The organism is Shewanella seohaensis, from assembly GCF_023283775.1.
Taxonomy (GTDB): Bacteria; Pseudomonadota; Gammaproteobacteria; order Enterobacterales; family Shewanellaceae; genus Shewanella; species Shewanella seohaensis.
Map to the genome: position 1 here is coordinate 288,357 of NZ_JAKILE010000003.1, position 57,671 is coordinate 346,027.

Annotated in this window: 51 protein-coding genes and 1 pseudogene (2 of these 52 cut by a window edge); 29 read left to right on the top strand and 23 right to left on the bottom strand. The window is 48.3% G+C overall.

Translation table 11 applies throughout. The features are described 5' to 3' along the window. A protein-coding gene (locus L2713_RS05065; RefSeq protein WP_248967163.1) for an ABC-F family ATPase crosses the window boundary here: on the top strand, positions 1 to 944 show its 3' portion. The gene continues 649 nt to the left of window position 1, outside the view; only the last 944 of its 1,593 coding nucleotides appear in the window; its start codon lies beyond the left edge, outside the window; the stop codon is at positions 942 to 944. Between the two features lie 149 nt (positions 945 to 1,093). Here the strand turns inward: L2713_RS05065 and L2713_RS05070 are convergent, their stop codons facing one another. The 10 genes and pseudogenes from L2713_RS05070 to L2713_RS05115 form a co-directional block, all read right to left on the bottom strand. Continuing rightward, positions 1,094 to 1,624 carry a lipocalin family protein gene (locus tag L2713_RS05070; RefSeq protein ID WP_248967164.1) on the bottom strand — a complete coding sequence of 177 codons (531 nt, stop codon included), beginning with the start codon at positions 1,622 to 1,624 and terminating at the stop codon, positions 1,094 to 1,096. Positions 1,625 to 1,692: 68 nt separating this feature from the next. Further along, positions 1,693 to 2,589, bottom strand: coding sequence for a DMT family transporter (locus tag L2713_RS05075; protein WP_248967165.1), 897 nt, complete (start codon positions 2,587 to 2,589; stop codon positions 1,693 to 1,695). Between the two features lie 176 nt (positions 2,590 to 2,765). Beyond that, entirely contained in the window at positions 2,766 to 5,456 is a 2,691-nt protein-coding gene (locus L2713_RS05080; protein WP_248967166.1) for an FAD-binding oxidoreductase, read from the bottom strand. A gap of 60 nt (positions 5,457 to 5,516) precedes the next feature. Further along, the gene (locus tag L2713_RS05085) at positions 5,517 to 6,536 is read right to left on the bottom strand and encodes a sensor domain-containing diguanylate cyclase (RefSeq protein WP_248967167.1); all 1,020 of its coding nucleotides are present in this window, start codon (positions 6,534 to 6,536) and stop codon (positions 5,517 to 5,519) included. Between the two features lie 266 nt (positions 6,537 to 6,802). Next, positions 6,803 to 7,852 carry a transposase gene (locus L2713_RS05090; RefSeq protein ID WP_248967168.1) on the bottom strand — a complete coding sequence of 350 codons (1,050 nt, stop codon included), beginning with the start codon at positions 7,850 to 7,852 and terminating at the stop codon, positions 6,803 to 6,805. 212 nt (positions 7,853 to 8,064) lie between these two features. Beyond that, a pseudogene (locus tag L2713_RS05095) lies at positions 8,065 to 8,367 on the bottom strand (transposase); the annotation flags it as partial. 214 nt (positions 8,368 to 8,581) lie between these two features. Next, complete coding sequence (locus L2713_RS05100) at positions 8,582 to 8,956, bottom strand: DP-EP family protein (protein WP_208659380.1); 375 nt, start codon at positions 8,954 to 8,956, stop codon at positions 8,582 to 8,584. 19 nt (positions 8,957 to 8,975) lie between these two features. Continuing rightward, positions 8,976 to 12,200: an nSTAND1 domain-containing NTPase gene (locus tag L2713_RS05105; RefSeq protein ID WP_248967169.1), complete on the bottom strand. Its 3,225-nt coding sequence runs from the start codon at positions 12,198 to 12,200 to the stop codon at positions 8,976 to 8,978. Positions 12,201 to 12,595: 395 nt separating this feature from the next. Beyond that, the gene (locus L2713_RS05110) at positions 12,596 to 13,924 is read right to left on the bottom strand and encodes a DUF4785 domain-containing protein (RefSeq protein WP_248967170.1); all 1,329 of its coding nucleotides are present in this window, start codon (positions 13,922 to 13,924) and stop codon (positions 12,596 to 12,598) included. A gap of 10 nt (positions 13,925 to 13,934) precedes the next feature. Next, positions 13,935 to 14,792 carry a lipase family protein gene (locus L2713_RS05115; protein ID WP_011623330.1) on the bottom strand — a complete coding sequence of 286 codons (858 nt, stop codon included), beginning with the start codon at positions 14,790 to 14,792 and terminating at the stop codon, positions 13,935 to 13,937. A gap of 498 nt (positions 14,793 to 15,290) precedes the next feature. Between L2713_RS05115 and L2713_RS05120 the strand changes: the two genes are divergently transcribed. From L2713_RS05120 to L2713_RS05150, 7 genes are all read left to right on the top strand, one after another. After that, the gene (locus tag L2713_RS05120; protein ID WP_011623329.1) at positions 15,291 to 15,638 is read left to right on the top strand and encodes a hypothetical protein; all 348 of its coding nucleotides are present in this window, start codon (positions 15,291 to 15,293) and stop codon (positions 15,636 to 15,638) included. A 204-nt stretch (positions 15,639 to 15,842) separates the two neighbouring features. Continuing rightward, positions 15,843 to 16,544, top strand: coding sequence for a TetR/AcrR family transcriptional regulator (locus tag L2713_RS05125; RefSeq protein ID WP_248967171.1), 702 nt, complete (start codon positions 15,843 to 15,845; stop codon positions 16,542 to 16,544). Then, positions 16,541 to 17,554 carry an HlyD family secretion protein gene (locus L2713_RS05130; RefSeq protein ID WP_248967172.1) on the top strand — a complete coding sequence of 338 codons (1,014 nt, stop codon included), beginning with the start codon at positions 16,541 to 16,543 and terminating at the stop codon, positions 17,552 to 17,554. Before L2713_RS05125 ends, L2713_RS05130 begins: the two co-directional genes overlap by 4 nt. A 95-nt stretch (positions 17,555 to 17,649) precedes the next feature. Beyond that, positions 17,650 to 18,591 carry an ABC transporter ATP-binding protein gene (locus L2713_RS05135; protein WP_248967219.1) on the top strand — a complete coding sequence of 314 codons (942 nt, stop codon included), beginning with the start codon at positions 17,650 to 17,652 and terminating at the stop codon, positions 18,589 to 18,591. Further along, positions 18,581 to 19,702 carry an ABC transporter permease gene (locus L2713_RS05140; RefSeq protein WP_011626661.1) on the top strand — a complete coding sequence of 374 codons (1,122 nt, stop codon included), beginning with the start codon at positions 18,581 to 18,583 and terminating at the stop codon, positions 19,700 to 19,702. Before L2713_RS05135 ends, L2713_RS05140 begins: the two co-directional genes overlap by 11 nt. A gap of 238 nt (positions 19,703 to 19,940) precedes the next feature. Next, positions 19,941 to 21,227: an acetyl-CoA hydrolase/transferase family protein gene (locus L2713_RS05145; protein WP_248967220.1), complete on the top strand. Its 1,287-nt coding sequence runs from the start codon at positions 19,941 to 19,943 to the stop codon at positions 21,225 to 21,227. A 230-nt stretch (positions 21,228 to 21,457) separates the two neighbouring features. Then, a complete protein-coding gene (locus L2713_RS05150; protein WP_248967173.1) occupies positions 21,458 to 22,288 on the top strand; it encodes an SseB family protein in 831 nt (276 codons plus the stop codon). 79 nt (positions 22,289 to 22,367) lie between these two features. Here the strand turns inward: L2713_RS05150 and L2713_RS05155 are convergent, their stop codons facing one another. Further along, entirely contained in the window at positions 22,368 to 23,933 is a 1,566-nt protein-coding gene (locus tag L2713_RS05155; protein ID WP_248967174.1) for a S8 family serine peptidase, read from the bottom strand. A 367-nt stretch (positions 23,934 to 24,300) separates the two neighbouring features. Here L2713_RS05155 and L2713_RS05160 point away from each other — a divergent pair, with 367 nt between their 5' ends. Both L2713_RS05160 and L2713_RS05165 read left to right on the top strand, forming a co-directional pair. Next, entirely contained in the window at positions 24,301 to 24,774 is a 474-nt protein-coding gene (locus L2713_RS05160; protein WP_248967175.1) for an NTF2 fold immunity protein, read from the top strand. A 164-nt stretch (positions 24,775 to 24,938) separates the two neighbouring features. Continuing rightward, positions 24,939 to 25,430, top strand: a complete 492-nt coding sequence (locus L2713_RS05165) for a DUF4303 domain-containing protein (protein ID WP_248967176.1) — start codon at positions 24,939 to 24,941, stop codon at positions 25,428 to 25,430. A gap of 33 nt (positions 25,431 to 25,463) precedes the next feature. Here the strand turns inward: L2713_RS05165 and L2713_RS05170 are convergent, their stop codons facing one another. From L2713_RS05170 to L2713_RS05180, 3 genes are all read right to left on the bottom strand, one after another. Next, on the bottom strand, positions 25,464 to 25,955 hold the full coding sequence (locus tag L2713_RS05170; RefSeq protein ID WP_248967177.1) for a hypothetical protein: 492 nt from the start codon (positions 25,953 to 25,955) through the stop codon (positions 25,464 to 25,466). A gap of 72 nt (positions 25,956 to 26,027) precedes the next feature. Further along, positions 26,028 to 26,576: a DUF1415 domain-containing protein gene (locus L2713_RS05175; protein ID WP_248967178.1), complete on the bottom strand. Its 549-nt coding sequence runs from the start codon at positions 26,574 to 26,576 to the stop codon at positions 26,028 to 26,030. Between the two features lie 27 nt (positions 26,577 to 26,603). Then, entirely contained in the window at positions 26,604 to 27,197 is a 594-nt protein-coding gene (locus L2713_RS05180) for a LysE family translocator (RefSeq protein ID WP_011623319.1), read from the bottom strand. Between the two features lie 313 nt (positions 27,198 to 27,510). Here L2713_RS05180 and L2713_RS05185 point away from each other — a divergent pair, with 313 nt between their 5' ends. Further along, entirely contained in the window at positions 27,511 to 28,113 is a 603-nt protein-coding gene (locus tag L2713_RS05185) for a DUF4136 domain-containing protein (protein WP_088210696.1), read from the top strand. Positions 28,114 to 28,415: 302 nt separating this feature from the next. Beyond that, positions 28,416 to 28,814, top strand: coding sequence for a VOC family protein (locus tag L2713_RS05190; RefSeq protein WP_248967179.1), 399 nt, complete (start codon positions 28,416 to 28,418; stop codon positions 28,812 to 28,814). 112 nt (positions 28,815 to 28,926) lie between these two features. On the opposite strand, the gene L2713_RS05195 is transcribed toward L2713_RS05190, so the two are convergent. Next, a complete protein-coding gene (locus L2713_RS05195) occupies positions 28,927 to 29,496 on the bottom strand; it encodes a hypothetical protein (protein WP_248967180.1) in 570 nt (189 codons plus the stop codon). A gap of 229 nt (positions 29,497 to 29,725) precedes the next feature. Beyond that, positions 29,726 to 30,547, bottom strand: coding sequence for a DUF2797 domain-containing protein (locus tag L2713_RS05200; RefSeq protein ID WP_248967181.1), 822 nt, complete (start codon positions 30,545 to 30,547; stop codon positions 29,726 to 29,728). Between the two features lie 244 nt (positions 30,548 to 30,791). On the opposite strand from L2713_RS05200, the gene L2713_RS05205 reads away from it, so the two are divergent. Then, positions 30,792 to 31,952, top strand: a complete 1,161-nt coding sequence (locus L2713_RS05205; RefSeq protein WP_248967182.1) for an alpha/beta hydrolase — start codon at positions 30,792 to 30,794, stop codon at positions 31,950 to 31,952. A gap of 96 nt (positions 31,953 to 32,048) precedes the next feature. Further along, on the top strand, positions 32,049 to 32,936 hold the full coding sequence (locus L2713_RS05210; RefSeq protein WP_248967183.1) for a DMT family transporter: 888 nt from the start codon (positions 32,049 to 32,051) through the stop codon (positions 32,934 to 32,936). A gap of 60 nt (positions 32,937 to 32,996) precedes the next feature. Here the strand turns inward: L2713_RS05210 and L2713_RS05215 are convergent, their stop codons facing one another. Further along, entirely contained in the window at positions 32,997 to 33,497 is a 501-nt protein-coding gene (locus L2713_RS05215; protein WP_011623313.1) for a glycine cleavage system transcriptional repressor, read from the bottom strand. A gap of 199 nt (positions 33,498 to 33,696) precedes the next feature. On the opposite strand from L2713_RS05215, the gene L2713_RS05220 reads away from it, so the two are divergent. From L2713_RS05220 to L2713_RS05240, 5 genes are all read left to right on the top strand, one after another. Next, complete coding sequence (locus tag L2713_RS05220; RefSeq protein WP_248967184.1) at positions 33,697 to 35,955, top strand: ABC transporter permease subunit; 2,259 nt, start codon at positions 33,697 to 33,699, stop codon at positions 35,953 to 35,955. 59 nt (positions 35,956 to 36,014) lie between these two features. After that, positions 36,015 to 37,673 carry a phosphate ABC transporter permease PstA gene (gene pstA, locus L2713_RS05225; RefSeq protein ID WP_248967185.1) on the top strand — a complete coding sequence of 553 codons (1,659 nt, stop codon included), beginning with the start codon at positions 36,015 to 36,017 and terminating at the stop codon, positions 37,671 to 37,673. 33 nt (positions 37,674 to 37,706) lie between these two features. Next, positions 37,707 to 38,525: a phosphate ABC transporter ATP-binding protein PstB gene (pstB, locus tag L2713_RS05230; RefSeq protein ID WP_011623310.1), complete on the top strand. Its 819-nt coding sequence runs from the start codon at positions 37,707 to 37,709 to the stop codon at positions 38,523 to 38,525. Positions 38,526 to 38,652: 127 nt separating this feature from the next. Further along, positions 38,653 to 39,363 (top strand): phosphate signaling complex protein PhoU, encoded by a 711-nt coding sequence (gene phoU, locus L2713_RS05235; protein WP_011623309.1) that lies wholly within the window; start codon positions 38,653 to 38,655, stop codon positions 39,361 to 39,363. 317 nt (positions 39,364 to 39,680) lie between these two features. Next, entirely contained in the window at positions 39,681 to 40,763 is a 1,083-nt protein-coding gene (locus L2713_RS05240) for a DUF3137 domain-containing protein (protein ID WP_248967186.1), read from the top strand. 106 nt (positions 40,764 to 40,869) lie between these two features. Here the strand turns inward: L2713_RS05240 and L2713_RS05245 are convergent, their stop codons facing one another. From L2713_RS05245 to L2713_RS05265, 5 genes are all read right to left on the bottom strand, one after another. Further along, on the bottom strand, positions 40,870 to 41,793 hold the full coding sequence (locus tag L2713_RS05245) for an IS5 family transposase (protein WP_248967187.1): 924 nt from the start codon (positions 41,791 to 41,793) through the stop codon (positions 40,870 to 40,872). 213 nt (positions 41,794 to 42,006) lie between these two features. Beyond that, positions 42,007 to 42,486 carry a hypothetical protein gene (locus L2713_RS05250; RefSeq protein WP_248967188.1) on the bottom strand — a complete coding sequence of 160 codons (480 nt, stop codon included), beginning with the start codon at positions 42,484 to 42,486 and terminating at the stop codon, positions 42,007 to 42,009. 14 nt (positions 42,487 to 42,500) lie between these two features. After that, on the bottom strand, positions 42,501 to 43,382 hold the full coding sequence (locus L2713_RS05255; RefSeq protein ID WP_248967189.1) for an Imm49 family immunity protein: 882 nt from the start codon (positions 43,380 to 43,382) through the stop codon (positions 42,501 to 42,503). A gap of 205 nt (positions 43,383 to 43,587) precedes the next feature. Continuing rightward, a complete protein-coding gene (locus L2713_RS05260) occupies positions 43,588 to 44,262 on the bottom strand; it encodes a cold-shock protein (RefSeq protein ID WP_248967190.1) in 675 nt (224 codons plus the stop codon). A 264-nt stretch (positions 44,263 to 44,526) separates the two neighbouring features. After that, positions 44,527 to 44,922 (bottom strand): VOC family protein, encoded by a 396-nt coding sequence (locus tag L2713_RS05265; RefSeq protein ID WP_248967191.1) that lies wholly within the window; start codon positions 44,920 to 44,922, stop codon positions 44,527 to 44,529. Positions 44,923 to 45,084: 162 nt separating this feature from the next. Here L2713_RS05265 and L2713_RS05270 point away from each other — a divergent pair, with 162 nt between their 5' ends. From L2713_RS05270 to L2713_RS05280, 3 genes are all read left to right on the top strand, one after another. Continuing rightward, on the top strand, positions 45,085 to 45,690 hold the full coding sequence (locus tag L2713_RS05270; protein WP_011717603.1) for a DUF502 domain-containing protein: 606 nt from the start codon (positions 45,085 to 45,087) through the stop codon (positions 45,688 to 45,690). A gap of 659 nt (positions 45,691 to 46,349) precedes the next feature. Further along, a complete protein-coding gene (locus L2713_RS05275) occupies positions 46,350 to 48,326 on the top strand; it encodes a BCCT family transporter (RefSeq protein WP_088210703.1) in 1,977 nt (658 codons plus the stop codon). An 88-nt stretch (positions 48,327 to 48,414) separates the two neighbouring features. Then, complete coding sequence (locus L2713_RS05280) at positions 48,415 to 48,777, top strand: YajD family HNH nuclease (RefSeq protein WP_011717601.1); 363 nt, start codon at positions 48,415 to 48,417, stop codon at positions 48,775 to 48,777. 25 nt (positions 48,778 to 48,802) lie between these two features. Here the strand turns inward: L2713_RS05280 and L2713_RS05285 are convergent, their stop codons facing one another. Beyond that, the gene (locus L2713_RS05285) at positions 48,803 to 49,036 is read right to left on the bottom strand and encodes a DUF1289 domain-containing protein (RefSeq protein ID WP_011623302.1); all 234 of its coding nucleotides are present in this window, start codon (positions 49,034 to 49,036) and stop codon (positions 48,803 to 48,805) included. A gap of 309 nt (positions 49,037 to 49,345) precedes the next feature. On the opposite strand from L2713_RS05285, the gene L2713_RS05290 reads away from it, so the two are divergent. From L2713_RS05290 to L2713_RS05320, 7 genes are all read left to right on the top strand, one after another. Continuing rightward, positions 49,346 to 50,728, top strand: coding sequence for a methyltransferase (locus tag L2713_RS05290; protein ID WP_248967192.1), 1,383 nt, complete (start codon positions 49,346 to 49,348; stop codon positions 50,726 to 50,728). Between the two features lie 254 nt (positions 50,729 to 50,982). Next, on the top strand, positions 50,983 to 52,032 hold the full coding sequence (locus tag L2713_RS05295; RefSeq protein WP_011717598.1) for a 3-oxoacyl-ACP synthase III: 1,050 nt from the start codon (positions 50,983 to 50,985) through the stop codon (positions 52,030 to 52,032). A gap of 157 nt (positions 52,033 to 52,189) precedes the next feature. Next, positions 52,190 to 53,152 carry an alpha/beta fold hydrolase gene (locus L2713_RS05300; protein WP_248967193.1) on the top strand — a complete coding sequence of 321 codons (963 nt, stop codon included), beginning with the start codon at positions 52,190 to 52,192 and terminating at the stop codon, positions 53,150 to 53,152. Beyond that, positions 53,152 to 54,963, top strand: a complete 1,812-nt coding sequence (gene oleC, locus L2713_RS05305; RefSeq protein WP_248967194.1) for an olefin beta-lactone synthetase — start codon at positions 53,152 to 53,154, stop codon at positions 54,961 to 54,963. Before L2713_RS05300 ends, oleC begins: the two co-directional genes overlap by 1 nt. Before the next feature lie 142 nt (positions 54,964 to 55,105). Further along, complete coding sequence (gene oleD / locus L2713_RS05310; protein ID WP_248967195.1) at positions 55,106 to 56,233, top strand: 2-alkyl-3-oxoalkanoate reductase; 1,128 nt, start codon at positions 55,106 to 55,108, stop codon at positions 56,231 to 56,233. A 71-nt stretch (positions 56,234 to 56,304) separates the two neighbouring features. Further along, on the top strand, positions 56,305 to 56,544 hold the full coding sequence (locus L2713_RS05315) for a DUF3624 domain-containing protein (RefSeq protein ID WP_109285294.1): 240 nt from the start codon (positions 56,305 to 56,307) through the stop codon (positions 56,542 to 56,544). Positions 56,545 to 57,005: 461 nt separating this feature from the next. Then, positions 57,006 to 57,671: the 5' portion of a TerC family protein gene (locus tag L2713_RS05320; protein WP_248967196.1), read on the top strand. It continues 312 nt past the right edge of the window; 666 of the gene's 978 nt are visible here — the first part of the coding sequence; the start codon lies at positions 57,006 to 57,008; the stop codon falls past the right edge of the window.

Here is a 57,671-nt window from a genome sequence, read left to right on the forward strand (position 1 = left end):
CTGTCTGTACCCATATGGCAGACTTAGACTACGGTGAACTGCGCGTTTACCCAGGTAACTACGACGAATATATGCAAGCAGCGACTCAGGCCCGTGAGCGTCTGCTGGCCGATAACGCCAAGAAGAAAGCGCAAATCTCTGAGCTGCAAACCTTCGTGGCGCGCTTCTCTGCCAACGCTTCTAAGGCAAAACAAGCGACTTCGCGCGCGCGTCAAATCGATAAGATCAAGCTGGATGAGGTTAAAGCCTCTAGCCGTGTTAACCCATTCATTCGTTTCGATCAGGAAAAGAAACTGTTCCGTAACGCATTAGTGGTTGAAAACTTAGCCAAAGGTTACGACACGCCGCTGTTTAAAGACTTAAACCTTATCGTCGAAGTGGGTGAGCGTATCGCCATCCTCGGTGAGAACGGTGTGGGTAAAACGACCTTGCTGCGTACCCTAATCCATGATATTCCTCAGGATGAAGGCGTTATCCAATGGTCTGAAAACAGCAATATCGGTTACTACGCGCAGGACCATGAGTCAGATTTCGAAAATGACATGACCCTCTTCGAGTGGATGAGCCAATGGCGTAAACCTGAAGACGACGACCAAGCGGTACGCGGTATTTTAGGCCGTATGCTGTTTAGCGCCGACGACATCAAAAAGTCAGTCAAAGTGCTGTCGGGTGGTGAAAAGGGTCGTATGTTATTTGGTAAGCTCATCATGCAAAAACCAAATATCCTGATGCTCGACGAACCAACCAACCACATGGATATGGAATCGATCGAATCATTAAACAACGCGCTGGAAAAATACGAAGGCACCTTGCTGTTTGTGAGTCACGACCGCGCATTCGTATCGTCACTGGCCAACCGTATCCTTGAAATCACTCCGAACGGCGTGAATGACTTCAAGGGCACCTACGATGAGTTTCTCGCGAGCAAGGGCATCGAAGGCTAATCACTGGCTTTAATGATTAACTCGCCTTAAGTATTCAGATTAAAACGCCGCTTATTAGCGGCGTTTTTGTTGCTGGCTTTTAGCTTGAGTATTGGCCCTGAGTATTAGCCTTGAGTATTGGCCTTGAGTGTTTACGCTTGGATGAGCAGTTATGGCTTAACTTCGGCTTTTTGCTCGACATAAATCAAGCTGTTGGTATCAAAGCCGCGGGCGCTCGCCATCTCGACAAATTGCTTCATCACCTCTGGGGATACGGTCGGGGTTCTTGCCAATAGCCATAAATAATCCGTATCAGGCCCAGAGATAAAGGCGTATTGGTAATCTTGCTGGTCGAGCCCAAAGACCACATACGAGCCATAAAATGGCCCGAAGAAGGAGACTTTTAAGTAGGCTTCGCCATCGCCGTTGACAAAATAGGCCTTACCCTCGGCTTCTTTCCATTGCTGGGTATCATTGGAATAACCCCGATTAATCACCTTCACCCCACCATCGGCTTTAAGGCTGTATTCGGCGGTGACTTGGGTTAATCCGCGCTCGAAGGAATGGTCGAGCCTCGCAATTTCATACCATTTACCTAAGTAACGCTCTAGCTGAAAATCCTTAACGGGTTCGACATTGCGTGGCATGCCCAAACAACCCGATAGCACTAATACACTAATAAGTAAGAGTAGTTTTTTCACTTAAGACTTCTGTTAAATCCGAGTGCCCATTATTAGCCATATGGTTAATTGTGCGTTTAACTGTACGCTTAAGTCGGGCAATTCTTCAAGGTTTTGCTGGCCGAGTGGCGCTGGCTTAAGTAGCCCTGTGCCATACCCGCCAACATAATCAGCGCCACCCCCAGCATTTGCTGCGTTGTGAGCGCCTCATCAAATAACCACCAAGCGAGTGCGACCACCACTACAGGTTCGACGTAGGAGAGGGTGCCATAGGTGACCGAAGGCAGCTGCGCGAGGGCTTTTACCGCAAATAGAATGGCTAAAAATCCCGGAAAGAAGCCAATCGCCAGCAGCCAAGCAAATTGATTCAGACTCGGCACTATGGGAGTGGTTAACACTAAGGGCAATAAGCAGAGGGCGCCGACACTGAGCTGGACTAAGGTGCTTTGATAGGGCGAAGCGGCACTCGGTTTACGGTTGATTAAGATAAAGCCGCAATAGGTCAACAATGCGAGCAAGGCATAAAAATATCCCATGATTTCATTGTCGTAGAGTGACTGACTCGAAGTCACAGGCAGCATCAGCATAAAGCCTAACAAGGCGAGCACCACACTGGCGATGCTGGATCGCTTAAGCCTCTCGTGAAACACAAAATGGGCAAAGAGTGACGCCAGCACAGGGGCGAGATAGATAATCATGATCACAGTTGCCATTTGGGTGTATTCAATGGCCTCGATATAAAAAGCCATAAATCCCGCCAACATAGCGCCATTTATCAAGGTGCGCTTGCTTGGTTTGTGGCGAATTTGCTGTCCCTTACCCGTTAACAGCATATAGGCCATTAAAAACAACGCGCCGAGTAGCAGGCGGTAAAAGGTAATATGTTCGGCGGGCAGGGCGGCAAAACGGGCGAATACGCCAATGGTGCCCATTAGGCTCGCGGCCAGCAGGGCAAGCACTATGGCCAGTGCGGGTGGCGGTGTCATGTATCACCTTTAATGCAAATAATTCAACGACGAAGGGAGCTGAGTTTGCCTTAAAAATGCCGCCTAGGCGAGTGCTATTGCGAACGCTGTGTTGGCGCGGTGTGATAAAGAAGCAGACCGCCCGACACAAGCCGAGATTGATGGGTTGACTGCGCTAGCAAGCCATCAATCCTCAGCTACACAATCGACTTACGCGAGCGAAAATGATTTAAGGGGTCTTGGCAATAACTGGCCTTAACCTGCTGCAACATTTGGTAATTTTGCCCAAAGTAGCGTGCGGTCGGGATGGTATTGTCCTTAAAGCTGATAAAGGCGCCAGCGCTATTGGCAATGCAGGCATCGCGGCAGGTGTCTATCCAGTCGAGCGCCTTATTCACTCGGGGATACACTGAGTTCACCTGCATTAAGGCTTGCTCTTGGAGTTCACTATTCCACCATGCTTGATACTGAATAATGTAGGCCTGCTCCTTGTAGGGGAAGGCGCTCTGGCTTTTTTGTACTTCACCAAGCGTGCGATAAAAATCACCGGCAATTGCGCTTAGGGTGACATAGGTAAACAAGCCTAATTGCCGATTGCCATCAATCAGTTGGGGTGAGGTGAGGCTGTCGATAAGCGCAATATGCCCCTGTTTTAGCCCCTGTGCATGGGCCAAGCGTGATGTCACCCTATGGGGCGCGGGTCTGAGTAGATCCTGTGAATGTTGGCGCTGATTTTTATAGAGTTGTATGTCCTTATCATTAAGCAGTTCAGCCAATCTATGGTTTAAGACGGGTTGTAAATCCTGAATCGCTTCGCGGTTCCAGCTCTCCATCAATTCGTCGCCATAGGATTGAGTTAAGCCGCCCATGGCCGCCATTTGCACCCGGTTAGGCTTTAAACCGACTTCACTAAACTGGGCCTTAATAAAGTGCGCAAGGCTTGCGGGATTGCCCTCCCAATAGCCGTACATGATGCAGTTATGTTTAGCCTCTTGGGGCGCCTGCACCACAGTGTTTAATGGTGGTTTTACCCCTTGCAACAGGGCGGGTTTGGCTTGAATTTTAAGGTTAGTCCCGAGCAAACAAGGCAGATTATCGGCCAGAATAATCTGCTCCCAACGCTCCAATAATCTTAAGGTCGGGGTGGTTTCGCGCAGCTGTTGGCTGTCCTTCTGATACGGGTTCCACTCCAGCTCAAATTTCAACAGGCTTGGGGGCAGGGCAAAGGTCTGCACAAAAAAACGGGTGACAATACCGTAGCTTAGGCCACCGCCGCCCTTGAGCGCCCAAAGGAGTTCGGGCTTATTGGCCGCCGAGACCACTTGGGTTTCACCTATGCCCAACACGATTTCCGCCTGCACTAAGCTTTCGCAGCACATGCCGTATTTGCGGCACCAAGGTCCCCAACCGCCGCCCATAATAAAGCCCGCCAAGGCATGGGAGGCGCTGGTGCTGTGGGGCAGCATTAAGCCCTTTTGCGCCAGATAACTGGTTAAGGCCTGCATGGTACAACCTGGCCCAATGGCGACAATGCCACTGATGGGGTCGAGCTCTATGCTGTTCATCGAGGATAAGTCGATCACTATGCTATTGGTTTCGCCACTTTCCCCTTCGTGATCATGGCCGCTAGAGCGCACGCTAATGGCGAGGTGATAATCGACCGCCGTCTTATAGACCAGTTTTACCTCTTGGCTGCTGCGGCATTTGATGATGGCAAGGGGCTTTTTTTGCAAGCGGCGATTAAACAGTTGGCAGGCTTTTTCGTAGGCCAACATCTGTTGTCCCGTGCTCACCCAAAAATCCTGCTCTGCATAATACTGGCCATCAGTAATGATATGGTCGCTGGCAATATGGCTGCGCACTTCGTTAATAAAGCGCATAAAATGCTTAGCTTGTCGGGTGACTATATTTTCACTGATGCGGATCTCGGCCGTTAATCGGCTCGAGGTCGACTGGCTGATAAAACAATCAAATTCCAGTTCATTGCTCAGTTGTAAATCAATGTGCGAGCGATGGGGCGTGAGGGATTTTAAAATATCGAAGCTCAGTTTGATATCGGCACTTTCTTTCGCCTGATAATTCGCCTTATAAATAAAATGTGGCCAATTATCACTGCTGGATTCAATCATATACGCGCAGCGTTCATGGGCGGGAATAATACTGGGTAGCTGCTTGTTAAAGTGGTTGCTGTTTAAATTCTGCTTATTAAAACTATATTCGGTTTCATTAAAAATAATGAGCATGACTTCCTGTCTTGCCAATTGGGTTGGCATTAATTGGAGTTCATGCTTTGCATGTTTTTTAGGATAAATATATAAATTACTGTCAATCAGCGCCGCTTGTTGGTGTGGATGTAAATAACAATCTAAAATTTCGGCTTCGGTTAAACAGGTTTCAATCAAATTAATATTAACTATCTCACCATCAAAATCCGTAGTGGTTTGCGTGGCAAATTTTAATTTAGCCTCATCCGTTAAGGGGATTGAATGCTGCTGTAAATGGATTTCATCACCGTCGATAAAACAGCTTAATTCATGGTATTGGTAGGTAATGGATAATAAATGCCAATAACCATCATTTAAGCCGCCTAAGGTGGATATAGTGTCAATCTGTAATAACTGGCTATTAACTCGAATCTCAATATGGCCAAGTGGCGTAACTTGTACGATAAAGCTGGGATAATTGGCTTGGTCGCAATACTGAAATACAGTCCCGCCCTGCAGGGTTTTCACCCACGCCTGAAAAGTAAATACATCGAGTGTGTGACTGAGGGGCAATGGCGTTAAGGAAAGTGAATTCATCGAGGCGGTTGTCTCTTGGCTCTGTGCTTGAGCCACAGTGTTGATTAACGTATCCGAAGCGCTATGGGGTGTTTTCGGCGTTTTCATCGGCAACATCCTTGTTTAATTTCATTCCCTGACAATTGCTTAAGCTGCAATCGTGGCGACCTACAGTGAGGCGTTTATCCGGTCACGACCATCGGCCTTGGCGCGGTAAAGCGCGGTATCGGCGGCGCACACCATGGCGAGTGAGGTACGGAACTGGCCATTGACTTCACTGGCAATCCCTTGGCTGGCGCTTACCGAGACATAATCCCTGAGTCCTTGGTCAGTAAAACGAATATTATTAATCCCTTGCTGAATTTTTTGCGCTATGGTCAGCGCCATTTTGGCATTGTGATTAGGCAGGATCAGCGCAAACTCTTCGCCGCCGTAACGGGCCGCAAGGCCGATGTCGATAGGCACAATAGTGGCGATCACTTTGGCAATTTTTCTAAGGCATTCATCACCTTGGATATGACCGAACTGATCATTAAACACCTTAAAATAATCCACATCGATAATGACTACGCTGATAGGGCGTAGTTTGGCGGTGCATTCTTCCCAGTGTTGTTGCAGCATTTCATCAAAATAGCGACGGTTCGCCAGTTGGGTGAGGGAGTCGGTGGCAGCCAACTTACGCAGCTTTTGGTTTTCCGCCTTATGCTGAGTTAAATCGTGCATTACCATCACAAACACAGGTTCATGGCTGGGAATATAAGAGATAGACAACTCCACATCTTTGGCCTTGCCAGAGGCGCAGATCAGCGTAGTTTCCTGCGCTGGGTGCTGCACGGGGTGACCGCAGTTGGTGCCTAATTGCACATCGTGACTCAGAAGATTGTCATAGCGCGCTTGATGATGTTCGGTCAAAAAATTGCGCCAGTCTTGGCCCTTTAAAGTCGCCTGCGGGCAATCGAGCAGCTCGGCACTGCGTTGATTGCACGAACGGATAAAGCCATTGGCATTCACTAAGAGCACGGCTTCGGTTAAATGTTGAATAAAGAGCTCAATGGTCTCGAGGGACGAATGCTCGAAAAAGTTCAGCGGTAACTCGGCACTCTTTGCAGGTTGAGTTGCGGGCAATACAGCATCATCGACAATTGATAAGGCTGGTTGTTGGCGAGCCAGTTTCGGTGAGTTTGTCATTGTTATCTTTCTCCGTGAACTTTAATCATCTGCGCTAGGCGCTTTTCTGAGGATGACTTTATTCTGGCGGAAGAAAAGATACCTTCTGCTTACCTTCTGGTTTAATTGATTGATTTTAAATGTTTTAAGTTTTACCTTCTGAGTCGTTTTGTCTGCGATTAGGAGCGTGGTTAGCTTGGGGCTTGCTTACATCTCGCAAAATTTGGGCTAAATAGCCCCTAATCTGAAGCCTCAAGATTGAGTCGAATACTTGTTATTGGGTCAATTTAATGCAATGTAAGTCCATTAGTTTGCTCGGGATGTAGTGCTTGGCTATGGGATTTTCCTCGACACCATTTGCCACCTTGCTTGTGTTTAAATGCACACATTGCATCCCATCGACCGCTTATGCCACTGTACTGTCGGCGAAACTCCTTGGCTGAAAGTAACCAGGCATCGGATGCTATGCCTAATTCATTAAGTAACTTAGGTCGCTGATTATCAATAAAGCCCTTTTTATCATGGCGGATAGCGCGGCCGGTCCAATCGATAAGGTCAAGATAATCGGCAAAATGAAAGGGGATGCCCGTTTGCTGATGGAGATGCGTTGCACCATCAAATTTTACGAGGGGTTTATGTGGTAATGGCTGAGTGTTATCTACAGGGGGTTGGGTTGACAGTGGTGTGACGCTGTTAGATGAAAGTGCATTCAGACGTTCTTGAATCGATGTAAAATCAGAGGATTGCAAAGAATCGGCAATGCCAGCTCGAATAGGATTTAAATCCACATACATCATGCAGGCTAGTAAGGCTTGTTCATCTAGCAAAGCTTGGGATTTAAAACGACCTTCCCAGAAGGCGCCTTTGCACTCATCTTCTCGATTGGCTTTACGGGCAATCTCTTCATTTAAGCAACGCATAAACCAAGATATGCTGGATAAGCGCTCATGCCATTCGACAATTAAGGCATCGAGTAACATGCGTTCTCCGTCGATTAATGCATCACCATTCATATACTTAGTGGCAATGGCATGGCCTTTAGTGATTTGGCACCAGCGACTGATAATATCTTTTTGCGTTAACGATTTAGCCTTCTCGACGTCAATTTTAAGCACTAAATGATAGTGATTGCTCATCACCGCATAAGCGCAAATATCAATACAAAATATTGCAGACAAGGCTTTGATTTTATCGACAATCCAGCTACGTCGATGCTCATAACTGCGCCCTGTGAGTTTATCTTCACCACACAAAAAAGCCCTTCTGACACAGCGATTAATCACATGATAGAAGGGGGTTGTATTGGCATCGATAAGCATTCTTCTGGCCGAGGTCATGACTCGCTCCAAACAGACAAGGTGAAGATAATCTAAAGACTAGTAGAAGAGGGGACAAAGCACAAAAGACATGGCTGTCCCTACTTATTATCCCTCGACACCATTTGCCACCTTGCTTGTGTTTAAATGCAATGACTCGCTCCAAACAGACAAGGTGAAGATAATCTAAAGACGAGTAGAAGAGGGGACAAAGCACAAAAGACATGGCTGTCCCCACTTGGTTTTTGGCACCAGCGACTGATAATATCTTTTTGCGTTAACGATTTAGCCTTCTCGACGTCAATTTTAAGCACTAAATGATAGTGATTGCTCATCACCGCATAAGCGCAAATATCAATACAAAATATCGCAGATAAAGCTTTGATTTTACCGACAATCCAGCCACGTCGATGCTCATAACTGCGCCCTGAGAGTTTATCTTCACCACACAAAAAAGCCCTTCTGACACAGCGATTAATCACATGATAGAAGGGGGTTGTATTGGCATCGATAAGCATTCTTCTGGCCGAGGTCATGACTCGCTCCAAACAGACAAGGTGAAGATAATCTAAAGACTAGTAGAAGAGGGGACAAAGCACAAAAAGACATGGCTGTCCCCACTTATGAGCATTCTTCTTGCCGAGGTCATGACTCGCTCCAAACAGACAAGGTGAAGATAATCTAAAGACGAGTAGAAGAGGGGACAAAGCACAAAAGACATGGCTGTCCCTACTTATTCTGTAATAAAAATTAATTTGGTTTGTTAATGATTTGTGGGTCCGGACTTAATACCAATAGAGTATTGGTGGTATTGCTTAATACAAATTGGAACTTTGTAGTACCAGGCGTTCTGTCGAGGTCGACAAGTTGTACTAACATACCATCGCTGCTGATGGTGACCGCATCGACAACTTCATCGAATGGGGTCACAAAACCCACACCGACAAATTTTAGCCCTTTACCGGTTTGGTCATTCAGCAAATAGGTTACAGTGCTAGCTTGAGTGATGGTGACATCACCTGCGCATTGCTCGCCGCTGGCATCAGTATAGATAAATACTGGTTCACCATTTTCTAAGGTAACATTGACTTTAACAAATTGAGCTGCACCTTGTGGTGTTATCATTTTGACTTTCCTCTTTGAATTACAGTTGTTTAATTGGGGTGTTTTTAATATCTAATTTTTCTAAACAGCGTTCCGAATCTAAATAAGGGGTTACTATTTGAGGGTTTTGGTCTTTTTCTATTAAAGGTTTTAATAATTCTATTGTTTGGTTACATAACTTAAAAGCAGTATTTTTATTTCCGTTTTCCAAGTATCTTATTGCAAGATTTACGTTTGTTTTTGCAACTCCAATGAGATAATCCTTGTCGTCAGGAAAGTTGTTGGCTAATTTTTTAAATATGACATTAGACTCTGTTAGCTCGTTATAACCGTTATTAACATTGCTGTTTTTTTCTTTGATTGCAATAGCTAATAAAACATTGGCTCGTAAATGCTCTCTTTTTACTTCGCTGATTGATACTAAGTCCGTATCAAGTGTATCTAAAAGAGATTTAGAGGTTTCGTTAACTCTAGAGTCATTAACTAAAATGTTCAAAAGAAATATTTTTGTGCGAATATGAAATAAATCTCTTTTCCATACTTCATTCCCTGAATCCATGGCTAATGATTTTTCAATAATTTCTTTTGCTAGTAATAGTTTATCGAGGCCAGATGTAAACTCTCCCTTATATTCAAGTAACTCTGCTAATCTGCCTAGAGTACTGGCTAATCTATCTCTCATATAGGCATCATTTTGATTTAGAGAGTTGAGTAATTGATTTTGAGTTGCTTCTTGGAGTTTGATAGCAGTATCGAGATCGCCAAGGGAGGTTAATGCACTTGCTAACCAAGAACGTGTATCGGCTACATCGGCAATTAGTTGGCTATCTTCGGGGGCTTTGGCCAGTGCCAATAGCTTTAATCGTAACGACTCCTCAAAATCTTGCTGTGCTTTAGCAAACTCCTGTTGTTTCATCGAAACAGAACCCAAGGTGTTATGGGCATAGGATAGCTCCATCAGCGCATCTTTATCCTCTGGCGCTAGGGCATACATGGTTTGGCTATAGGCTAAGTACTGCTCGAAGAAGGGGCGCGATGCGGCCCAATCACTCACATCATATTTAAGCTGGCCCAACCAAAAGGCATTGGCGCCCAAGGTTTTTAGCAGGGCTAAGTTGTCTGGCTGCAATTCGAGCAGCGGCAGCATTTTTTCCTGCGCGGCGAGCAGGGCGCTGCGGGCTTCATCGATTTTATTGCGTGAATAGGCGACTTCACCCATGGCCTCTAGGGTTTGGCCGTGTTGGAAGCGGGCGTCGAAGCTTAAGTACTTCTCATCGTCTTGGCTGGAGAAATCCGTGAAATATTCCAGTGCTTTATTGCTGATCCCATCGAGTAAGTCCATCCGGCCGATGCCGCGCATCTTATCGGCGAAGTCACCCACCATAAACCCGAGCAGATCTTCGGCGGCGAGGCGTTTTTGCTGGGCCAGCTTCTCGGCTTCGATACTGCGAGCACTCATAATGACCGAGGTTAAGGTGAGTACGCACAGCAGGGCGACTGTGATGCGCCTCGTCCAGCGCAGCATAGTGGCGCGTTTACTGGAGGCGGCAATAAAGTCGGTTTCTCGCTCGTCTAAGTCAAACAAGGGGTTTTGCCTAAGGCTTTGGGCTTCTTTTAAGGGTTTCCCCTCGGCCAGCAAATAGGCGCTGTGTTTAGCCTCGCTGAGCCAGCGCTGGGATAAATGCTGTAGTCGGCTCTTAATGCTAAGGCTGTCGTTATGTTCGCTGATCCACGCCGTCGCCCTTGGCCAGCGGCGCAGCAGAGCTTCGTGGGCGATGCTAAAACAGGGTTCACCATTTTGCAGATGGGACACAAATAAGCGGCTATCGACCATGGCTTGCACTAGGGCGGTTTCGGCCGCGCTTTGCAATTGCGACCAGCGGGCGGTGCGGCTGGTGATGGATTTTTCATCCTCTCGCAGGGTGACTAACAGGGACAAAATCCGCGGCAGACTGGCTTTTTCGGCCTCGGTTAAATGGGAGATGGCCTGCTCGGCATTTTTACCGATAGCGCCTTCGATACCGCCCAAGGTGCGATACACAGAAACCAATAGTTTGTCATCGTCGCTGCGTTGTAAGTACAGCGCCTGCAAGGTGTATTGCAGCATAGGCAGCGCATCTGGGTTGCTGGCGGCATCGCTACAGAGCATTTCATCGAGCGGCATGGCGGTGTCGCTATCGATTTCCCAAGTTAAATTGGCGGCAACGGCTGGCAGACGGATCATCTGCAACAGTTCGGTGCGAGTGGGAGGCGCTAAGTCGAAATGGGCGCCACGCGCTTTGCCTGCCATCAGGCTGGGGTAATTGACCAGCAACGGATAAAAGTCGTTGCGACAGGCACTTAAAATCAACACCGCATGGGAAGTGGCAAGGCGCTCTAACAGCTCGATAAAGGTGCTGCGCTCGGCGTCGCTAAACAGCGGCGATGATAATAAGACCTCTAATCTGTCGATAAATAAGGCAAAGCGTGGCGTAGCATAGGTCTGATTTTTAAGACTTTGTTTGCATATATCGACAATGCTCTGTGGATCTTGCTCAAGCTTGGCGGCAAGTGTATCGGCGCTCATTCCCTCAAAGACTGGGGTGTCGTTTAGCTCCCAGTCGAGCATGGCGCTAGCCAAATCGGTGAGCAGTTGTCCCTTGCTGACATCGGCAAAATCGAGGCTGCTATAGGCCACAACGCCGACGCCATTAAAGCCATTGGCGGCCATGAGGTTAGGCAATACACCAGCATTAATTAAGGAGGATTTACCGCTACCACTGGGGCCTAAAATTAAGCAGAAGGCGCGGCCAAACTGGATTTGTTGGCTAATGCGATTCAGCAGCGTGCTAATTTGTTCGCTGCGGCCGAAGAACACGTCGGCATAGTTGGCGCTGTAAGCTTGCAGGCCCGGAAACGGTGAGCCACCTTGCCAGGTCTGTGGCGTGGCGCTGGCCTCGTGGCCGACGGGAAAACGCACCTCGGCTAAGGTGCGATAACCGCGTTTGCGGATGGTCTCAATGTAACGGGATTCGGTGGCGCTATCGCCTAAGGCGCGACGTAACTGGTTGATAATTTTGTGCAGTGGATTATCACCTGTGTCGACCCCCGGCCAGCAATGGCTGACAATCTCGTCGCTGCTGACCACTTCACCGGCGTTTTGGCAGAGAAATAACAACACATCCATCGCCTTAGGCTCAAGCTGTTTAACTTGCTTACCCAGAAGCAGGCTGTTGGCGCTGGGATTAACTTGCCATTCACCCAAAAAAAATGTGCTGTCACTCATAGGATTTCCATTGCTTGAGCATCGACTCAGGCGGGAAATAGGGAGCCGCGAGTCGCTGTTATTTTTATTGTTAGCGCGTTTTGTACATTGAGTGTCATCATTTCGCATGACGTCAAAACATTGACATTATGCCTAGACCCTTTGTTATTTAAAAGGAATAACCCTAGGTAATCAATGTAAATTTTATATCGTCATTGTGACGATATTGCGTGGTTTAGCGCTCTGTTTATCACAGGGTTGCGGGTTTTGGCTATCACTCGGCAATCTTTGTTATTAAGTTGAGGCAGCTTGCGCAGAGGCTGGTTCGCGACAGTGCTCAAAAAAAAAGAGTGCCCAAGGTGGGCACTCAAAGCGGTTGCGAAGGGAGAAATGGATGGGGATTAGGTTCAATTGAGTTAGCGAGTAAGCACCAGTGCATTGGCCTGAAAACTTAACCGCGCCATTTGCCCTTGGTCTTGCAGCTCTAGCTCGTTGAGTTCGAAGGGCGGTTGCAGGCCCGATGCTTGGATGAGCGTTGGGTCAAACATCAGCTTGAGTTTGGGGGATTCGGGCGTTAACCAGTTGGCTGCTTGGGTGCGCATGATCGCCACTTTTTGACCCTCGGCATTGGTGCCCGTTAGCACGCCACTCAAACCAAAGCGTCCCGCTTCGGCGATATCTAGCTCAAAGTTGACTTGATTCGGTACGCCTTTATCCCAAACGGTTAGCACTTCGGGTTTGATGCTGGCCGAGTTCACATAGGACTTAAACGCGGTTTTCACCGTGCGTTGTACTGGGCGGCCATCGATCTGAGTCTGGACTGTGACTTCGATTTCACTCAGCCCCGCATTACTGCTGGCAAGGGGTAAGTCTGCGGGCACTAAAGCCTGCCATTCATCCCCCTGTTTCACCATGGTCAGCGCTTGCTCTGTGCCATCGGCTTGCTTGAGTTTGGCCTGAGGCGCAAATTGATTATCGCTATGACTTAAGGCGAGTTTTACCCCAACCGTTTGGGCATCGGCCGCAATCGCGCTCGGCGTCTTGATGCTCAGTTGATAGGGCGAGCCTTTTTCCTTCACGTTGACCAGATAGTTGGCCTTAGCGACTAAGGGCTGGCTGACTTGTAGGCGATATTCTCCGGCCGTGGCCTTTTCAGACATTTGCAGGGCACTGGAGTCATCGGCTAAGCCTGCGCTGGCTAAGGCGTCGGCGCTCACCAGCGATTTAACCAAGGATTCCGTTGCTTGTGGGCTGGCGTTTTTCCCCTGCGGTGTTTGGCCTATCCGATGAATTTGCACCCGCTCGGGGGCAACGGCATCGGCATGCATTAAGGCGCCTGTGCTGACATCGCCGCGGGGCGCAATCCGCACTAAGCTGCCTGCTTGGCTTAAGTTGAGTTGCACACCAGCATTTAGCTCGGCGCCGGTGACATTGAGCCAATACTCATCACTCTGGTTTGCCTGCTCAAGCACGGGCTGACTGGCTTGGTATTCGCCATAGAGCGGAGTGATAAAGCTGACGTAATCGGTACTGGTATTAATCGGCGCTAGGGTTGGCGAGGCGATATTGGTATCGACAAGATCGCTCTGCGTCGGCGCGGCTAAGGTTAAGCCCTTGGCATACATTGGGCTGGCTTCTTTTTGTGGCTCTGGCGCGGGCGCCTCATCCTGACAGGCACCGAGCAGGCCACCTAAGATAACGAGGCTGACCATTTTGCTTAAGGTGCGGAGTGTAAAAGGTTGCATGTTAGGCTCCTTAAATATGGTTGCGGATCAGCGTGTCTAAGTTAAAGCAGGCACGGCGACTCTGCTGATGGCTTAACGGTTCTTGGCCTCGGGTCTTTTGTTTATCGGTAAACCAGACTGTGCCTGCGGCTTTTTGCGAGCTGCAATTTAAGAAGCCGTCGGAGCAGCTATCGAGCCAGTTTTGGGTGGTTTCGAGGGCGACTTGATATTGATAGCCAGCGCAGTAGCTGTCGCTGTCCCAAATGGCGGAATCCACATCCGAACCGACAACCACCTCGAAGGGTTTACCTAAACTTGGGCGACCCGAGGTGCCATAGAGCCAAGTGTTGTTGTAGTTTGCCATCCAGCCGACTTGCTGCTGTTTGACCGCATTGCTGCCATAACCTAAGAGCCAACCTAGGCTGGTTTCGAACACATTGCCTTGATTGACCGCATCGGCCAGCGGCGTGCCGCCACTCGAGGGGGCGAGGGCGATGACTCTGGAGGTGGCTTTGATCACCGCAGGATAACGGCTGTCCCAAGTGGGGTTGGATAAAATCCAGCGCACCACATTGCCGCCATTGGAGTGGGTGAGCAGGATTAAATCATCAATATTCTTGGCTTGAATAAAGCTATTGAGCTGAGTGGCAAGACAGCCTGCAGCCGTTTCTTCCCACATATATTGGTCGAAGTCACAGTTGATGACAGTGTAATTATTGGGAACGGGGATCCCTTGGCGCACCGAGTTAACAAACTCCGATGTCCAATAGTCGGCTAACGCATTGGTTTGGTGCCCCGTTCCGTGGACAAAGGCGATACCCGTTGCAGCAAATACCGCGGGGCTGACAGCTAACAGACCCAAGAGCATTAAGGTGTTTTTTATCTTCATGGGTGTTTCTCATCTCTTAGTGATTGAGCACGGCCTTGCAGTCCATTGCTAACGGCCATTGAGTGTCGGGTGAATGGCGTTAAGTCGCAGCGTTCGGCATGGCAAGCGTTTGTCAGGTTTAATCAATACGGCGAAACCTTGGGAATGGAAGCCTAAAACACATCATTACTAGGCTTTAGCATCGAGGGTTAAACTGGCCCGACGTCCACTCTGGGTTATTAACCTAGTCGCAACATTTTCTGCTGGCAAGCAAAAATTCACCATACAATTTAATGACATAGCGACAATCTTTTGACTGTGTTTTAATAGGGTGGATGGACACGCTAATTACTTGATCAGTAAACGCTAATAAAACGCATAGCGTATTAAGCTGTTTAAATTTGCCTAAAGCTGTGGGAAATTATTTTTATTAACACTGATAGGCTAATCAGTTTATTGTTCTGTATATCAAGATGTTTACACTTTCAGGAGGCACTTTTGGCTATTACACAACAGGAAATGAGCCGCTGTTTAACCGAGTTGAATTGTCGCAGCAATTTTTCGGTGAAGAGCATTACCGAATACATGTTGCCGGAAACCAAGGAAGCATTTTATCTGCATATGGAGGGCAAAACCGCGCAGCTGATTATTCGCCCAGCCTTTGAGGTGTTTTCAAGCGAGTTAGCCACCTTAGCGGGCGTACATGCCAAGTATGACTATTACCACAATGCGGAAATGACGCGTTTTCCCAAGCGGTTACATAAGAGCCTTAACGAAACCCACTACGGATTGGCGTTTAGTTTCGATACCCTTGAAGCTGTGCAGCAATTTATCGCACGTTTAAGTGCCATCGTTAAAGGGGCGTAAGCTGTACAGCCTTGAGCCTTAAGCTCAACTCCTGCGTTTGAGCCGTTCAGTGAGAGGTAAAAGTGGCTTAAGCGGCTGAAAGCTCTACCTTAAGCCTTTTAGGTTAAATTCCTCAATTTGAATCAAAATGAGGAATTTAACTGCTGCCTTTTCCAGCAGCTTTTCAGTATATTCATCAATAGATGAATTCTGCTGGAGCTGGTTATGTCGCTTATTCCCAGCCGCCCCCGTGGGGTGGTGCCATTTGCTACCCATGCCGACACCTCCCAGGCGGCAGGCCGCCCTAAGGGCAACTCAGATGCGCGCCAACGGCTGATCACCGCCGCCGTCAGCCTCTTTAGTGAACGCAGTTATCCCACAGTGTCGACCCGTGAAATTGCCCGAGTGGCCGAGGTGGATGCGGCGCTTATCCGTTATTACTTTGGTTCTAAGGCTGGGCTGTTTGAGCAGATGGTGCGCGAAACCCTCGAGCCTGTGATTACCCGTTTACGCGAAATGTCCACGGCGCAAGCGCCTAATAATGTGGGCGATTTAATGCAAACCTATTATCGGGTGATGGCGCCCAACCCCGGATTACCGCGATTGATTGTCCGTGTGCTGCAGGAGAGCGATGGCACCGAAGCCTATCGGATCATGTTGTCTGTGTTTGAGCAAATGCTGTCCCTCTCGCGCCAATGGCTCGAAGCCTCATTTGTTAGCGCTGGCATTCTCAAGGAGGGGCTAGACCCCAATTTTGTGCGCCTCAGTTTTGTCAGTTTAATGGTGTTTCCGCTGATCGCGCCTCCGGTATTAATGCGTCAGTTTGGCCTATTTAGTACCAGTGGCACGGATTTACAACGGTTAGCGCTACACAATATGCAGGTATTTACGCAGGGGGTGATGCGTGAACCTAGGAGTGAATTATGATTTTAACCAATAGGTTAACAGTTAGGTCGGTTAAGGTGCGGCAACCTTCTCCCCGAGGATGGGGCAAGCTGGTGGCGAGTTTATTGGGCGCGGCGTTGTTGCTGCAATTGACGGCCTGCGGCGATGAATCGCCCCGCGTGCTGGGCACCGTCGAGCGTGACAGGTTAACCCTCACCGCGCCTGTGGGGGAGCTGATCAAGCGGATTAATGTGGTCGAAGGCCAGCAAGTGCAGGCGGGGGAAGTGTTACTCGAGCTGGATAGTACAGCCGCTCAGGCGCGCCTTGGCCAGCGTCAGGCCGAGCTTAAACAGGCGCAGGCCAAGCTAGAGGAAGCCGTGACGGGTGCTCGCTCGGAAGACATAGATAAAGCCCGCGCAGCCCTCGATGGCGCCAATGCCAGCGTGAAAGAGGCGCGGCAGAATTTTGAGCGTACGCAACAGTTATTTAAGACTAAGGTGCTCAGCCAAGCGGACTTAGATGCGGCGCGCGCGGCGCGTGATACCAGCCTTGCCAAGCAGGCCGAAGCCGAGCAGAGCCTAAGACTGCTGCAAAACGGCACCCGCAGCGAGCAACTCGAGCAAGCCAGAGCCGCAGTCGAGGCGGCGATGGCAGGCGTGGCGCAGGAGCAAAAAGCCCTCAAGGATTTAAGCCTAGTAGCGGCGAAACCCGCAGTGGTGGATACCTTGCCTTGGCGGGTGGGTGACAGGGTGGCCGCAGGTAGTCAACTCATTGGTTTATTGGCAATTGAACATCCCTATGTGCGGGTATATCTGCCAGCAACTTGGCTCGATAGGGTTAAGGCGGGGAGCCAAGTGAAGATCCTTGTCGATGGCCGCACCCAGCCTATTGCAGGCACTGTGCGTAATATTCGCAGTCAACCGGCTTACACTCCTTTTTATGCGTTAAATGAGCGTGATAGGGCACGACTGATGTATCTCACCGATATTGATATTGCGCCAGAGGGAGAGAATTTACCCACGGGGATGGCCCTTGAGGTACTGCTGCCATGAGTGCTCAACAGGCTTCAGCAGGGATATCAATCGCTGGGACATCTGCGGCAGAAACATCAAGCGCTGCTTCTGAGTTTGCTATCGAAACCCGCGGCATGACCCGCGCCTTTGGCGGCATCAATGCGGTCGAAGATCTCGATTTAGCTATCCCTAAGGGCACGATTTATGGATTTTTAGGCCCCAATGGTTGCGGTAAATCGACCTCCATTCGGATGTTGACTGGGCTGCTTAGCCCGACCTCGGGGGATATTCGGGTGCTGGGCGAAACCTTGCCCGGCGCCGAGGAAAAACTGCGCCGCCGCATTGGCTATATGACGCAAAAATTTTCCCTCTACGACAATTTGTCGGTGCGGGAAAACCTCGAGTTTGTGGCACAAATTTATGGGCTGAATCGTCGCCACACCAAGGCGCGTTTGGCCGAGTTATTAAGCCTTTACGATTTGGCGGGGCGCGAGAAGCAAATGGCGGGCTCCATGAGTGGCGGGCAAAAGCAGCGTTTAGCCTTAGCCGCCGCGACCTTACATCACCCCGAACTGTTATTTCTCGATGAGCCGACGTCGGCGGTGGACCCTGAAAATCGCCGCGAGTTTTGGGAGCGGCTGTTCGACCTCTGTGCCCAAGGCACCACGATTTTAGTCTCGACCCACTATATGGATGAGGCCGAGCGTTGCCATGGTCTCGCGATTTTAGAGCGCGGGATAAAACGCGCCGATGGCTCACCGCAACAACTCATGGCGGCCATGGGCGCGCGGGTGATTGAAGTGTCGGGGGAGGATTTACGCAAGCTTAAACAATCGCTTATCAGCGACGCCAACGTGTTATCGGCGGCGCAGATTGGCAGTCGTTTACGGGTATTGGTACAAAGTTCGATTGCAGATCCGCTGGCTTGGTTAAGCCCAAGGGTCGCGGGGCGGGCGCTGACCGAAGTGCGCCCAAGCCTTGAGGATGTGTTTGTGACTTGCACGGGCGGACGTGCCCAGCTAACGCCGCCAAACGGCAGTCAGGCCACGACAGTGGAGGCTCAAGATGCTACGTAGAATTTGGGCCGTAGTGGTCAAAGAACTCAGGCAGTTATCGCGGGATCGCATGACCTTCGGCATGATAGTGATGATCCCCTTAGTGCAGTTGATGCTGTTTGGCTATGCCATCAACACCGATGCGCGCCATTTGCCCGCAGGTTTAGTGAATTTAAGCGACTCCGCCTATAGCCGCGCCTTAGTCAAGGCGGTAGAAGCGACTCAAGTCGTTGATTTTAAACATCGGTATTTGAGCGCCGCCGAGGCGGATGCGGCCATCACTCGGGGCGAAGTGAAAGCCGTGCTGTATTTAGGCGCCGATCTCGACGAGCGTTTAGTGCGACATCCCGCCTTTGCGGGGCAGGCCTATTTTGCCGAGCCCGTGGGGCAATGGTTGGTGGATGGCTCGGATACTGTGGTCGCTTCTACCATTCGCAGTTTAAGGCAAATGCCGCTGGATGAAATTGCGGGCAGGGCGGTCAAATCGAATCCCCCCAGTTTTGAGGTGGTGCAGTACTTTAACCCTGAGCAGCGTTCTGTGGTGAATATCGTCCCCGGCCTCTTGGGGGTCATTTTGACTATGACCATGGTGATGTTTACCTCGGCCGCGATTGTGCGCGAGCGAGAGCAGGGCAATATGGAGTTTTTAATCACTACGCCGGTGAGGCCGCTGGAGCTAATGCTTGGGAAAATCACCCCTTATGTATTAGTGGGCTTTGTGCAATTGGCCATTATTCTCACCGCCGGACATTTACTGTTTGCCGTGCCGATCCGCGGCGGTTTGGATTCGATTGCGCTGGCGGCCATGTTGTTTATCTGCGCCAGTTTGACCTTAGGCCTAGTGATTTCGACCATAGCGAAAACCCAGTTACAGTCGATGCAGATGACGGTGTTTATCCTGCTGCCGTCGATTCTGTTGTCGGGCTTTATGTTCCCCTACGAGGCCATGCCCGTGGCGGCGCAGTGGATTGCCGAGGCGTTACCCGCGACGCACTTTATGCGCATGTCCCGCGCGATTGTGCTGAGGGATGCCGAGGTGAGTGACTTGCAATTTGATGCGCTGTGGATGATTGGCTTTACCTGCCTAGGGCTGCTGGTGGCAAGCCTGCGATTCTCTAAACGTTTGGATTAACGGCTCTCGCTTTGGGCGTGAGTTTTGACTTAACGCAAAGTATTGGTAAAGAATCGGACTAAGTCGTTGAAATGGATGTTAGTTACTTTAGAACTCGCTTACACTGCTGCTAATAAAATGTTCCTTTGCGGTATTGGCTTTGCGTAACCCTTGGGGGAGCGGAGATGCAAAGCGTGTGGCGCATCCTCGCCACACCATGCGCAAAGGGATGGGGATCAGTTTAGCGAAGGAATTCAGTATGCCTGCGATTGTGTGTCAAAGTGCCCTCGAAGCGGTATCGCTTATTCAAAGTGGCGAAACCCTGTGGACCCATTCCATGGGGGCGACCCCCAGAGTCTTATTGGATGCGCTGGCAAAACATGCGCTCACCCTTGAAAATCTCACCTTATTACAGCTACATACCGAAGGCGCCGAGTCCTTAAGTCATCCCGATTTGCGTGGTCATCTGCGCCATCGTTGTTTCTTCGGTGGAGTGCCGACTCGGCCGTTATTACAAAGCGGTGACGCCGACTATGTGCCGATTTTCCTCTCGGAAGTGCCTAAACTGTTCCGCAGCGGTGAGCAAAAAATCGATACCGCGATAATCCAAGTGTCGCCGCCCGACAAACACGGCATGTGTTCCTTAGGGATTTCGGTGGAGGCCACTTTAGCCGCCTGCCAAGTGGCGGGTAAAATCATCGCCCATATCAACCCGCAAATGCCCCGCACCCACGGCGATGGCTTTATCCATATCGACCGTTTTGCTGCCGTGTATGAACAGAGCGCCAGTTTACCCATCCATGCCTTTGCCACCGGCGATGCCGTGAGTTTGGCGATAGGTCAAAACGTGGCCGAATTAGTGCGTGATGGCGATTGTTTGCAGATGGGGATTGGCGCTATTCCCGATGCAGTGTTGTCCTGCCTGACTGAACACAAAGACTTAGGCGTGCATACCGAGCTATTTTCTGACGGGATTTTGCAACTGGTCGAAAAGGGCGTGATTAACAACAGCAAGAAACGTTTTTACCCCGGAAAACTGGTCACAGGTTTCGCCTTAGGTAGCCAGAAGTTATACGACTATGTGGATGATAATCCTGCGGTCATTTTTATGGATATCGAGCAGGTGAATGATACTGCCATCATTCGTAAAAACCCCAATGTGATGGCGATTAACTCGGCATTGCAGGTCGATCTTTCTGGCCAAGTCTGCGCCGATTCGATAGGCACTAAGATTTATTCGGGTGTTGGCGGGCAGATGGACTTTATTCGCGGCGCAGGGCTATCTGAAGGCGGCCGTTCTGTGATTGCCTTGCCAAGTACCGCTTCGGGCGGCAAGATTTCCCGCATTGCTCCTGTGTTATCGCCAGGTGCAGGGGTTGTGACGACGCGTGCCCATGTGCATTACATAGTGACCGAGTATGGCGCGGCGAACCTGCGTGGCCGCTCCCTGCGCGAGCGGGCGCAGGCGCTGATCAATATCGCTCATCCGGATTTTCGTGAGCAGCTTTGCCGCGATGCCTTCGAGGTGTGGGGATTAAGTCTGTAACCCTATCAATCAGTTACTCCTGAGTGCCGAGTTTGCGACTACGCAGGCTCGGTACAGTACTAAGTGCCTGCTTTGATGCCAATTGTGGGATGTTTTGCTCGATTCGACGCCCTCAATGTTTTACCATGCCCACGCGATTTAATCTGGTCAGTGTGAATCGAATGGCTAAAAATTATTTTTAACTCTTTGATAGTAAAGGACTGAACCGCTTAATAACAGGAAGTTTGCCAATGTTGTACACCCTAGAAGCGACAACCCCACTCGAACAAATTTTTGTGAAAGCCCTCCAAGACAATCTGTATGCGGCCGAGTTTTATCAACAACTTAGCCAATCAACCCTGTTTATCTTGAGTGAGAGTAGCACTGAGGCACCCGAGGCGGGTGAAGGTGCGATGGCTATCGGCATCACCCAGTGGTATGTCCCCCTCGAGGATGGCAGTGATCATCCTTTTACGCCGATTTTCACATCTCAAACCGCCGTCGATAAGGCCATCGAATTGATGAAGAGCGAAGGCACTGCGCACCATGGGGTGATGACGCTCGATGCCGAGACGCTGTTCCAAGTGTTGCTGCAATCGGGGAGCGATATGGCGCTGAACCCTAACAGCAATATGTCGAAATCCTTGGATGCACATGAAGTACGCTTGATGCTGTCATCGCAGCTTGAGTTGGTGGAGCACAGGGGCGCGCTCTCGCTATTTGGCAATATCGAGCCCCATGAGTATCCGCATTTCGCCCAGCTCAAAGCGTTACTCGCTAACTATAAAGCCGTCGAGAAGGCCTATCTGTTGGAATCGTCACGCTTGGATTTTATTCGAAGTACGTCGGACCATGCCTTAAGCCTAGTGATCCAGCTACCCGCTGAAAATTCAGAGGATATTAATCGTATTCGTGGCGATGTGAAGTTGCTCGAGCGTCAACTTGGGCAGGACAGCTGGCCCATTAAGGTGCATCATTTACATGGCGACAGCGTCGAGCCAATTGCGACATTTTGCCAAGCCAAGAGCGCGCCTTTTTACAGCCGTTCACTGCTGAGCAGTATCAAAGGTTGGTTTAAGTAACTCCAGTCGATAATAAAAAACCAGCACAAGTGCTGGTTTTTTTATTGGGATTACCTTGGCTGATTATCTTGGCTAAATACTATTTGCCAGAGCAGCCATAGGTGGTGAGGTAAGCATCGGCCGCTTTCGCGTTGACGATACCATAACCGAAGTAGTTATCCTTACCCACAGTGCCTGCATCCATTGCCGTTGCTTTGAGTGCCTTACGGATTTGTGTACCAGTACATTGTGAATGGTTAGACCATACCAGTGCCGCCATACCCGATACTGCTGGTGTCGCCATTGAAGTACCGCTCATAAAGCCGTAGTCAACCGAATCGATTGAAACCGTTGCGTTTTGTGCAGCGATTAGGCTCGCTCTATCTTCAAATGCAGCGCCAACTGCTGGAATGGTGGTGGCGTTGGTATCACCCAAAGTGCCGTAGAGCATGCCCGCGACGTTGTTGATAACGATTGCACCGACACCGCCTGAGTTTTCACAGTTAAGCACTTTATCGTGGAAGGAAATCACGCCGCGATCGATTACGCAAATCTTACCGTTCGCGCCAGAATCCACGGCTTGAGCTGTGCCCATAAAGTAGGTATTACCTGTGGCTGAACCTGGGTTTTCCATTGCTGACGATGCGACTGTCGCGCCATCGGCGGTTAAGGTTGAGGCCGTTGCCATGCCAGCAGGGTAGGTTGATAGGGTATCGACACCACCCGCGGTAACTTCAACACAGATGCCATCATCGTTGACGGCTTTTTTACCACGACCGCTCACGCAGCTTGGGTATTGGGAGAAGTCGGCAATCTTATTGTTGGCATCGTTAGCACCGATCATCATTACCGATGGGTAACCCGCTGGATAAGAACGAACCGAGTTACCGTCGTTACCCGCAGCCGCGACCACTAAACCACCCGCCGCAGTAAAGGCGTCGAAGGCATTCTTTTCAGTATTGTTGGCTGCGCCGCCACCTAAGCTCATGCTGATGATCTTAGCGCCAGCATTGCTACATTTGTTGGCTGCATAGGCTAAGTCAGAGGAGTAACCCCAGCCCGATGCGTTGAATACTTTTACGATGTGCATAGGTACGCCAGGCGCCATACCGACTACACCGATATTGTTGTCTTCCGCACCAATAGTACCCGCAACGTGAGTGCCGTGTGGGCCACCATTTTGGAACCAGTTACCCGTGCCTGGGTCGTTGTCGCCTGTGATGTTGTTCCAGTTAAAGTCGGGGTTTGAGCTATCTAAACCAGAGTCAATAATACACACCTTCATGCCCGCATTTGGGTTAAAGGTCACTTCGTTGGCATGGGATTGATATACCGCATAGGGCGTGACTTGCTGGGTCATTGGATTGCCCGCATCGTCGTTATACAGCGCCATAGGATGGCGGCGAACGTCTTCTTCAATCAGGGTGATATGTGGATTGTTTAACAGGCCTTTTACTTGGGCGAGATCTTTACCGGTAAAAGTCGCTGCAATAAATTCATCCCCTTCGAGATTGATTTCAGCACCTAATTTTTTAGCCAGTGCCTTCACTATGCCTGCATGACCCGCTTCGACTTGGATGACATAACGATTATCGTCGGCATGGGCTTGGGCAATAACGCCCACAGATAAGGCAATAACGGCACTCGCGATTTTGGTTAATTTCATTGTGCTTGCTCCATTTGTTATCAAGGTTGTAAGACCTAAGCGACACGGAGCATCTACTTGCGCTCCTATGGACAGACGGGCGTCTGCTGACTTAGGCGATTTCAACCTAACACAGGAATTTGTATTTAACAAATAAATAACAAAAGTAGCAATTTGTAAACATTTTGAGCTGTAAACAAAGAATGACAATCATGGTAGCGTTAACAGCCAAGCCATGTTGGGGAGAATAGATTGGTTAATTCACTCTAAGATAATGAATTATAGCTATGTTTTTATCTATGCTGGCAGAGATCAAAACTTGTGACCGACAGGCCGTTTGGTTATAGTGTCGCCGCCTGTGACCTAAGAAGAGGACGAGATAATCGACATGGATGAGATTGAATTAAAAGCGTATTTAACACAGCATGTGTTATCTTTCTGCCAAAGCTGGAATGAGATCGAAAATAATCTCTATGCCAAACTGCAAGCAGAGGAAGAAGCTTTAAGAAAGGCCGTGCCCGAAACTGAGTTTCACTATGCGGAGCGAACCGACTGGTTTGCACTGCTCAATGAACAAATCTCCCCCTTATTCGATGCGTTTTGTACTGATAAGCCCCGTGTTTACGGCGGTAAAGTTCGCAACTCCTTTGGTTTTCCTTCAAAGTTTAATGGTTGTGACTATCCCCTTGAGCTGCTCGTTAACTTAAAACATAAGAGCAGAGCCGAAATTTATATCAAAACCAACACTCACTTCGAAGATGAGTATCTATTTATCGTCCTTAAAAAAGCCGATGAATGGCGTATCGATAGCTATAAGAATCGTCGCTATGGCAATGAGAAATGGAGCGCACAAATCCTGTAATTGGACTTCATCTTCATGCTCTAATCGTAAAATGTGGCACAAACGTCGAGCGGATAAGGCCGGCTTAAGCTGAGCGATACGACGTAACTTCAAAGGATATGTTTAGGTGAAAAATCTCTATGCCATTAGATGATCAGCTTGTTACACGGATCAAAGCCGAGATAATGCGGTTTACAACAGTGGAGGTTGAGCGGTTTTTATTAAGCCATCCTGATAAAACCTTTTATGCCTTCGCCTTCGATACAAATGCAGAATACGCAGAGTTAAATCTTTGTTTTAATACTGAATTGGATTTCCAGCGTTGCTTAGCCTATTACCAGTCAGGGAAATGGGCTACGTCATACCAAAACCCTGAAGCCATCCAAGAGCTTAAGTTCAATACGGGGGACTGGGAATATCAATGTGTGAGTACGCTTTATGTGCTTTCAGAGGACGAGTTGCAGGTGATTCAACGGCGTTTACCCGAGGATGACTTTAGCGAGTGGGAAGCCATAGTGGGGCAAATACGTTCGATATTTTCCGAATGCCTACTGCAGTTTACTCAGACGGAAGTGTATCAAGCGATACCTAAGACCGATGACTTTATCGCCTTTAGTATCGACCATGATGAAGATGTTGCCGATATCTTGGCCGATAGAGTGGAATGTGCAGAATGACATTTACCCTTATTGAATCATCACCAGCCTACTTTAAGCGTAGGCTCTGATCTCCAATTGCTCGATGATCTGCTTCCCTTGTTCGAGGCCCACATGATGAACAATTTCCGTTTTAATTAACTCAACATAATTTGGTTGGATATTATAGTCATCATCAAAAAGGGCATCGCCTGCGTGGGTGATGAGTGTTGCTAAGGCATTAAAGCAGATAGACATTTGGGTTAAATCGGTAAAAAGAAGGCGGGGCGCCCAACGGCCCATTCCATGGCGAGCGAAAAGAATGCTCCCATTCTTTAAATGATAAATTAAGGGATCGCCATGGGAGCTTGCCAGTACTAACCAATTATCATCCCAAGCAGGTTCCCGCGCTTGGGTGATACCGTGCCAGCGATAACCCATTTGAAAATCGATTAAGTCTTCAAATCTTGGAAATTCAAATAGGGCAAAACCGATATCCAGTTGGCATGATTCAGGAATACCAGAACCTAACCATGGCTTTAATGCTGGTGGGATGAGCAAGTCCATCGTGATTACATTCCTTTGTTGTAAGCAATGAGCAGATTCCGATGCGGCGCATGTACTTTCGCCGCGATGAGACTATTTCCCCATGCACTCTGCGAGTAATTTAATAAAAAATTCGCTGCCTTTACGCTCACAAAATTGAATATTGCGCTCGGGAATCGATTCTGGGTCGTTGTAGTTAGCAAGGGCTAACTCCATACTGGCCTCGCGAATAATATGCAGGGTTGGGTAGGGCGCGCGGTTGGTAAAATTGGCCGCAGAATCCTGTGGTTCATCCTCGAAGCAATAGTCGGGATGAAAATGCGCGAGCTGATACACGCCTTCATAGTCGTTGTCGAACACGGCGTCGTTCGCCATATCGACGAGATCGAGGTAAGTATAAAAGCCCTCAAAACCCCGCGGCAGAATAAACAGTGTGGTTTCGGCTTCGGGATGCGCATCTAGATATTGGCATTCTTCAATCAAGGCCTTAAGCACTAGCTTGACTTTGGTTTGTTCAACAACGAGATAGCGAATACTGCCGCGCTCGACCTCACGTCTGGCGAAGGGGCAAATATTGTATTTCATGATCACTTTTTTCACCCAGTTATCGGTTTGTTCAATGATCAGATCGATCTCATTCATGCTAGTGCTTAACTCTTACGGCCAAAATTAGGGGGCGATCATAGGGATGATAGACGCCACAAGCAAGATGGCCATAGTGATATTAAAGATCTTCTGCTGGCGCTCATTTTTCAAAATACGTTTAAGCGCCACACCAAACCCAAGCCACACCACGGCGCAGGGAAAGGCGACGCATAAAAACACTGTGGCGATAGTGACCACTTGCGGTGTGAGATCCTGTTGCACCGAGGTAAAAGTGGCAATCGCACCCACCGCCATAATCCAGCCTTTAGGGTTAACCCATTGAAATGCGGCGGCTTGCAAAAAACTAAAGGGTTTAGCGATGCTCTTGCCCTCCATCTTGCTACTGCTGTTGGCAATTAGCCAAGACAGGTACAGGAGATACACAATCCCAATCACTTTAATCACTTGGTGGATAATCGGATAGGCTTGAAATAGGGCGCTTAAGCCTAGGCCGATGGCGAGGATCATAGTGGGAAAGCCAAGGCTAATCCCCATCAGATGCGGAATACTGCGTTTAACGCCAAAGTTGACCCCAGAGGTCATCAGCATAATGTTGTTAGGCCCTGGGGTGATCCCCGATGAGAAGGCAAACAACGCGATAGCGAGTATTAACTCCATAGATCTATTTCACACCTTTTGTTGTCGTTTTTGGCATTGTGATTGTGACTGTGACTGAATTTGCGCCTAGTGGCACGAGTTGGTACAGACGCTAGGCGAGGCATTCTAGCGGGTAAATTGGGTGGCGCCTATACGCCCTGCGGGCTTTATAAAGTAACAAATCATAACGCATTGGCCGGAGTTGAGTGCCTTGGTGCTATTTTGCCGCAATCCTTGTCGATGACCATGATTTAACACTATGATGCATATCGACTTTCAGTCTGAGAAATAGCAACTATCCTTAAGCTGTAAAAATCGCAATAAAGGAAAGAGCATGTATTTATCACAAACCATTGGGCGTTTATTGACGCTATTAACCATCAGTTTGGCCGCGCTGACGGCCTGCGTGAGTGTGGATGATTCGCAGGCGCTGCGAACCACGATTGTGACTTCGGGGGATTTGAGCCTATTACCGCCGAGTGCCATGACCTATACCTGGCATCCCACCCTACAGAAGATCTTTGTTGACAGTCGACTCGATAAACAGCAAGTGCAGCAGCATATGCAAGATACGCTGAAAAAAGTGCTGCTGACCAAAGGGTACCGCTGGGTCGAAGATCCACAGCTTGCTGATTTTCAAGTGGGGTTTGGCGTTGCCATGGGCACACAAATGTCGGACGAGCAGATACTCGCCGCCGCAGGCCTAGTGCCTGGGTTGTCAAACCAAGGTGTTGATCCTAAAAAATACGATAAAGGCTCAGTGCTGATTAGCTTTTTTAAGCCGACGGGAGTCGCAGGTCAACCCACTGAAATGGTCTGGCGAGTCCTTGCCCAAGGCTTTGCCAACATTAAAGATATGGACGAAGTTAAGGCCCGCTTCGATGGTTTAATCGATGAAATGCTGTTATCGCTGCCCGTCACCCATGCGGTGCAATAGTGCGGTTATCCAGCTCGGTTGCAAACTGACTCTTATAAACAGATAGCTAAAAACCGATAGTTATAAACAGATGGCTATAAGAAGAAGGTTATAAACTGACAGAATTAAGGCTGAAAGCTTAAGAACATTGTCATAAGGTATCCCCATTAGGCGAGTAAGATACTCGCCTTATGCTCTTGTGGGAATATAGGTTTAGGATGCCGCAATGATTGGCTAGACTGTTCTCTGAGCTATTTACAGTTACAGGTATTTTTACAGGACAGGATGTGACGTCCGCAGAGGATTTTTAAAGGGAGATTATGATGGCACAAAGTATCTTTGTTAATTTAGCGGTTGAAAGTGTTCAACAATCACGGGTTTTTTACGCTGGCCTAGGATTTGGTATCAATGAGCAATACAGCAATGAGCAGGCTGCTTGCGTGGTGATTGCCGACAATATTTATGTGATGCTGCTGGCGAAGCCTTTTTTCGCTGGCTTTACCGATAAGGCGATTGCCGATGCCTGCACCACGACAGAAGTGCTCAATTGTCTAGACTGCGACAGTCGAGAGCGTGTCGACCAACTGGTTAAGCTCGCAGAGCAACATGGCGGCAAAGCCTATCGTCAAGCCCAAGATCAAGGATTTATGTATGGCCACGCGTTTGAAGATCCCGATGGACATATCTGGGAACTTGTTCATATGGCAGCGCAAGTGGGTTAGGGCATCCTCTTACACACTCTTCTATACCACGCTTGTTCAATAATAGCGCGCGTTGCGTGAGGCCTAAGCTGTACACAACGTAGCGCGCCTATGTTTAATTAACCAGCCTATCTTAAGCTGACTTATTCCCTCGATTGGAAATATGAGTCTCAAGAAATTCCTTTATAAAATCAAAATCATCCACATTTATTTCCCTAGGCGTGAACGACACTTGGCAGGAAATGTGGGCAAAGTTGATCGTGAAGCTATGTGTGCCTCTGTATTTAAAGTATTTTGTACTGGCAATCTCATCCAAAGGGATAAACTGCTGTTTCATCTCAAAAAGATGAAATTCGGCATCGTAAATATGAAAAATGAGGCCTTCTTGATAGATATCAATGTAATAGCCATCTGGCCCCGCTTCGGCTAATTTCCTTTGTTCATTTTTAGCGGCTTTGCCTAGTCTTATCGATTCAGAAATGATCATGAAGACGAAGAAAAATGCCACCACAACGGCTAAAACAACAACAATTGTAAATCCTATATCCCATGGTTCTGTCGAAAGCGATGCCGTCAGTTCCTTCCAAGGACCGCTTGCTATTATCAGCGGGATTATCAAGAGCAAAAATATTCCAGATTGCTTATTACGTAATTTTTGTTGGAATGCACAGCGACGGATAAAATGTTGAGGTCCTTGTTTCACTAAAAATATTCCATATAAAGATGTTTTTTACTTTGGGGAAGCCTAGCGCCATTTTTATCCATAGGGAGGCAAGGCTTGAGTTCCTCGGGGTAATAACGAAACGGCGGCAATCAATTAGCCTATGCTCTGGCACAGTATCAATACTTCAGCATGAGCATGTCGAGGTTTCGCTATCAGTGTGTTGATAACCATGACAGATAGCAACACACTGAATTGCATAAAAATGAATTTATATTAGCTCTACGCTCACTTCATAGGCCGTGAATTTACGAATGTTAATCACGCCGGTATCGAAGATCAGATACTGACCTTTAATCCCCTGTAAAATCCCGCTTACCACCTCATTTTTATCGAAGTTGTGCGAAGTGATCTTCTTCGGAAAGGTGTCGATGGGATAGTGAATCGACTGAATCGTTTCATCTAAACGTTCGATACTGTCATCGCCTTTTTGCATGCCGATTTCGTGCAACTTAGCCTCAATTTGCGGGATCAGTTCCGCCGCCTTAGCATTTAAATCGATATCGTCGGCGTGGCCCTTAAGCATGGTTTGCCAGTGGGTTTTATCGTTAATGAGTTTGGCTAACTCCACTTCCACTAGACCCGAGATTTGTCGTGTCGACACTTTAAAAATCGGTAAACCTTGAGTCGCGCCTTGATCTATCCAGCGAGTAGGCAATTGTGTGTGGCGAGTGATGCCGACTTTGATACCTGAAGTATTGGATAGATAAACATAATGCGGCACAAAACAATGGCTTTGCGCCCACTCTGGCTCGCGGCAAGTACCTTGGTCAAAGTGACAGGTTTCGGGCTTCATAATGCACATATCGCAACTGGCGAGCTTTTGCATACACACAAAGCAATGGCCTTGCGAATAGCTCTTTTTGGTCTTTTTACCGCAGTTACAACAGAAGATGTTACCCGTGTGGGTCAGGGTCAGCGGCTTGCCAATTAAGGGATTCAGTGGCAGTAACTCGTCGCCAACAACCAGTTGATACTGTACTTGTTGCGCCTCATCTAAGTGTGCGCGCAGCTTTTTTAGCGTTCCTAACATAGGTGTTCCTAGTTTTTTATGGTGTCACTGGGTTTGGTAAGACATCCAGCGCACTTATGCATTCGTCATTGCGTGGTGTGCAGTATACAAGATTATCCCGCGGAGTTTAGATAGGAATTCTCGATTGAGAGCCTGACTGCAATATGTGGCTAATCAGGGCTTTCTGGTGGCGTAATTATGTTAATAAATTGATTGCCTTGATAAAAACCAGTAACTTAGCTGCCATTATTCAGGGAGGTTAACGATGCGGATGGTATTAGGACTGATTTTTTTCCTGTCGATGCAGGTGATGGCGCAGACAGACAAAATGCAGATCCATTCTGAAATATTGAATGATGACATTAACTTACAAATCAGACTCCCCGAAACCTATGGTCATTCCAGCGATTTTCGTTATCCCGTTTTAGTTGTCTTGGATGGCTCGACACAATTTGAGCATATTGCCGCGAATGTTGGTTTTTTGAGTGGTTATGCCATCGTCCCCGAACTGATAGTGGTGGGTATCAGCTCGAATAATCGCTTAAAGTCGTTTACGCCGACCCAATTAGAGCAGTTCAAAGACCGAAGTGGCGGAGCAGAGCATTACAGGCAGTTTTTAGAAACAGAACTACTCAGCAGCTTGAGCCAGAAATATCGCATGGCCGATTACCACATTCTGTCCGGGCACTCTTTGGCTGGGCTATTCAGCAGTTATGTGGCTCTGACGCCCGATACTCGGTTTAATGCGGCGATATCCATCAGCCCAAGCCTTTGGTGGGACAATGATTGGCTCGTACACGAGTCCGCTAAGTTAGCCGTCGCCAAACGGACAAAACCCATGCGTTGGTTTTTGAGTATCGCCAGTGAACCCAACGAGATGGCCAGCGCCTTTGCAGCCCAAATCACCCAATTGCAAAATACCTTGGGTAACAGCCCGTCAGTGAAGTCTCCTTCGGCCCAAATGTTGCGATGGTTTGATAAACGATTCCCCGAAGAAACCCATGACAGTACCCCGCTTATCGGCAATGTTGAGGCATTAAAGACGTTGTTTGCGGGCTGGAATGCGGTGCCCGAAGTCGCGGTTATGCCGCTAAAGGAATTAAAACAGTTCTATCGTCAGCAAACGGCGGTCTTCGGCTATGAGTTTCCGCTCTCTGCCCAGCAATATAATGTCTATGGCCTCAAGGCCAGTTATGAGCAAAAAACGGCGTGGGGAGTGGAGATTTTACAGGAGGGGACAAAGGTGTTTCCTATGTCTGAGGTGCTTTGGGATAGCTTAGCAACCGCCTACGATCTTGATGGTCAAACCGCTCTGGCGATTGATGCTTCCAACAAAGCGGTGCAGTTGGCAAAGCAATCCGACTCAGTGTTTTTAAATGAAATCTTGAGTCAGGCCAACAGTCTACAACGCAAGAATCGCCAGTAGGGCACGGCGTAAAAGCTAACAGTATCGCAACATATTTGGACAAGCGCCCGGCATCTGGGTAATCTTGTCATCCTTTTTAATCATAGAGACTGTATCTTGCCAGCCAATTTTTTACTCCTGCTCGCCGCCGCCATTTGGGGCTTTGGTTTTGTCGCCCAAACCTTGGGAATGGAGCATTTATCGCCCTTTGCATTCAACGGGCTACGTTTCTTAATTGGTACTGTGTCACTCGTTCCTCTGGTGTGGTACTTGGCTCGGCAGGGTAAAATTCATCTCGGTACGCCCAAAGATTTTGCCATTGGTTGTGTTGCGGTGGGCGGACTGTTATTTGCTGGCGCATCGCTACAACAGGTGGGACTGCTTTATACCACGGCCGCCAATGCGGGCTTTATCACTGGGCTTTATATCGTGTTAGTGCCGATATTGGGCTTAGCCCTGAAACATGCTACCGGCGCCAATACTTGGGTGGGCTGTGGTATCGCCGTGGTGGGGCTGTATTTTTTAAGCATTAAAGACGGTTTTCACCTCGGTTATGGCGATACGCTGCAATTGATTGGCGCACTATTTTGGGCGATGCATATTTTGGCGGTGGATCATTTTGCCAAGCGGATTTCGCCCGTGTTACTCGCCATGATGCAGTTTTTAGTGTGCGGCGTGTTAAGTTTGCTGGTGTCGGCGGTCATAGAGGTGACGACTGTCGATAAGGTGATTGCTGCTTGGGGCTCACTGGCCTACGCGGGGCTGATTTCAGTCGGTATTGCTTACACTTTACAGGTGCTGGCGCAAAAGCATGCTCATCCTGCGCACGCAGCGATTATTTTAAGTCTAGAAACCGTGTTCGCGGCCATCGGCGGTATTCTGTTCCTTGGGGAAAGCTTAGGACTGCGCGCCTTGTTTGGGTGCGGCTTGATGCTGCTGGGGATGTTGATTTCGCAAGTGCCGCTGCGCTATTTAATTAAGTCTCGGCACCAGAAAGTCAGTTAATTCGCCATAAAAAACGCCGCAGGGAGTGCCCGCGGCGTTTTTTGTTGAAGGGGTTGAGGGTTAACGGCTGAGTTTATCCAGCACTAAGTCATCACCGAGGGAGTAGAGGGACTGCACCAGTTGTTCCTCTTGGGCAAGATCGGTTAGGCCCAAGCCAATGGTGGCGCGAAACAGGGCGATGCCGGTATGGCCTGCGGTCTCAAATTGGCTGCTAAACTGTTCGATATTGATACCTAGGGCGGTGATGCGATTGGAAATATCCAGCACTAATCCGGGTCTGTCGTAGGACACTAGACTGTAGGTGAGCCGCTTAACGGGTTTGAGGGCGACCGAGGTTTTTGAATAGGTGAGGGTGAGGCCGTCGATGCATTCCAAGGCTTCAATCAGCTCGTCCATTTTCAGGGAAGGCACCTCGAGTAACAATATGGCGGCAAAGATCCCGTCAATATGGCGCAACTCTGAGTCTAACCAGTTGCCGCCATGGCGACTCACGGCGTGGGCGATTTGCTCGACTAATCCTTTTCTATCAGGTGCTTGAAGCGTGATTAAATATCGTAGCATGGCGACTGACTCCTATTTTTTGTAAAAGGCACCTGTTTTAAAATCGGGTGTAACACAACTGTCATCTTTGCGTCATATAATTCAACGCACTTAGAATGAAGGGTGTTGTTATTGCTCAGTTTATGCTCAAACAGTGTAAGCATAGCATTTCGCAATTCCTAGCGAAAAAACTCACAGGCTTTAATAATAGAGGTTCTTAATGGAAAGTCAGGTCATTCAACCTGGTTCTGCGCCGCAAAGTATGCTGAAAGGCGGACGTTCAAGTCGCAGGGCATTTAAGGATAAAGCGGCTCAAATTGGGGTCACGATTGGCGGCACTATGGTGTTTGTCGCCTTATTGTTGATCTTCTTCTATTTGCTGTACGTGATTAAACCCATTTTCGACAGCGCGGATGTGACTCCCGTTAAAAGCGTGAGTTATCAACATGCTGAAGTCGCGACCCTGATGGTCGGTGCCGACGAGCAAAATGAGGTCATGTATCGCGTGGCCGCCGATGGCCAAGTGGATTTCTACACTGTTGCCGATGGCAGCTTACTCTCCAGTTTTACACCGCCATTACCTGCGGGTGTGAGCGTAACCAGCGCCGCGATTGCCGCGCCGAGTGAGCAACGCTTCGCACTGGGGTTAAGTAACGGTCAAGCCTTAATCGTAGGGATTGAGTTTGGCTTAAGTTACCCTAATAACAAGCGCCTTATTACCCCAAAACTGCGTTACAGCGCGGGTGACGCGCCGATCACTATCGATGAGTTGGGCAGTGCTATCCATCATTTAGCCTTTAGTTACAGCAACGATAAAATCAGCTTCGCCTACCAAGATGACAATGGCGCTTGGCGTTTAAGCCGTCTCGAAGGTCAAGAAAACATGATGACCGAAGAGGTGGAATGGACCACCACTGGCGCACTACTGCCCGATGCACCTAAAAAAGTTGCACACCAGTTGATGACGCCAGACCAACGCCAATTGATGCTGCAAATGGGCAACAAGGTGTTTATCTACAATATCCGTGATGTTGAGAGCCTGGATTTAATGCAGGTGATTGATGCGGAAAAGGAAAAGTCTAAGGTTAACAATATTGCCTTACTCGCCGGTGCCAGCTCGATTCTGGTGAGCTACGACTCAGGTGTGGTAACTCAGTACTTCCAAGTGAATGGTCCAAAGGGCCGTTTATACAAAGAGATCCGTGAGTTTACCGACTTACCGCCAGTGGCCTCGATTGCCTCTGAGTTCTACCGTAAAAGCTTTGCCGTGGTGAGCCCTGAGGGTGAGTTATCACTCCTGTACACCACCAGTGAGCGCGAACTGTTTGATGAAAAGTTTGACCTTAAAAACCCAGGCGTGATGGGCTTTAGCCCTCGTTCTAACGGCCTAGTGGTCGAAGCGGACAAGCAACTGAATATCTTCCACGTGGAAAACTCGCACCCAGAAGTGTCTTGGAGCGCGCTGTGGAATAAGGTGTGGTACGAAGGTTACCCAGAGCCTAAGTTTGTGTGGCAATCCACCTCGGGTAGCGATGACTTTGAAGCCAAACTCAGCTTAATGCCATTGGCCTACGGCACCATGAAGGCGGCGTTCTACGCCATGCTGTTTGCCGTGCCATTAGCGATTGCGGGCGCCATCTATACTGCTTACTTTATGTCGCCAAAGGTGCGCGGCATCGTTAAGCCAACGATTGAAATCATGGAAGCCTTACCGACGGTTATCTTAGGTTTCCTCGCGGGACTTTGGCTTGCACCGCTGATTGAAGAGCACTTGCCGGGCATCTTAATTCTGCTGATCCTGCTGCCGACGGCGATTCTGGTGTCGGCTTACTCTTGGAGCAAATTACCCGGTACTTGGAAACAACGTCTGCCTGAAGTCTATCAGGAGCTGATGCTCATTCCGGTTATCTGTTTTGTGGGTTGGTTCTCCTTTGCCATCAGCCCGATGATCGAAGTGGCGCTGTTTGATGGCAACACTCGTCAATTTATCACTAACGAATTAGGCATCACCTTCGACCAACGTAACGCGCTGGTAGTGGGTATCGCCATGGGCTTTGCGGTTATTCCAACGATTTTCTCGATTGCCGAAGACGCGATCTTCTCTGTGCCACGCCATTTATCCAACGGCAGTTTGGCGCTGGGCGCGACGCCTTGGCAAACCCTGACACGTGTCGTGCTGTTGACCGCAAGCCCAGGGATCTTCTCTGCGGTCATGATGGGTCTTGGCCGCGCTGTGGGTGAAACCATGATCGTACTGATGGCAACGGGTAACACCGCCATCATGGAATGGAGCGTATTTGAAGGTATGCGTACGCTGGCGGCTAACATCGCGGTGGAAATGCCAGAGTCGGCGATTGGTAGCTCGCACTACCGTGTGCTGTTCCTCGCGGCCTTCGTTCTGTTCGTATTTACCTTCTTCTTTAACACGATTGCCGAAGTGGTAAGACAGCGTCTGCGTGACCGCTATAGCTCGCTGTAATGGAGATAAGATAATGATACTAAATACTATTTCGCCAATGACCTTGAGAGGTTTGTGCAATGGGTAAGTGGGTAAAATCAGGCTCGCCATGGATTTGGATGACAGGTGGCGCGGTGAGCATCAGTTTGATTGCAGTATTAGGCCTGTTACTGCTCATTGCATGGCGCGGATTAAGCTACTTTTGGCCTGCAACGATTTATCAATGGGAACTCGAAGATAACACAGGTACGCGTTCAACCTTAATCGGTGAGATTTACGATAGGGAAGAAGTGCCGACCGAACGTTTAACCGCCGCGGGCCATGTGTTTAAACAGCCACCCGGTGAGTTTGTGACGCGTTACTTAGTGAAAACCGGTAACCGTGAGTTTGTGGGCTTAGATTTCCGCTGGATTTTAGCAACAGACATTATCAGCCGTAGCGAGCCTGCCGATGTGGCCATGCTCGAGCGTGCTAAAAACGGTAACTTTTATGGCTACCCTGTGGCCGTGATTGAAAACGGTAAACGCTTAGAGCTGAAAAACGATGCGCTTGAATCCTCTTTAATGGAGCATATCGACCGTGCCGTTGCTTTGTCTGACAAAGCGTTATCACTGCAAAAACAAGATATTGGTACGATTAACTACAAGATCGAAAAACTGCGTTTAAAAGAGCGCCGTTACGAGTTAGATGGTGAGTTGACCGATAGTCGTAAGCAGGAGTTAGCTGCGGCGAAACTCGCGCTCGAGCAAGACTATAAAGTACTTGAAAAAGAGCTGTTTGCCCTGCGTGATGAAGCCGCTCGCGACTCTGTTATCGTGCGCGACATGCGTGGTGTTGAGGTTGAACTTAAGCTGGATTCGGTTCTCGATGTCACCTACGTCAACCACTTAGGCTTGATGGGTAAAATCGGTCATTGGTTTACTGGGCTTGGCCGTTTCCTTATGGATGACCCACGCGAAGCCAACACCGAGGGCGGCGTGTTCCCTGCGATTTTCGGTACCGTGTTTATGGTGCTGTTGATGGCGATTATCGTGACGCCATTTGGGGTGATTGCCGCGATTTACCTGCACGAATATGCCAAAAAAGGCCCAATCACTAAGATGATCCGTATTGCGGTAATCAACTTAGCGGGTGTGCCATCGATTGTGTACGGGGTGTTTGGTTTAGGGTTCTTCGTCTACATGATGGGTGGCTCGATTGACCAACTGTTTTACGCCGAAGCCTTACCGTCACCGACCTTTGGTTCACCAGGGGTGATTTGGTCGGCGCTGACATTAGCGATTCTGACCCTGCCAGTGGTGATTGTATCGACCGAAGAAGGCTTAAGCCGTATTCCTAGCGCGGTGCGTCAAGGCAGTTTGGCACTGGGCGCGACTAAGGCCGAAACCCTGTGGCGGATTGTGATCCCGATGGCAAGCCCTGCGATCATGACGGGTCTGATTTTAGCCGTGGCCCGCGCTGCGGGTGAGGTGGCACCGTTAATGCTGGTGGGTGTAGTGAAATTAGCACCGACATTGCCACTGGACTTAAACTTCCCGTTCGTGCATTTAGAACGTAAATTCATGCACTTAGGGTTCCATATTTATGATGTGGGCTTCCAGAGTCCTAACGTTGAAGCGGCACGTCCTCTGGTATACGCCACCTCCTTCTTGCTGGTAACAGTGATTGTGGCACTGAACTTAACCGCGATTAGTGTGCGTAACCACTTACGTGAAAAATATCGTTCGCTTGAGCATTAATCAGCGATTATCCTGAAAGTATTAGGACTGAATATGATTTCTATAGATTCGACAGCCATGAAAACCAACAACTTTGACTTAGCAAACTTGAGCCAGAACGATACCGCACTGGAGATCCGCAACTTAGACCTGCGCTATGGCGACAAGCAAGCGCTGTTTAATGTGTCGATGAAGATCCCGAAGAAGCAAGTTACGGCGTTTATCGGCCCCAGCGGTTGTGGTAAATCCACCTTATTGCGCTGCATTAACCGCATGAACGATCTGGTCGACAACTGCCATATCGACGGCGAGATTTTGCTGCACGGTCAAAATATTTATGACAAAAAAATCGACGTTGCCGCCCTGCGCCGCAACGTAGGTATGGTGTTCCAGCGCCCTAACCCATTCCCTAAGTCGATTTACGAAAACGTGGTTTATGGTCTGCGTCTGCAGGGCATTAACAACCGCCGTGAACTCGACGAAGCGGCCGAGCGTTCGCTACGCGGCGCGGCGATTTGGGATGAAGTGAAAGACCGTCTGCACGATAACGCCTTTGGCTTATCCGGTGGTCAGCAGCAACGTCTGGTGATTGCCCGTGCGATTGCCATCGAGCCCGAAGTATTACTGCTCGACGAACCGACTTCGGCCCTCGACCCGATTTCAACCTTAACCATCGAAGAGCTGATCACTGAGCTTAAGACTAAGTACACAGTGGTTATCGTTACCCACAACATGCAACAGGCGGCGCGGGTGTCGGATCAAACGGCCTTTATGTATATGGGCGAATTGGTGGAATACGCCGATACCAACACCATTTTCACCACACCGAAAAAACGTAAGACCGAAGATTATATTACCGGCCGTTACGGTTAATCACCTTGCCTTTGGCAGTGGTGATGTGAGTGATAAGCGATAAACGAAATAAGCCACCGCCTAGAACAGAGTTAAACATTGCAAACTCCATCTAGGCGTTGATACAGTTGAGCAAAAGGTTGGCCAAATGGAAAATATGAATTTAAACAAACATATCTCTGGGCAATTTAACGCCGAGTTAGATGATATCCGTAACCGTGTACTCGCCATGGGTGGCTTGGTTGAGCGTCAGTTAGAGCAAGCCATCGACGCCTTAAGCACCTTAGATGCCGAATTAGCGCAAAAGGTGATCACCGGCGATCACAAAGTGAATGGCATGGAAGTCTCGATTGACGAAGAATGCACTCGCATTATCGCTAAACGCCAACCAGCGGCGAGCGACTTACGTCTGATCATCGCGATTTCAAAATCGATTGCCGATCTTGAGCGTATCGGTGATGCCTGCGTGCGTATTGCCAAGGCCGCATTAGATAAGCGTTTGAATAATCAGCAACCGTTATTAGTCAGCATTGAAAATATGGGCCGCCATGCGATTCGTATGCTGCACGCAACGCTCGATGCCTTAGCCCGTATGGATGCCGATTCGGCGCTGGAACTTCACAAAGAAGATGCCAAGCTCGACCGTGAATACGAAGGCATTATCCGTCAATTAATGACCTACATGATGGAAGACCCACGCTCAATCCCCGATGTATTAGACGTACTCTGGGCCGCTCGTGCGGTTGAGCGTGTCGGCGACCGTTGTAAAAATATCTGCGAATACATTATTTACTATGTGAAAGGTAAAGACGTTCGCCATACTTCCTACGAAGATATGGAAAAGGATTTAAAGGACTAAACGCCTTTTATCACACGGCTTTATCCGCAAACGCTCTGCCTAACCGCAGAGCGTTTTTGTTTTGTGTTTCTTTAGGGGATAAAGTGAACTGTAAGTCAGACAAGAAGTTTGGTTTACGCCTCTGACCTATAAGAAGGGTTACCAATTAGCAAGTTTATCTTTTTGCATAAATCGTTGTTTGAAATTTGTTATTTACAATAAATAACCCTTTGTTTAATCTGACACTCGCTATAGGTTAATCTCGGCGTTAACCGACACTCGAGAGTAGAAACAGCGCAATGGAATGGGCGCGTATCGGCGATTACAGGGATAAGTAGATGAGCCAATTGTTGTATTCTTTAAAGCAGGGATTCGAAGCCCTGAAAAGTATTCGCAACCATATAGTGGAAGCGAATTTACCCGCAGATTTCCCTCGACCCGAATTACCGCCGATATCAGAAGAGGCGAAAGCGGCACTGTTGCAACTACTCGAGCCGCTAGAAGCTTATCGAATTGAAAAACTTGAAACGAAACTTTCTCGGAAGAAATGGGCCAAGCGGTTAGGCTGGCTCCTGTGCTTACCTGCGCTGGTTGTTGATTTGATGTCGTTAGCCTCAAATAGTGACCCAAGCATTCTGAGCTTGATTGTTCTCGCAGGCATCTTGATGTGGGTTCAGTTGCCTGAAATACAATTTAAGCGCCATTATAAGAATAAAATTTTACCTGTTTTACTCGATAAATTAGGGGATTACCAATATAGCCCCGATTCCTGTGTCAATCTGGATGCCGTGGCTGATTTTGAACTCATGCCCAGTTTTAGCAAGAAAGAAGCTGAAGACCATATTCGCGGCAAGGTAGAAGATGTTAGCTTCGAGTTTTGCGAGTTAACCTTAAAATCCCGTGGAGGCAAGTCGGATAAAATTCAATTTAAGGGTGGGGTGGTGATTATCACTATGCCCTTTCATTTTGAATCTCACACCATTGTTAGCCAAGACTATGGTTCCCTGGGGAATGCCATTTCAGGCATCAAGCAACCCAGAGTTAAACTAGAAAGTGTCACCTTTGAGGCCATGTTTGAAGTGTATTCACACGATCAACATTATGCGCGATATTTATTGTCACCCGCAGTGATGGAACGATTGGTTGAGTTGGAGCAGTTATTCCGGAAAACTGCACGAGGTTCAGGGATAAGCATCGAGTTTAAAAACAATACAGTGCTTATTATGGCGAGCTATTTTGGTAATTTATTTGATAATGTGGACATCAACTTGCCCACACATGATATGTCAAAGATCCCATTATTACAGCAGGAGCTGGTCCTTATCACTAGCATTATCAAGCAGCTAAAACTGGATTATCTCGCGGCACAAAATGTGGCAGCACAAAAAATGCATGCGAGGATGGAGACATTAGCGAGTTAACGATAATAGTGTGCTGAGCGGTTATCTATTCGCATAGTTTTATACAGAGGAGGCTTTGTTTCCTAAATCGATTCAGCGAATAAAGCCCCTCATAATCGTTTAAAAATCAAGCTATATAGTGGGTTTCAGGCATACCTAGCCCAGTGAGTTTGTTCAAAGCCCTAATTATCGCGTAAGTTTCTCCCACCTGAGCGTTATAATTCCGCATGCTCAACGTGCCTCCTAGCAGTTGTTTTATCCTGTACATTGCGGTTTCTGAGATTGAGCGGCGATGATAACCATACCGTTTTTTCCACTGCTTATTTGAACCATAAAGCTGTTGCCAACTGACCGCTAAGTTACGCGGATGTCCCTGTTCCCAGAGTGCGGCTCTTTCCCTCGGTGGAATGAGCACTAAAGCGCGTTTTCTACGAACCGCATCGTGACAAGCTTTCGTGTCGTAAGCACCATCACCCGAGATATTACGGATTTTTCGATGGGTTTGCTTAAGTAAATTGGGCATCACTTCAGCGTCTGTTACACCTGATAAACTGAGTTCTGCGGCAATAATTTCATGGCTATGTGTATCGACGGCAATATGTAGTTTACGCAACACACGGCGCTTACCATCTGTACCATGTTTCTTCACTTTCCACTCGCCTTCGCCATAAACCTTCAGGCCTGTCGAGTCGATAGCCAAGTGCTCAATGGTGCCACGAGTCTTGGTTTTAAAAGCAATCTTGACGGTTTTCGCTCGTTTGCTGATGCAAGTGTAATGTGGGTACGAAAGCGGAATATCAGCCAGTTTAAACACTGAGTTGATAAAACCTTGTAACGCTCGTAGCGGCATAGAGAAAACACGTTTAACCATCAGCGCGGTGGTAATGGCTAAGTCGCTAAATACGTGTGGGCGACCTTTCCGTGGTTGCTCGACCTTGGCTTCCCACTGGGCGATAGCATCCTCGTCAATCCAGAAGGTAAGCGAGCCACGATTGATTAAGGCTTGATTGTATTGCTTCCAGTTGGTTGTTTTATAGCAAGGTTTTGGCACGGGTGATGAGTGAATTGATGGGCAATGCCGATCAGATCAACGTCTACTGTTTTAGTTCAACTGATTTAGGAAACAAAGCCATAGCGGTATACAAACTTTCTTGTTTAATGCTTAAGCAATATACAGTCGGAGATTATTTACCGCGTCGTTAAATTTTGGGGTCTACTTTTTCGCCTATAATTTTTAACCTAATTTTACCTCGTTTTTAAGTTATCAATCTTGAATAGTGAGCGGAATTATATTGAGCTTTTTCGTCTCCATATCAATAAACGCAATCGCTAGCGAAATAGTGTTATCTTTTACGTGTCTTTCAATTTTATCTGCGATGGCTAATTGCGTACCAGATAAACGCAGTGAGTAGATGACCATATCTAACCAAGGCTTAGAAAATTGCAAAAAACAACCCATTGATTGTTTATCTAGCTGAATACCGCCGTCAGAACCTGTAATTTTCATGCCAAGCATTAATAAAAATTGTCCGTTTTTCTCGCCGGCCGCAAGCATGTCATTATTATATTCACCTCCAAATCGACCAGGTAATACTTCTAGACCTTGCTGTTCTGCAACTGTGAGAAATATGTCACTTCGACGACGAGCATCTGTTGAATATTCATTCATTTGATAACTGATATCTTGCATCTGTTTATCGACATTTACTGGTGACTTATTTTTAAAAATATTAAATATGCTCATATAAAATCTCAATTTTAAACAAAGGGTGATGAACCAACGGTAATATCGACTCGTTTATCCACTTCACTCACAGGCGAGTAAGGTGCCATTTCGTTAGTAAATGGCTGAAATATATAAAAATCGGCTAAGAAGTCATATTCATCACGATACGAGACAAGAGGGGATATCGGTAGCCATTCCACAGGCAAATAAGGACTATCCACTTGTACCTGATATCCAGCACGCCAAGCCATTTTCGCGTAAATAAAGCCAAACAACGACATTAAATGTTCGGTTAATCCCAGTGCGCCATCAAAATTGCGCACTTTAGCTTTCGGGCCCGTAAGGTTGTTCAATACCTGCTCCATCGCAGGTACATCTCCTTTTGCCAACGCTAGATAGAACTCATGGTCAATTTGGTACTTTGCCATTTTCTTACCTGGTGGATTGGCTAAAATATATTCAGCACGTTCCCCCAACAAATCCCATTTACCTTGAAGCGCTAAAATCGCTTGGAACGCATGATATTCAGGGCAGCCCACACGGTTGCGCACTGCTTTCCCGCCTGTTACTCGGTAAAGAGGAGAGATAAACTGGCTGTACCAGCTTATCAAAGGCTCATGATCACTTATCAGTGCCATAAAGTGGCAAAATGCTCCTTGCCAGACGCTATTTGCTCTCTGGTAGTAGAGTCGATACAACTTTGCGGAGGTATAGGCATGTTGGCGAAGTTGCTCTAAATCTCCATCCTTAAACCATGCCAGCAAGGATTTCGCATAATAGTGAGACTTCAATTCTAATAAGCAACCTTGTCGTGAGCCTTTATTCGTCGCAATATACTCTAGCGCATCATCAATTCCCGGTTCTACAGTCCAATTAAGTCTATCTATTCCCGTTTCAAAACATATTTTTGCCATGTCATTTTATTCCATAAATAACTTCAACACTGGCTTTAACGGTTTTATTTACCATCATACTTTACAGCTATAAACCACAGTTGAAGAAAACAACCTAATACAATGCATGAGCTGAGTTGCGAATTTTGTAAGTATTTAGCTGACCAATCCGCGTTACTGATGCAACTATGCCAATAAATAACACTATCGACTTGTTTTAGACTCGCTAAGCAGGAAAAACAGCTATAGCACTGAGCACTAGAGCGAGCGGTATGAGTGTGATCATGGCAAGGCTACCTAGACAACCAGATAGCTGCTTTTGTCGTGCTAAATTTTCGGCTTCACTCATTTGTTTAACTGCCAGCTCTACATCTGCTTTTCGCTTTTCTAGTAACTGTGCAGAGGCTATAACCAGTTCTTGAGAGTCAGCGGGAACTTTCTCGGTTACAAGGGCGAGTTCACCCTTGAAGGCGTGTACCGTATAGCGATAATTTCCTTTCGAGAAAGTGTCTTTCTCAAAATTGACATTGAGTACGGCATTGCACCCACAATGCTTTGCAAGCTGTTCTAAATGACGTCTCCCCTCACTGGGATCCTTAAAAAAACGGGTAGCAATGGGAAAACTGGCTATCACTGTGCCGTTTTTGGGGCGACTGTCTCTAGTGGTAAAAAAGTTAACTAATCGCTCCTTGATAAAGACTTCAGGCAAACTGATTGCTTTGGCGGCTAGGCCTTTAGGTGTGGGCGTGGGATCAAAATTGACAATACTGCCTTTGACTAACTTGTCTTCATCTTTCCTGTTTAAAAGCTCGGAAAAATGCAAAAAATAACTCTCACCATCATCACCTTGGATAAACCCATACTTTTTAGTCGCAAGGTATGAGACAACTTTTCCTTTCAAAATATAAACCTATTTAAATGAATGTTGAGATTAGTATGTTTGCTGGTTTTTATAAATGAAAAATATTGTAAATCATATAGATAATATTATAAATGCACTTATTTTTGTCGTGCGAGATATTGAGCACATTTTCAAATGGGAGTGTCGATTCCTGTTTTCCTTTCATCATCGGCTAACATTTTAGAATTCCGCGTTTTATGTTTGGCTGTCGTTATCTATCGCTTTTCCCTCTTTGCTGGTTTCAAATAAGGGTTGTTTAAGGAATCACAGCGCGCAGGCAGGCAAATATTCGGATAATTCCAATAGATTCAAATCGGGGTCGCGGATATAGACGGAGTTGATGCGACCTGTGGCGCCGGTGCGCAGGACTGGGCCTTCAATAATCTCAACTTCAAGGCTGTTTAAGTGGTTGATCACTTCTTCGATATTGTGGCTGGCCACAAAGCAGAGATCGGCGCTGCCGGGCGTGGCAAGGTTTGCCTTAGGTTCAAATTCGGCGCCTGCTTGGTGAAGATTGATTTTTTGATCGCCAAAACTTAAGGCGATTCGACCCTGACCAAATACGGACTTTTTCATCCCTAACACGCGTTGATAAAAGTCGACGCTGGCCTCGATATCTTTCACGGTTAACACTAAATGGTCTAGGCGGGTCACGCGCATATTCTTTCCCTCGATGCCGTAGCGGTTTGTTATTGGTTTTCTCTGCGCCTTACCTTACATCAAGTGCTGGTGCAAAAGTGACTCTGTGGTAGCATTTAACGCGCTTTTTAGCGTAAATAATTTATGCCTTTTTTTTATCCTATTGGATTTGATGAGATTGTAATGAAGAAAACCTTAGCCCGTGGTTTGATGAACCTGCTGCCGATGGCGTTAAGCCTGTGGTTGTTTTGGTCATTGTTTGTATCGTTAGATGGTTTAGGGATTTTTATTTTAGAGTTGGTAGGGATTAACCAACATTTTGTCGGCGCGGGCTTTATCTTAGTCGTGGCCATAGTGTTTGCGGTGGGCTTGTTATTTTCGGTGAGTCCCATTGTATGGCTCTATGGCTGGATTGAACGTCAGCTGATGCGTTTTCCGCTGTTTAAATCTGTTTATGGCAGTATTCGTGATATCGCTTCCTTAATGAACCGTGAGGGTAAACCCAATACTCAGCAAACCGTGTTGGTTAAACAGGCCAATGGCGGGTTTGTGGTGGGTTTTATTATGACGGATACTCCGCCGCAACCATTGCTCGATGCCTTACCCGAAGGGGATTGGGTGCCTGTGTTATTCCAACTCAGTTACCAAATGGCGGGGGTCACTAGCCTAGTTAAACGTGAAGATTTGATTTTAGTGGATTGGTCTTTTGAAGAGGCGATGCGCTTCAATTTAACCGCGGGGATCTCGCAAACGCCGGGCGCGGCAACGGTAAAAACTAAAGCCGAATAAGTTGGCTTTGATTTTTGAGTTAGTTTTTTGCGTCAAATAGATACATTTTTGTGATACAATCCGGTGGCGACTTGATAGGTCGCCATTTTTTATGCTAATTCAGTGACTGCTGTTTAGCATTATCTGTGTCTCTATTGAGTCAGTTTTCGACAGCATGTGGTCTCTGTTCGAAGGCGCCTCAGTAGGGCTTAAGCAAGGCCGAGTCGTTATTTATTACTGGTAAACCGTTAGCCGCTAATCGCGCTTTGCATTCCTCATCCTCGATATCACTAATATCGAACCGCTTGCATGTTTTATGTTGCCATAGAGGTTGAACCCTGCGATTCGGTCGCATGGTGTCTATGCTCGCAGCTCGCTGCCTTTGAGAGGGCGGTTGGTTCTGAAAGGGCATTGCACAACTGCGGTGTAGTGGTTGGTCGAGCAAATGGTTACTGACTTTGCTATTGCGTAAAAGCGCCGGGCAAACAGGCTAAGGTGAGGAAGCGTTTCAACATGAGTATGACATCACAAGGCATTGCCGATCGCGAGTCCTTGTCATGGATTATTTGTGCATATTTCATCCTGATCACATACTGCTGAGGCAAGAGTTATCTATTATTGTGCTATCTCTTCAAAATTGAAGGGATTTCAATAGGAATTGCCTGATACAAGGGAGTTTTATGTCTATAAAGTCGAGTATAAATCCACCGGTTTTTTATTCGTCGGTCTTTTTTATCACCTTCATGGTGATGATCTGCGCCATTTGGCCGACCGAGGCCAATCACTTTTTCAAATCCATGCAGTCGTGGTTAGAAGCCAAAGCGGGCTGGTTATATATCCTTGGTGTGGCGATTTTTCTGATTTTTATCATCTTTGTCATGGTTAGTCGCTTTGGCGACATTAAGCTCGGCCCCGATCATGCTGTGCCCGATTATAGCTATAAGAGCTGGATTGCGATGCTGTTTTCGGCGGGGATGGGGATTGGATTGATGTTCTTCGGCGTTGCCGAACCCGTGATGCATTACTTAGCGCCGCCCGATGCAACGCCTGAGACCTTGGCCGCCGCTAAAGAAGCCATGAAGATCACTTTCTTCCACTGGGGCATACATGCGTGGGCGATTTACGGGGTGGTTGCCCTGAGTTTGGCCTATTTTGCCTATCGGCATAAGTTGCCCTTGTTACCCCGAAGCGCACTCTATCCCTTAATCGGTGAGCGCATTCATGGCCCGATTGGTCACTGCGTCGATACCTTTGCGGTATTGGGGACAATGTTTGGGGTCGCGACCTCTCTAGGGTTTGGGGTATTGCAGGTTAACTCTGGCCTAAGCTATTTATTCGAGCAGTTGCCGAATAACACCACAGTGCAAGTGTCGCTGATTATTGGCATTACCTTACTCGCCACTCTGTCGGTATTTTCGGGACTCGATAAAGGGGTGAAGCGCTTAAGTGAGCTTAACTTAGGCTTGGCCCTTATCCTGCTGCTGATTGTGTTAATTCTTGGCCCAACCGTGATGTTGCTGCAGGCTTTTGTGCAAAATACTGGCAGTTATCTCAGTGATATCGTTAATAAAACCTTTAATCTGTACGCCTATCAGCATAAGGAAGACTGGCTAGGTGGTTGGACGCTACTCTACTGGGGCTGGTGGATCTCTTGGTCACCTTTTGTCGGCACCTTTATTGCGCGGGTGAGTCGCGGCCGCACTATACGTGAGTTTTTAGTCGGCATTTTATTTGTGCCTTCGGCGCTGACCTTTTTGTGGATGACGGTATTTGGTAACTCGGCCATCGACGCGATTATGAATCAAGGCGCGACCTACCTAAGCGAAGCGGTGAATACCAATGTGCCCGTGGCTTTGTTTGTGTTTTTTGAACATATGCCGTTCCCGCATCTCCTGTCGGGCATTGGGATTTGTTTAGTGGTGACCTTTTTTGTGACCTCATCTGACTCGGGATCCTTAGTAATCGACAACCTGACCTCGGGAGGCGATAACAATGCGCCAGTCTGGCAACGGGTGTTTTGGGCATTGCTTCAGGGCGTGGTGGCCTCGGTGCTGCTCATCGCGGGCGGTTTACAGGCACTGCAAACCGCTGCTATTGCCAGTGCGATGCCATTTTTATGCGTGATGCTGCTGATGTGTTTGGGGCTGTATAAGGCGCTGAAAGACGATTGGCTTAAGATCAACAGCGTGCAGCTCCACACCACCAGTGTGCAATACGCTAAGACCAATATCAGCTGGGAGGATCGTATTGAAGTTTTAGTGTCGCATCCCACCGAAGATGAGGCGCGTATCTTCCTCAATAATGTGGCGACACCGGCGTTATCTAAGGTGTGCCAGCAATTTATGAGCAAGGGGCTGACGGCGGATCTTGAGTATCTCGACGGCAAAGTGCGATTGGTGATCAGCAATGAAGCCTATCAACCCTTCGTATATGGTGTGCGAATGCGCTGTTTTGAAATCGTCAATCCGGTCGGAGAAGAGTTAGAGCAGGGCAACAATTGGTATTATCGCGCCGAAGTGTACTTAGAGCAGGGCGGCCAGCACTATGATGTGATGGGCTATACCGAAGAGCAGCTATTGGCGGATGTGGTCACCCAATACGAGAAATACCTGCACTATTTGCACTTGTCCAATGCTGACCAAGGACATGTCGCCTAAACGCTTTGCGTGTTAGAAATATTGCCCCAAGGAATAACTCGGATTATCCTTGGGGCACTTTTTTAGGGGTCATCAGTTAGGTGTAAGCATGTCAGCAAATCCAGGCCAGAGTAAGTTAGATCAAGTCTTAGCCCAAGAGCGGGAATACCGTGCGAAACGTGAGGGCGGTTACCGCGAGCAAGCGCTCAAATTGTATCCTTGGATCTGTGGCCGCTGTACCCGCGAATTTACCTCAAAAAACTTAAGCGAGTTGACGGTTCACCACAGAGATCACAACCACGATAACAACCCATCCGACGGCTCGAATTGGGAATTATTGTGCCTCTACTGCCACGATAATGAACATTCACGCTTCGAAGAACTGATCCGCTACGGTAGCACTACCGAAACCAAGCAAGCGGCGGCGACCTATAATCCCTTTGCCGATTTAAAGGCGATGATGAAAAAGTAGTGGTAAAAGTAAAAGGCCTGAAATTTCAGGCTTTTTTTGCAAGTCGTGCCTCGGCTTCCAGCCATTTAGCGCGGCTTAGCACCTGTTGATTTTCGTCGCCTTCGAAATGGGCTTTGCGGGCGGGAAGTTGCGCGATAATCGCGGCATGTTCTGCATCGCTGCTATCGCGCCAAGCGACAATCTCATCGATATGGCGAAAACAGCCCATGCAATAATCTTCATCATTTAAGCCGCAGCGGGCAACGCAGGGGGAGAGCATACTTTTCCTCTTAACTGGTTTTCGTCATCGGGTTTAATGGGTGAGGCCGCAGCCTTAACTGTTGCTGCATGAAGGCGTATCTCCCATGCATGCCAGCGAGTAAAGCAGGCTGACAAAAATTGTGGCGATACTAGCAGCTTTAGCCGCCATTTGGGCAGCGATATTAAGTGAAATGCACCTTGATATTCGTAAAGGCTTAATGACGGCACTGTTTGCAAATTGGTTTTAAAACAGTGCTGTTGTGAAGACGTGGCGGCTAAGGCCAATAAGAGAGTCAAATGGAACACATCAGAGTAAAGCAAATTCAGCATGGCAATTAAGCTCGATAATCATAAGCAGGCAAGGGATATATCCGACAGTCAGGAGAGGCTCAAGGCGCACTTTATCCAGTTGGATAAGCTACTTGAGCAGAGCCGCGCCCTGTGGCAAGTGCGCGCCTTTGAGGCAAAAGCACTGCCTTGGGCGGCACAATTCCCAAGGCTTGCAACCACCCTTTGGGCGCTTGATGATGCCGTGCTCGATACTTTGGATGCCGAGCAATCGGCGTTAGTCGATGCCTTATCTCCCGCACTAAAGCAGGATCTTGCCGCGTTAGGCTTAGACTGGGATCTGTCTTTACTCACATTGTCCTTTGCCGAACTTTCGCAGGGCTCAGATATTGATTCAGATATAGGCTTTGATATTGGCTCTGACATTAGCTCTAACGATATTGAAACTGCTACTTTACCTCGTATTGATCTTACTGAGATGGCTCACTTTAGCGCCCATATAAAAGGCCGTAAGTGGGAGCAGATCACTGCCTTTGTGCAGCATTTGCCCGATGCGGGATTACCCGTGCTCGAGTGGTGTGCGGGCAAAGGGCACTTGGGCCGTTTGATTGCCAAAGCGCGTGGTGTGGATGTGTTAAGCCTCGAGTGGCAGGCGATGCTCTGTGAAGAGGGCCAAGCTTTTGCCGATAAATGGCATTTATCACAGCGCTTTATTTGCGCCGATGCTTTCGCTATCGAAGGTAATGCTCACGACAATTCCGCTCATCAAACCAATCCTTTTTGCGCTCACCAACAGGCGGTGGCGCTGCATGCCTGTGGCGATTTGCATGTGCGTTTACTGCAATTAGCCGCAGCGGCGGGCACACAGGCACTGGCGATTTCACCTTGCTGCTACCATTTAATTCAAGCTAATCAATATCAAGGCTTATCAACACTCGCCAAACACAGCGCGCTGTGTTTAAGTCGCCATGACTTGCAATTGCCTTTACAACAGAGCGTGATCGCCAATCCGAAACAACAGGCGCTGCGACATCAGGAAATTGCTTGGCGGCTGGGGTTTGATGCGCTGCAACGAAATTGCCGTGGCATAGATGCTTATTTACCTTTGCCCGCCATAAAGCAAAGCCAGCTGAGCGGCGAGTTTGCCGAGTTTTGCCATTGGGCGGCGGCGCAAAAGGCGGTTACTTTAGCCGCAGATTGTGATTTTGGCGCTTGGCTCGAGATAGGCAAACAGCGACAAAGGTTAACCCGGCGCATCGATTTGGCTGCGCATTTATTCCGCCGAGCGCTGGAGCTGTGGTTAATTCTCGATCGCTGCTGTTTTTTGCAGGAAAGTGGCTATCGGGTAACCCTGAGGGAATTTTGTGCAACCAGCGTGACGCCGCGAAATGCGCTGATTTTGGCGCAAAAATCGAGCGATTGAAAAATAATCTGAATGATGAGGCCATACTTGCCTGTTTTTTATGAAGTATTTCTTTATTAGTTCATTTTGAATTAACGGATAGGCGGCATGATCTGCACAAGGGCTTATAAGCTCTGTGAGACAAGTCTAAGACGAAAGATGGTTTTTTATTGAATCATCGGGCTTTTCTTGTTCAAATGTCGCCTTAATGACAAATAACAACTAAAAACTGACCTAAAAGATCAGTGATCTTAGTGAGCGAATAAAACAGTTTCATGAAATATTCCCGCGTATTTATTAATAGCCTTGCCTATGAACTGGCACCTGTGGTGGTTTCCAGTAGCGAGCTAGAATCTCGCCTCGCGCCTCTATATCAAAAATTTCGCATTCCTATGGGGCAACTTGCGGCGTTAACGGGCATTACCGAACGCCGTTGGTGGCCTAAAGGGCATCAATTATCCGATGGAGCGATTAAAGCGGCGCACAAGGCGATTGCAGAAACGGGAATAGAAGTCGCCGAACTGGGTGCTGTGGTGTATACCGGCGTTTGCCGTGACCAACACGAACCCGCCACCGCTTGCCGGATTGCGGCGGCATTAGGTGTGTCGAAGGACACTGCGATTTACGATATCAGCAATGCCTGTCTTGGGGTGTTATCGGGCATTTTAGACATTGCTAACCGTATTGAGCTTGGCCAAATTAAGGCGGGTATGGTGGTGTCCTGTGAATCGGCGCGGGATATTGTCGATGTGACCATTGATAATATGCTGGCCGATCCGACCATGCAGAATTTTGCGCAGTCGCTGGCGACCTTAACCGGCGGCTCTGGCGCTGTGGCGGTGATCCTGACCGATGGCAGTTTGCCGCTGACGAATGTGCGTAAGCATCAGCTACTTGGTGCCTCCCATTTATCTGCGCCGCAGCACCATCAACTGTGTCAGTGGGGCTTGCAGGAAGTGGGGCACAATATTTACCGTGAGTTTATGCGTACCGATGCGGTGACCTTGCTCAAAGAAGGAGTCGAGCTGGCAAAACACACGTGGGAGCATTTCCTCGCGCAGCGGAATTGGTTGGTCGAGCAGGTCGATAAAGTGATCTGTCATCAGGTCGGCGCTTCAAACCGTAAACAGGTCTTGAGTGCATTAAATATTCCACCTGAAAAAGAATTCCCAACATATCAACTGCTTGGCAATATGGGCACAGTCTCTTTACCCGTCACTGCGGCCATGGCACACGATCAAGGCTTTTTACGCCCTGGGGATCAGGTGAGCTTTTTAGGTATCGGCAGTGGTTTGAACTGCATGATGCTGGGGATTAAGTGGTAGTTTTCCAAGATTGTTATCTGCCTTAGCCGACGCTTGAGCGCAAGGTTTGCTAGGGCATTTTTATGCTTATTGGTTTAGCGATGAGCAGAGGTAAAGGCGAATTTACCTGCACAGGCTACCAATACAAAAACAATTAGAACAAAAGATAGGAAGCGTCATGTTAGACACTCTGTTGCCGTTTAAACGTCATTTTCTTAGCCGTAATGGCAACAAGCTGCATTACATCAATGAAGGCCAAGGTGAGCCTGTCGTCATGGTGCACGGTAATCCAAGTTGGAGTTTTTATTACCGTAATCTCGTGAGTGCCCTTAAGGATACTCACCAGTGTATCGTGCCCGATCATATTGGTTGTGGTCTGTCGGATAAGCCGGATGACAGCGGTTACGATTACACCTTAAAGAATCGCATTGACGATTTAGAGGCGCTGCTCGATAGCCTAAAGGTAAACGAAAACATTACCTTAGTCGTCCACGACTGGGGCGGCATGATTGGCATGGGCTACGCGGCGCGTTACCCTGAGCGAATTAAACGTCTGGTGATTTTAAATACTGGCGCCTTCCATTTACCCGAGACTAAGCCTTTACCGCTGGCGCTGTGGATCTGCCGCAATACGCTGCTCGGCACTGTGTTAGTGCGTGGTTTTAATGCCTTTTCATCGATTGCCTCCTATGTCGGGGTAAAGCGTCAGCCGATGTCCAAGTACATCCGCGAGGCCTATGTCGCGCCGTTTAACTCATGGGCAAATCGGATTTCGACCCTGCGCTTTGTGCAGGATATTCCGCTAAAACCGGGTGACAGAAACTATCAACTGGTGTCGGATATTGCCGCTAGTCTGCCAAAGTTTGCCAAGGTGCCGACACTGATTTGCTGGGGTTTACAGGACTTTGTGTTCGATAAGCACTTTTTAGCCAAATGGCGCGAACATATGCCCCATGCCGAGGTGCATGAATTTGCCGATTGTGGTCACTATATCCTCGAAGATGCGAGCGACGAGGTGATTACCCATATCAAACACTTTATGGCTGAGGCACAAACGCCAGAGCCTGAAGTGCAGCCCGTTGAAATCGTGCCAGTTAAAGAGCCTGAGGCAGAAACTCAAGCGCCACAGGCCGCACATTAATGGTTAGGGTGGAGGATGCGCAGCTCGGCCGTGGGACATCTAGCGTCGAGCAAGCAAGCGATGCCAATATCTGTCGGCATTTAAAGCAGGCCGCCCATCACATTCCCCATCATCTCGCGGTTGCGGTGCAACAGGGCAAGGGCAAATCCCTTGCCAATCTGACTTACCAAGAACTCGACTTTATTAGCCTAGATAAACAAAGCGATGCCATCGCCTTCGCGCTCAATGCCCATGGGCTGACGCGGGGGATGAAGGCTGTGCTGATGGTCACCCCGAGTCTGGATTTTTTTGCGTTAACTTTTGCCTTATTTAAGGCGGGGATTATTCCCGTGTTGGTTGACCCGGGCATGGGGATTAAAAACCTTAAGCAATGTTTTATTGAAGCCGCGCCCGATGCCTTTATCGGAATCCCTAAAGCCCATATCGCCAGACGCTTATTAGGCTGGGGTAAGGGCAGTGTGCAGCATCTTATCAATGTGGATGGCAATCCCAGCGGGCTTGCTGGCATGCTATCGCGCTTATTCACAGGCGCGCCAAGTTTAGCGTCGATTCTCTTATTAACAGCTAAGTCGTCTACAGCTAAATTGCCAGAACAGGCTGAGTATCCGATGGAGCTGCTTAGGCATGATGAGATGGCGGCGATTCTCTTTACCAGTGGCAGCACGGGGACGCCAAAAGGCGTTGTCTATAGCCACGGCATGTTTGAGGCGCAAATTCAGGCGCTAAAGCAAGATTATGGCATTGCACATGGTGAGCGTGATTTGGCGACATTCCCGCTATTCTCCCTCTTTGGTCCAGCGCTCGGTATGGCATCGATAGTGCCTGAGATGGATGCCAGCAAACCGATTACGGCCAATCCTGAATTTTTATTTGCCGCCATTGAGAAATACCAATGCAGCAATATTTTTGTTAATCCGGCCTTGCTTGAGCGTTTAGGCCGCGCTGGTGAGCAAACCGAATCGAAAAAGCAGCACAAACTCAGCAGTGTGAAACGCGTGATTTCCGCTGGGGCGCCCGCGACCATTGCCTCGATTGCCCGTTTTAGCAAAATGCTCAGTGATGGCGTACCTGTACTCAATTCCTACGGCGCCACCGAATCCTTACCCATCAGCATGATCGCCAGTGACGAGCTATTTACCACGACTCAAACCACGGACAATGGCGGTGGGATTTGTGTCGGCCGTGCCATCGATGGCGTGAGTATCGAGATTATCGCCATCAACGAGGATGACATCCCTGAGTGGGATGATGGCCTGCGTCTTAACACGGGGGAAATTGGCGAAATAGTGGTAACAGGCCCTATGGTGAGCCAGTCCTATTATCGCCGCGAAAAGGCAACGACGGCGGCGAAAATCTGGGACCGCGAGCAGCAAACCTTCAGGCATCGCATGGGCGACCTTGGCTATCTGGACGACAGCGGCCGGTTGTGGATGTGTGGCCGCAAAGCCCATAGAGTGGATGCCACCCAAGGCGGGCGGTGTATTAAACGTTACTATTCCATTCCGAGTGAGCGTATTTTTAATACCCATCGGAATGTGAAGCGCTCGGCGTTAGTTGGGATCAAAGTGAAGGGGCAAGGTGGCGTGAGTGAGATTGAACCACTCATCTGTATAGAGCTTGACCAATCCTTGGTGTGCAATAAGAGCGCGCAGCTGTATCAAGAGTTGATGGCGATTGCCGAGCAATATAGCCAAACTCAGGGGATTAGACGTTTTCTCATTCATCCCGATTTCCCCGTGGATGTGCGCCACAATGCCAAAATATTTAGAGAAAAATTAGCCGTTTGGGCGCAATCGCAAACCAAAGGCTGATTTCAATTTAGCTCATTTTTAACTTAAATAGGGTCGAACTTTCGACCGTTTGTTCGTGGCACGTTTTGCCGCGAGTGGTGCTTTGTTGCACTTAATCACTGAATTGAATACTAAGATGACACTCACTGTCACGGAATGCGATATGACTAACAATCCTGCTGTTCTTCAAGCCGATGCGACACAAACTGGCCGTGGCGATAACCTCGCTCAAGCAGGCTTTGATCCGCGTGAGCAAGCCGCGCTTCATGCCTTGGCGGCTAAGGTCAACCATGCCTTTGTGACTGGCGCGGGTGGATTTTTGGGTAAGGCCATTTGCCTACGTTTGGTCGCGGCTGGGATTAAAGTGACAGGCTTTGCCCGTGGCCATTATCCTGAGCTTGAAGCCATTGGCGTGACTATGATTCAGGGGGATTTAGCCAATCCTGAGCAAGTCAAACAGGCGATGCAGGGCTGCGATATCGTGTTCCATGTGGCCTCAAAAGCGGGTGTTTGGGGCGACAGAGACAGTTATTTTTGCCCCAATGTGAAGGGCGCCGCTAATGTAATTGCCGCTTGTAAAGCGCTTAAAATCAGTAAATTAGTTTATACCAGCACCCCTAGCGTGACCTTTGCGGGCGAGGATGAGTCGGGTATCGATGAATCGACGCCCTACGCCAGCCGTTTTTTAAATTATTATGCTCATTCCAAGGCGATTGCCGAGAAGATGATGCTCGATGCCAATCAAGCATCGATAACCGCATCGGCGTATGCCTTAAAGACCGTCGCCCTGCGGCCGCATTTGATTTGGGGGCCCAATGATCCGCACCTGGTGCCTCGGGTGCTTGCCCGCGGTCGTTTAGGTAAGCTCAAGCTGGTGGGGCGCGAGGATAAACTGGTCGATACCATTTATATCGATAACGCCGCCTATGCCCATATTCTGGCGGCCGTGGAGCTTTGCCAAGTCTCGCCTAAGTGCCAAGGGAAAGCCTATTTTGTTAGTAACGATGAGCCTGTGACTATGGCCAAGATGCTGAACCTGATCTTAGCCTGTGATGGGCTGCCGCCAGTGACCGCGCGCGTGCCACAGACCCTAGCCTATGTGGTGGGCGCTGTGTTAGAAACGGCGTATCGACTGCTGAATAAGCAAGAAGAGCCGATCATGACGCGCTTTGTCGCTAAACAGCTTTCCTGTAGCCATTATTTCGATATCAGTGCGGCAAAACGGGACTTTGGCTATCATGCCTTAGTGTCGATAGAAGAGGGTATGAAGCGACTTAAGGCATCGCTCTAGTGCTTATTTAGCACAGGGCTGACTGGGTGATATCCTATGGCGTCACGGTAACCTAATGGATTAAAGCGTTAATGGCCTGCGACGATTGTAATACTTCGATTTTTCGGCAAAAGATTGGCCGCTGCAAACGCTGCATGTGGCAGTTGACGCTGCTGTCGCTTATCGGTTGGCCTTTGTGGTGGTATCTCTACAGTGACGCTCCTCGAGAGGTCAACTCCATCGCCTTACTGTTTTTCTGCTTAGCCTTTAGTGGCCTGTTGTTACTGCATCTTGTGGTATTAGTCGCGCGCCGTCTGCTCGGGCGTGAGTAGTTTTTCACTTCCCATCGAATCTCCTTTTTATCCTTTGTGGTGAGTGGTCACACTCGCCATTTACGCTATTTCAAACGGCCATGCTTGCCCGCGAACTTTTTCATTTTCGCTTAATGCTCAAGTGTTACACAGTGCGCTGAAACAGCTCACTTTTTATCGTCTTAGCGAAAAATACTGTCGATTGGTGCTGAGGCGTGATGAGTGATGAGCTCACGCGATTATTTTACTCTGTGATCCCGTGAGGACTAGGCTTAAATCTAATCGGAGTACAACAAATGCTTTGGTGATAGGGTCTAGTGTGACGAGTTGTTTTGGCTGATGAGTATGGATTTAAACAAATTTTAATCTGACATTTTAAGGTTTTTACCCTGTTTCACTGTTTTTGGTATCGCCAAGTACTAAGATCGAATATGGCGATGAGGCCGAGAAAACTCGGTATTTTTTAGGTTTTAGGGAGTGTTATGGAGTTTTTAACCACGCTATTTGTGGGTTACCCAATATGGGTTTGGTTAATGTTTTTTGGCTTTGTGCTGGCATTGTTAGCCTTCGACTTAGGTGTGCTACACAAAGAGCAGCACGAAATTACCGTGGCAGAGAGCCTTAAATTATCGGCCTTTTATATCTGTATGGGTCTGTTGTTCGGCGCTTGGTTATGGTGGTACAAGGGCTCGACTGCGGGGATGGAATATCTCACGGGTTACCTTATCGAAAAGTCCTTATCTATGGATAACGTCTTCGTTATCGCGCTTATTTTCAGCAGCTTAGGTATTCCCCGTTTATATCAACACCGAGTGTTATTTTGGGGGATCATGGGCGTTATCGTGCTACGTGCCATTATGATTGGCTTAGGCGCGGCGCTGGTTGCGCAATACCAAGGCGTGTTGGTGTTATTCGGCCTGTTCTTGATTTTCACCGGTATTAAGATGCTCTTTTCCGATGATGAGCATGGTGATATCCAAGATAATAAGTTTTACAAGTGGTTACGCTCCAAAATGCGTTTTACGCCAAGCCTTCATCAAGAGAGGTTTTGGGTAAGGGGTGAGGAGCATCAACTTAGCAAAGGCTGGTGGGCAACGCCTCTGTTCTTAGCGTTGATCTTAGTCGAAACCGCGGATCTAGTGTTTGCG

Bases quoted from the DNA above. Each gene is read 5' to 3' on its own strand.
- L2713_RS05075 (WP_248967165.1), bottom strand. From the start codon at position 2,589: ATGACACCGCCACCCGCACTGGCCATAGTGCTTGCCCTGCTGGCCGCG.
- L2713_RS05080 (WP_248967166.1), bottom strand. From the start codon at position 5,456: ATGAAAACGCCGAAAACACCCCATAGCGCTTCGGATACGTTAATCAAC.
- L2713_RS05085 (WP_248967167.1), bottom strand. From the start codon at position 6,536: ATGACAAACTCACCGAAACTGGCTCGCCAACAACCAGCCTTATCAATT.
- L2713_RS05090 (WP_248967168.1), bottom strand. From the start codon at position 7,852: ATGACCTCGGCCAGAAGAATGCTTATCGATGCCAATACAACCCCCTTC.
- L2713_RS05100 (WP_208659380.1), bottom strand. From the start codon at position 8,956: ATGATAACACCACAAGGTGCAGCTCAATTTGTTAAAGTCAATGTTACC.
- L2713_RS05105 (WP_248967169.1), bottom strand. From the start codon at position 12,200: ATGAGTGACAGCACATTTTTTTTGGGTGAATGGCAAGTTAATCCCAGC.
- L2713_RS05110 (WP_248967170.1), bottom strand. From the start codon at position 13,924: ATGCAACCTTTTACACTCCGCACCTTAAGCAAAATGGTCAGCCTCGTT.
- L2713_RS05115 (WP_011623330.1), bottom strand. From the start codon at position 14,792: ATGAAGATAAAAAACACCTTAATGCTCTTGGGTCTGTTAGCTGTCAGC.
- L2713_RS05120 (WP_011623329.1), top strand. From the start codon at position 15,291: ATGAGCCGCTGTTTAACCGAGTTGAATTGTCGCAGCAATTTTTCGGTG.
- L2713_RS05125 (WP_248967171.1), top strand. From the start codon at position 15,843: ATGTCGCTTATTCCCAGCCGCCCCCGTGGGGTGGTGCCATTTGCTACC.
- L2713_RS05130 (WP_248967172.1), top strand. From the start codon at position 16,541: ATGATTTTAACCAATAGGTTAACAGTTAGGTCGGTTAAGGTGCGGCAA.
- L2713_RS05135 (WP_248967219.1), top strand. From the start codon at position 17,650: ATGACCCGCGCCTTTGGCGGCATCAATGCGGTCGAAGATCTCGATTTA.
- L2713_RS05140 (WP_011626661.1), top strand. From the start codon at position 18,581: ATGCTACGTAGAATTTGGGCCGTAGTGGTCAAAGAACTCAGGCAGTTA.
- L2713_RS05145 (WP_248967220.1), top strand. From the start codon at position 19,941: ATGCCTGCGATTGTGTGTCAAAGTGCCCTCGAAGCGGTATCGCTTATT.
- L2713_RS05150 (WP_248967173.1), top strand. From the start codon at position 21,458: ATGTTGTACACCCTAGAAGCGACAACCCCACTCGAACAAATTTTTGTG.
- L2713_RS05155 (WP_248967174.1), bottom strand. From the start codon at position 23,933: ATGAAATTAACCAAAATCGCGAGTGCCGTTATTGCCTTATCTGTGGGC.
- L2713_RS05160 (WP_248967175.1), top strand. From the start codon at position 24,301: ATGGATGAGATTGAATTAAAAGCGTATTTAACACAGCATGTGTTATCT.
- L2713_RS05165 (WP_248967176.1), top strand. From the start codon at position 24,939: ATGCGGTTTACAACAGTGGAGGTTGAGCGGTTTTTATTAAGCCATCCT.
- L2713_RS05170 (WP_248967177.1), bottom strand. From the start codon at position 25,955: ATGGACTTGCTCATCCCACCAGCATTAAAGCCATGGTTAGGTTCTGGT.
- L2713_RS05175 (WP_248967178.1), bottom strand. From the start codon at position 26,576: ATGAATGAGATCGATCTGATCATTGAACAAACCGATAACTGGGTGAAA.
- L2713_RS05180 (WP_011623319.1), bottom strand. From the start codon at position 27,197: ATGGAGTTAATACTCGCTATCGCGTTGTTTGCCTTCTCATCGGGGATC.
- L2713_RS05185 (WP_088210696.1), top strand. From the start codon at position 27,511: ATGTATTTATCACAAACCATTGGGCGTTTATTGACGCTATTAACCATC.
- L2713_RS05190 (WP_248967179.1), top strand. From the start codon at position 28,416: ATGGCACAAAGTATCTTTGTTAATTTAGCGGTTGAAAGTGTTCAACAA.
- L2713_RS05200 (WP_248967181.1), bottom strand. From the start codon at position 30,547: ATGTTAGGAACGCTAAAAAAGCTGCGCGCACACTTAGATGAGGCGCAA.
- L2713_RS05205 (WP_248967182.1), top strand. From the start codon at position 30,792: ATGCGGATGGTATTAGGACTGATTTTTTTCCTGTCGATGCAGGTGATG.
- L2713_RS05215 (WP_011623313.1), bottom strand. From the start codon at position 33,497: ATGCTACGATATTTAATCACGCTTCAAGCACCTGATAGAAAAGGATTA.
- L2713_RS05220 (WP_248967184.1), top strand. From the start codon at position 33,697: ATGGAAAGTCAGGTCATTCAACCTGGTTCTGCGCCGCAAAGTATGCTG.
- pstA (WP_248967185.1), top strand. From the start codon at position 36,015: ATGGGTAAGTGGGTAAAATCAGGCTCGCCATGGATTTGGATGACAGGT.
- pstB (WP_011623310.1), top strand. From the start codon at position 37,707: ATGATTTCTATAGATTCGACAGCCATGAAAACCAACAACTTTGACTTA.
- phoU (WP_011623309.1), top strand. From the start codon at position 38,653: ATGGAAAATATGAATTTAAACAAACATATCTCTGGGCAATTTAACGCC.
- L2713_RS05240 (WP_248967186.1), top strand. From the start codon at position 39,681: ATGAGCCAATTGTTGTATTCTTTAAAGCAGGGATTCGAAGCCCTGAAA.
- L2713_RS05250 (WP_248967188.1), bottom strand. From the start codon at position 42,486: ATGAGCATATTTAATATTTTTAAAAATAAGTCACCAGTAAATGTCGAT.
- L2713_RS05255 (WP_248967189.1), bottom strand. From the start codon at position 43,382: ATGGCAAAAATATGTTTTGAAACGGGAATAGATAGACTTAATTGGACT.
- L2713_RS05265 (WP_248967191.1), bottom strand. From the start codon at position 44,922: ATGCGCGTGACCCGCCTAGACCATTTAGTGTTAACCGTGAAAGATATC.
- L2713_RS05270 (WP_011717603.1), top strand. From the start codon at position 45,085: ATGAAGAAAACCTTAGCCCGTGGTTTGATGAACCTGCTGCCGATGGCG.
- L2713_RS05275 (WP_088210703.1), top strand. From the start codon at position 46,350: ATGTCTATAAAGTCGAGTATAAATCCACCGGTTTTTTATTCGTCGGTC.
- L2713_RS05280 (WP_011717601.1), top strand. From the start codon at position 48,415: ATGTCAGCAAATCCAGGCCAGAGTAAGTTAGATCAAGTCTTAGCCCAA.
- L2713_RS05285 (WP_011623302.1), bottom strand. From the start codon at position 49,036: ATGCTCTCCCCCTGCGTTGCCCGCTGCGGCTTAAATGATGAAGATTAT.
- L2713_RS05290 (WP_248967192.1), top strand. From the start codon at position 49,346: ATGGCAATTAAGCTCGATAATCATAAGCAGGCAAGGGATATATCCGAC.
- L2713_RS05295 (WP_011717598.1), top strand. From the start codon at position 50,983: ATGAAATATTCCCGCGTATTTATTAATAGCCTTGCCTATGAACTGGCA.
- L2713_RS05300 (WP_248967193.1), top strand. From the start codon at position 52,190: ATGTTAGACACTCTGTTGCCGTTTAAACGTCATTTTCTTAGCCGTAAT.
- oleC (WP_248967194.1), top strand. From the start codon at position 53,152: ATGGTTAGGGTGGAGGATGCGCAGCTCGGCCGTGGGACATCTAGCGTC.
- oleD (WP_248967195.1), top strand. From the start codon at position 55,106: ATGACTAACAATCCTGCTGTTCTTCAAGCCGATGCGACACAAACTGGC.
- L2713_RS05315 (WP_109285294.1), top strand. From the start codon at position 56,305: ATGGCCTGCGACGATTGTAATACTTCGATTTTTCGGCAAAAGATTGGC.